Origin of the sequence: Streptomyces sp. NPDC127117 (assembly GCF_042677325.1) — a bacterium.
Lineage (GTDB): Bacteria > Actinomycetota > Actinomycetes > Streptomycetales > Streptomycetaceae > Streptomyces.
This window is the reverse complement of sequence record NZ_JBHXTM010000025.1, coordinates 1-57,671: the sequence shown is the minus strand read 5'-3', so window position 1 is coordinate 57,671 and position 57,671 is coordinate 1. Positions and strand designations below refer to the sequence as shown.

General features: G+C 71.8%; 44 protein-coding genes and 1 pseudogene (1 of these 45 running past the window's edge). 26 read left to right on the top strand and 19 right to left on the bottom strand.

Features of this window, described 5'->3' with window-relative positions:
• Positions 1-315: the final stretch of an amino acid ABC transporter permease gene (locus tag ACFVH0_RS22460; protein ID WP_385822628.1), read on the top strand. The gene continues 330 nt to the left of window position 1, outside the view; 315 of the gene's 645 nt are visible here — the last part of the coding sequence; the start codon falls outside the window, past its left edge; its stop codon occupies positions 313-315.
• On the top strand, positions 312-1,184 hold the full coding sequence (locus ACFVH0_RS22455; protein WP_385822626.1) for an amino acid ABC transporter permease: 873 nt from the start codon (positions 312-314) through the stop codon (positions 1,182-1,184). The genes ACFVH0_RS22460 and ACFVH0_RS22455 overlap by 4 nt, the downstream gene beginning before the upstream one ends.
• Positions 1,185-1,242: 58 nt before the next feature.
• Here the strand turns inward: ACFVH0_RS22455 and ACFVH0_RS22450 are convergent, their stop codons facing one another.
• Positions 1,243-2,838, bottom strand: coding sequence for a CocE/NonD family hydrolase (locus ACFVH0_RS22450; protein ID WP_385822624.1), 1,596 nt, complete (start codon positions 2,836-2,838; stop codon positions 1,243-1,245).
• A gap of 138 nt (positions 2,839-2,976) precedes the next feature.
• On the bottom strand, positions 2,977-4,188 hold the full coding sequence (locus tag ACFVH0_RS22445) for an Ig-like domain-containing protein (protein WP_385822621.1): 1,212 nt from the start codon (positions 4,186-4,188) through the stop codon (positions 2,977-2,979).
• A gap of 359 nt (positions 4,189-4,547) precedes the next feature.
• On the opposite strand from ACFVH0_RS22445, the gene murJ reads away from it, so the two are divergent.
• Positions 4,548-6,212 carry a murein biosynthesis integral membrane protein MurJ gene (murJ, locus tag ACFVH0_RS22440; protein ID WP_385822619.1) on the top strand — a complete coding sequence of 555 codons (1,665 nt, stop codon included), beginning with the start codon at positions 4,548-4,550 and terminating at the stop codon, positions 6,210-6,212.
• A gap of 25 nt (positions 6,213-6,237) precedes the next feature.
• Here murJ and rph read toward each other — a convergent pair whose 3' ends face one another.
• Entirely contained in the window at positions 6,238-8,838 is a 2,601-nt protein-coding gene (rph, locus tag ACFVH0_RS22435; protein ID WP_385822617.1) for a rifamycin-inactivating phosphotransferase, read from the bottom strand.
• 518 nt (positions 8,839-9,356) lie between these two features.
• Between rph and ACFVH0_RS22430 the strand changes: the two genes are divergently transcribed.
• The 8 genes and pseudogenes from ACFVH0_RS22430 to ACFVH0_RS22395 all read left to right on the top strand — a co-directional run bounded on the left by ACFVH0_RS22430 (position 9,357) and on the right by ACFVH0_RS22395 (position 18,683).
• The gene (locus ACFVH0_RS22430) at positions 9,357-9,926 is read left to right on the top strand and encodes a dihydrofolate reductase family protein (RefSeq protein WP_385822615.1); all 570 of its coding nucleotides are present in this window, start codon (positions 9,357-9,359) and stop codon (positions 9,924-9,926) included.
• Positions 9,927-9,934: 8 nt separating this feature from the next.
• Positions 9,935-10,876, top strand: a complete 942-nt coding sequence (locus tag ACFVH0_RS22425; protein WP_385822613.1) for a GNAT family N-acetyltransferase — start codon at positions 9,935-9,937, stop codon at positions 10,874-10,876.
• Between the two features lie 215 nt (positions 10,877-11,091).
• Positions 11,092-11,985, top strand: a complete 894-nt coding sequence (locus ACFVH0_RS22420; protein WP_385822611.1) for a virginiamycin B lyase — start codon at positions 11,092-11,094, stop codon at positions 11,983-11,985.
• Positions 11,986-12,071: 86 nt separating this feature from the next.
• Entirely contained in the window at positions 12,072-12,419 is a 348-nt protein-coding gene (locus ACFVH0_RS22415) for a YciI family protein (RefSeq protein ID WP_385822610.1), read from the top strand.
• A 36-nt stretch (positions 12,420-12,455) separates the two neighbouring features.
• Positions 12,456-12,803, top strand: a pseudogene (locus ACFVH0_RS22410) (transposase); the annotation flags it as partial.
• Between the two features lie 270 nt (positions 12,804-13,073).
• Positions 13,074-15,803, top strand: a complete 2,730-nt coding sequence (locus ACFVH0_RS22405; protein ID WP_385822608.1) for an AAA family ATPase — start codon at positions 13,074-13,076, stop codon at positions 15,801-15,803.
• A gap of 197 nt (positions 15,804-16,000) precedes the next feature.
• A complete protein-coding gene (gene ggt / locus ACFVH0_RS22400) occupies positions 16,001-17,809 on the top strand; it encodes a gamma-glutamyltransferase (RefSeq protein ID WP_385822606.1) in 1,809 nt (602 codons plus the stop codon).
• Between the two features lie 175 nt (positions 17,810-17,984).
• A complete protein-coding gene (locus ACFVH0_RS22395) occupies positions 17,985-18,683 on the top strand; it encodes a glycoside hydrolase family 75 protein (RefSeq protein WP_385822604.1) in 699 nt (232 codons plus the stop codon).
• Positions 18,684-18,736: 53 nt separating this feature from the next.
• Here the strand turns inward: ACFVH0_RS22395 and map are convergent, their stop codons facing one another.
• Positions 18,737-19,504: a type I methionyl aminopeptidase gene (gene map / locus ACFVH0_RS22390; protein ID WP_385822602.1), complete on the bottom strand. Its 768-nt coding sequence runs from the start codon at positions 19,502-19,504 to the stop codon at positions 18,737-18,739.
• Positions 19,505-19,545: 41 nt separating this feature from the next.
• Between map and ACFVH0_RS22385 the strand changes: the two genes are divergently transcribed.
• Positions 19,546-19,815, top strand: a complete 270-nt coding sequence (locus ACFVH0_RS22385) for a helix-turn-helix domain-containing protein (RefSeq protein ID WP_385822600.1) — start codon at positions 19,546-19,548, stop codon at positions 19,813-19,815.
• Positions 19,816-19,950: 135 nt separating this feature from the next.
• Positions 19,951-21,399, top strand: a complete 1,449-nt coding sequence (locus ACFVH0_RS22380; RefSeq protein WP_385822599.1) for a hypothetical protein — start codon at positions 19,951-19,953, stop codon at positions 21,397-21,399.
• A gap of 19 nt (positions 21,400-21,418) precedes the next feature.
• Here ACFVH0_RS22380 and ACFVH0_RS22375 read toward each other — a convergent pair whose 3' ends face one another.
• Together ACFVH0_RS22375 and ACFVH0_RS22370 are read right to left on the bottom strand one after the other, a co-directional pair.
• Positions 21,419-22,456, bottom strand: coding sequence for a Rieske 2Fe-2S domain-containing protein (locus tag ACFVH0_RS22375; protein WP_385822597.1), 1,038 nt, complete (start codon positions 22,454-22,456; stop codon positions 21,419-21,421).
• Between the two features lie 149 nt (positions 22,457-22,605).
• Entirely contained in the window at positions 22,606-23,874 is a 1,269-nt protein-coding gene (locus ACFVH0_RS22370) for an aminotransferase (protein WP_385822595.1), read from the bottom strand.
• A gap of 379 nt (positions 23,875-24,253) precedes the next feature.
• Between ACFVH0_RS22370 and ACFVH0_RS22365 the strand changes: the two genes are divergently transcribed.
• The 5 genes from ACFVH0_RS22365 to ACFVH0_RS22345 all read left to right on the top strand — a co-directional run bounded on the left by ACFVH0_RS22365 (position 24,254) and on the right by ACFVH0_RS22345 (position 30,773).
• Positions 24,254-25,096: a nitrilase-related carbon-nitrogen hydrolase gene (locus ACFVH0_RS22365; protein WP_385822593.1), complete on the top strand. Its 843-nt coding sequence runs from the start codon at positions 24,254-24,256 to the stop codon at positions 25,094-25,096.
• The gene (locus ACFVH0_RS22360; RefSeq protein WP_385822592.1) at positions 25,093-26,376 is read left to right on the top strand and encodes an aspartate aminotransferase family protein; all 1,284 of its coding nucleotides are present in this window, start codon (positions 25,093-25,095) and stop codon (positions 26,374-26,376) included. The genes ACFVH0_RS22365 and ACFVH0_RS22360 overlap by 4 nt, the downstream gene beginning before the upstream one ends.
• 85 nt (positions 26,377-26,461) lie before the next feature.
• Positions 26,462-26,926: a nuclear transport factor 2 family protein gene (locus tag ACFVH0_RS22355; RefSeq protein WP_385822590.1), complete on the top strand. Its 465-nt coding sequence runs from the start codon at positions 26,462-26,464 to the stop codon at positions 26,924-26,926.
• A gap of 110 nt (positions 26,927-27,036) precedes the next feature.
• Positions 27,037-29,079: a hydantoinase/oxoprolinase family protein gene (locus ACFVH0_RS22350; RefSeq protein WP_385822588.1), complete on the top strand. Its 2,043-nt coding sequence runs from the start codon at positions 27,037-27,039 to the stop codon at positions 29,077-29,079.
• Positions 29,076-30,773: a hydantoinase B/oxoprolinase family protein gene (locus tag ACFVH0_RS22345; RefSeq protein WP_385822587.1), complete on the top strand. Its 1,698-nt coding sequence runs from the start codon at positions 29,076-29,078 to the stop codon at positions 30,771-30,773. Before ACFVH0_RS22350 ends, ACFVH0_RS22345 begins: the two co-directional genes overlap by 4 nt.
• Positions 30,774-30,890: 117 nt before the next feature.
• Here the strand turns inward: ACFVH0_RS22345 and ACFVH0_RS22340 are convergent, their stop codons facing one another.
• From ACFVH0_RS22340 to ACFVH0_RS22320, 5 genes are all read right to left on the bottom strand, one after another.
• Complete coding sequence (locus ACFVH0_RS22340) at positions 30,891-32,420, bottom strand: helix-turn-helix domain-containing protein (protein WP_385822586.1); 1,530 nt, start codon at positions 32,418-32,420, stop codon at positions 30,891-30,893.
• Positions 32,414-33,544, bottom strand: coding sequence for a DUF917 domain-containing protein (locus tag ACFVH0_RS22335; protein ID WP_385822584.1), 1,131 nt, complete (start codon positions 33,542-33,544; stop codon positions 32,414-32,416). The genes ACFVH0_RS22340 and ACFVH0_RS22335 overlap by 7 nt, the downstream gene beginning before the upstream one ends.
• On the bottom strand, positions 33,541-34,857 hold the full coding sequence (locus ACFVH0_RS22330) for a hypothetical protein (RefSeq protein ID WP_385822582.1): 1,317 nt from the start codon (positions 34,855-34,857) through the stop codon (positions 33,541-33,543). Before ACFVH0_RS22330 ends, ACFVH0_RS22335 begins: the two co-directional genes overlap by 4 nt.
• Positions 34,858-34,960: 103 nt before the next feature.
• Positions 34,961-36,325: an MFS transporter gene (locus tag ACFVH0_RS22325; protein WP_385822580.1), complete on the bottom strand. Its 1,365-nt coding sequence runs from the start codon at positions 36,323-36,325 to the stop codon at positions 34,961-34,963.
• Positions 36,326-36,645: 320 nt separating this feature from the next.
• Positions 36,646-38,532: an alkaline phosphatase family protein gene (locus ACFVH0_RS22320; protein WP_385822578.1), complete on the bottom strand. Its 1,887-nt coding sequence runs from the start codon at positions 38,530-38,532 to the stop codon at positions 36,646-36,648.
• A 363-nt stretch (positions 38,533-38,895) separates the two neighbouring features.
• On the opposite strand from ACFVH0_RS22320, the gene hydA reads away from it, so the two are divergent.
• Genes hydA through ACFVH0_RS22305 form a run of 3 tightly spaced genes read left to right on the top strand, consistent with a single transcriptional unit; the run spans position 38,896 to position 42,894 of the window.
• Positions 38,896-40,296: a dihydropyrimidinase gene (gene hydA / locus ACFVH0_RS22315; protein ID WP_385822576.1), complete on the top strand. Its 1,401-nt coding sequence runs from the start codon at positions 38,896-38,898 to the stop codon at positions 40,294-40,296.
• A gap of 11 nt (positions 40,297-40,307) precedes the next feature.
• A complete protein-coding gene (locus ACFVH0_RS22310) occupies positions 40,308-41,309 on the top strand; it encodes a TIGR03842 family LLM class F420-dependent oxidoreductase (protein ID WP_385822574.1) in 1,002 nt (333 codons plus the stop codon).
• A gap of 34 nt (positions 41,310-41,343) precedes the next feature.
• Positions 41,344-42,894, top strand: a complete 1,551-nt coding sequence (locus tag ACFVH0_RS22305) for an NCS1 family nucleobase:cation symporter-1 (protein WP_385822572.1) — start codon at positions 41,344-41,346, stop codon at positions 42,892-42,894.
• Here ACFVH0_RS22305 and ACFVH0_RS22300 read toward each other — a convergent pair.
• Complete coding sequence (locus tag ACFVH0_RS22300) at positions 42,857-43,633, bottom strand: hypothetical protein (protein ID WP_385822570.1); 777 nt, start codon at positions 43,631-43,633, stop codon at positions 42,857-42,859. The two genes, ACFVH0_RS22305 and ACFVH0_RS22300, sit on opposite strands and share 38 nt — an antisense overlap.
• A 205-nt stretch (positions 43,634-43,838) precedes the next feature.
• On the opposite strand from ACFVH0_RS22300, the gene ACFVH0_RS22295 reads away from it, so the two are divergent.
• Entirely contained in the window at positions 43,839-44,192 is a 354-nt protein-coding gene (locus ACFVH0_RS22295) for a hypothetical protein (protein WP_385822568.1), read from the top strand.
• Between the two features lie 204 nt (positions 44,193-44,396).
• Here the strand turns inward: ACFVH0_RS22295 and ACFVH0_RS22290 are convergent, their stop codons facing one another.
• Together ACFVH0_RS22290 and ACFVH0_RS22285 are read right to left on the bottom strand one after the other, a co-directional pair.
• A complete protein-coding gene (locus ACFVH0_RS22290) occupies positions 44,397-45,422 on the bottom strand; it encodes a nucleotidyl transferase AbiEii/AbiGii toxin family protein (protein WP_385822566.1) in 1,026 nt (341 codons plus the stop codon).
• Positions 45,419-46,093: a hypothetical protein gene (locus ACFVH0_RS22285; protein ID WP_385822564.1), complete on the bottom strand. Its 675-nt coding sequence runs from the start codon at positions 46,091-46,093 to the stop codon at positions 45,419-45,421. The genes ACFVH0_RS22290 and ACFVH0_RS22285 overlap by 4 nt, the downstream gene beginning before the upstream one ends.
• A gap of 246 nt (positions 46,094-46,339) precedes the next feature.
• Between ACFVH0_RS22285 and ACFVH0_RS22280 the strand changes: the two genes are divergently transcribed.
• Both ACFVH0_RS22280 and ACFVH0_RS22275 read left to right on the top strand, forming a co-directional pair.
• A complete protein-coding gene (locus tag ACFVH0_RS22280) occupies positions 46,340-47,815 on the top strand; it encodes an amidase (RefSeq protein ID WP_385822562.1) in 1,476 nt (491 codons plus the stop codon).
• A 108-nt stretch (positions 47,816-47,923) separates the two neighbouring features.
• Positions 47,924-50,452, top strand: a complete 2,529-nt coding sequence (locus ACFVH0_RS22275; RefSeq protein WP_385822561.1) for a SpoIIE family protein phosphatase — start codon at positions 47,924-47,926, stop codon at positions 50,450-50,452.
• Between the two features lie 19 nt (positions 50,453-50,471).
• On the opposite strand, the gene ACFVH0_RS22270 is transcribed toward ACFVH0_RS22275, so the two are convergent.
• From ACFVH0_RS22270 to ACFVH0_RS22260, 3 genes are all read right to left on the bottom strand, one after another.
• Positions 50,472-51,527 (bottom strand): biotin/lipoate A/B protein ligase family protein, encoded by a 1,056-nt coding sequence (locus ACFVH0_RS22270; protein WP_385822560.1) that lies wholly within the window; start codon positions 51,525-51,527, stop codon positions 50,472-50,474.
• Positions 51,528-51,669: 142 nt separating this feature from the next.
• Positions 51,670-52,770: a sensor histidine kinase gene (locus ACFVH0_RS22265; protein ID WP_385822558.1), complete on the bottom strand. Its 1,101-nt coding sequence runs from the start codon at positions 52,768-52,770 to the stop codon at positions 51,670-51,672.
• 137 nt (positions 52,771-52,907) lie between these two features.
• Complete coding sequence (locus ACFVH0_RS22260) at positions 52,908-53,585, bottom strand: response regulator transcription factor (RefSeq protein WP_385822557.1); 678 nt, start codon at positions 53,583-53,585, stop codon at positions 52,908-52,910.
• Between the two features lie 214 nt (positions 53,586-53,799).
• On the opposite strand from ACFVH0_RS22260, the gene ACFVH0_RS22255 reads away from it, so the two are divergent.
• Entirely contained in the window at positions 53,800-54,468 is a 669-nt protein-coding gene (locus ACFVH0_RS22255) for a M15 family metallopeptidase (protein ID WP_385822555.1), read from the top strand.
• 53 nt (positions 54,469-54,521) lie between these two features.
• The gene (locus ACFVH0_RS22250; protein ID WP_385822554.1) at positions 54,522-55,712 is read left to right on the top strand and encodes an endonuclease/exonuclease/phosphatase family protein; all 1,191 of its coding nucleotides are present in this window, start codon (positions 54,522-54,524) and stop codon (positions 55,710-55,712) included.
• 348 nt (positions 55,713-56,060) lie between these two features.
• On the opposite strand, the gene tatA is transcribed toward ACFVH0_RS22250, so the two are convergent.
• Complete coding sequence (gene tatA, locus ACFVH0_RS22245) at positions 56,061-56,318, bottom strand: Sec-independent protein translocase subunit TatA (protein ID WP_385822552.1); 258 nt, start codon at positions 56,316-56,318, stop codon at positions 56,061-56,063.
• Entirely contained in the window at positions 56,318-57,361 is a 1,044-nt protein-coding gene (locus ACFVH0_RS22240; protein WP_385822550.1) for a sporulation protein, read from the bottom strand. The genes tatA and ACFVH0_RS22240 overlap by 1 nt, the downstream gene beginning before the upstream one ends.
• Between the last annotated feature and the right edge of the window lie 310 nt (positions 57,362-57,671).

Below are 57,671 nucleotides of genomic sequence, written 5' to 3'. Positions count from 1 at the left end.
CCGACCGGCCAGGGCGAGGCGGCCCGCAGCCTGGGCATGACGTTCGGCCAGACACTGAACACCGTGGTGCTGCCCCAGGCATTCCGGTCGGTGATCCCGCCGGTCGGCTCCACGCTCATCGCCCTCGCCAAGAACTCGGCGATCGCCGGGGCGTTCAGCGTCACCGAACTGCTCGGAACCTACAAGACCCTCAACGAGCTGGGCTACAGCATCATCTGGACCTTCATCTGGATCGCCGTCGGCTACCTGATCATCACCCTGTCCATCAGTGCGCTCTTCAACGTGATGGAGAAGCGCTGGGGAGTCGCCCGATGACCACCCGCACCGCACCGCCCGCCACAGCGCTCTACGACATCCCGGGCCCGGCGACCCGCAAACGCCATCTGCTCTACGGGATCGTCTCGACGGCCCTGATCCTCGCCCTGTTCGGCTGGATCGTCTATCTGCTCTTCGACACCGAACAGTTCACCAGCGCCAAGTGGACACCCTTCACGTACAAGGGAATTCAGGAGCTGCTGCTGCGCGGGCTGGGCAACACCCTCAAGGCGTTCGCGTACGCCGCGGTGCTCTCGCTCCTGCTCGGCGCGGTCCTCGCCGTCGGCCGGCTCTCCGACCACCGGGCCGTGCGCTGGATCGCGACGCTGCTGGTGGAGTTCTTCCGGGCCATGCCCGTACTGGTGATGATCTTCTTCATCTTCGTGGCGCTGAAGGTGCAGCCGCTGCCCGCCCTGGTCACCGGCCTGACCCTGTACAACGGCTCGGTGCTGGCCGAGGTGTTCCGCACCGGGATCATCTCGGTGGAGCGCGGCCAGTCGGAGGCCGCGTACGCCCTGGGGCTGCGCAAGACGCAGGTCACCACGTTCGTACTGGCCCCGCAGGCGGTGCGCGCCATGCTGCCCACGATCATCAGCCAGTTGGTCGTGGCGCTGAAGGACACCTCGCTCGGCTATCTGATCACCTACGAGGAATTCCTCCACGCGGGCAAGCTCATCGCATCCAACCTCGACTACGATCTTCCCTTCATCCCCGTGGTGATGGTGATCTCGCCGATCTACATCGGGATGTGCATGCTGCTCTCGTGGTTCGCGACCTGGGTGGCCAAGCGGGAACGGCGCAATCCGAAGATGAAGGCCGTGAAGATCGCACCGGCCGAACCAGGAACGCTGCTGCCGGGAGTGCAGTAGCCGGGTCCGCCACCAGGCGGTCCCAGCGGAGCGGTGCCCGCCCGGCAGCAGCCGGTGATCACTTCTCGCGCAACGGCACGGACACGTACGACGGGTCCGCCGAGGACGAGGAGAAGGTCAGCTGTGATCCGGTCGGGTTGTGCTCGATGTAGAGCGGATCGACGGTGTCGATCACCAGGGTGAGACGGTGACCGGCCGGAACGTCGTAGGCGGTGGAGAACAGCTCCAGGTCTACGGGGAACGGCCGGCCCGGCGTCCGCCCGTGGAAGGTATAGGGGGCGTTGCTGACCAGCTTTCCGAGGCCGAGCGGCCCTTCGTCGTAGAGATACGCGACGAAGGTGCCGCTCTCCTTGTTCGGGGTCACCGTGGTGTGGACCTTCACCGTGCCGCGCACCTGCTGCTCCACCGGGTACTTCCCGGACTGCCAGACCCCCGCGAAGGCACGGGGCAGCAGCGGTACGGAGGCGATCGGCGGCAGCTTCACGAACTGGTCGAGCGCGTTGGACAGCATGACGATGCCGCCGTTGGCGCCGGAGTCGATGCCGGCGAGGATCCGCCTGGTGCCGTCGAGCCCGATCCGCTCCTCGGCGGCCCCCACCGACTTCCAGTCCGGGTAGCCCTCGTAGCCGCCGTCCGTACGGGATTTGAGCTGGACCGGCGGCTCCTGGTCGATGCCGTTGCGCTCGCCCTTGAGATAGCGGTCGAACCAGCGGTGGGCGTCGGTCCAGGTGTCGTTGGGCAGGCCGAGCAGTCCGGTGGCCTCCGCCGTGGCGTGGTCGCCCGGACGGAACTCCAGACGCTTGGGGCCGCTGAGTTTCTCGTAGAACGAGGCGTACTGGTTGGGCGGGAAGATCGTGTCGCCCCAGGCGTTGCCCATCATGATGGCCGCGCCGTTGGCGTTGATCTCGTTCAGGTACGCGGCGGGGGAGCGCTTCTTCCCCCAGGCGATCATGTCCCCTTCCTTGGCGAGGTTGGAGCCGAGGAAGTCGGTGAGCGTCCGGGTCAGCTCTTCGCCCGGGCGGCCGGTGAGCAGTCCGGAGCCGCCGAGGAGGGCGGCGGCCTGGAGATGCTGGGTGCGGCCGCTGTAGATCGAGTCGATGAGATCGGCCCAGCCGCTGAGCGCGACCACGGCCTTGATCCGCTTGTCGTGCCCGGCCGCGAGGAGGCTGATGCCCGCGCCGTAGGAGACGCCGCCCATGCCGATGCGGTCCGGGTCGGCCGGGGTGCTGGCGAGGGCCCAGTCGATGACCGAGGAGACGTCCGCGAGGTCCGGTTCCCCCGCGACCTCGATCTTCCCGCCGGAGAGCCAGAAGCCCCGCGAGGTGTAACTCACCACCACATAGCCGGAGTCGGCGAGCTGCTGCGCCTGGGCGAAGTATTCGACCTGCGGCAGGCCCCAGCTGGTGGGCAGCACGATCAGCGGGTGCTTGGCGCCCGGCTCCGCTCCGGCAGGCGTGAACACATTGCCCTTGAGAGTGATCCCGCCGGAGCCGGGGATGTCGTGGAACTCCAGGCCCGGCGCGGACGCCGCGAGCGGCGCGGCGGGAGTGCGGGCGGCGGCCGCCGGAGCCGCGGCGAGGGCGGCTCCGGCGAAGAGGACGGCGGCGGTTCCGATGGAAGCGGTGGCGCGCAGAGCCGGGTACGGACGTCCCACGGGTCACTCCTCACGGGTGCGGGGCAAAGTGACCCGACGGTAACCCCGGCTCCTTACCCGTGGTAACTCATCGGTAAGTTACGTGAGGGTAACAATTGCCGGGCCTGTAGCGGGAGGCCCGGCGCCCCGCCCCTCCCGCTACAGCGCGCTCTTCGCCTGCCAGTCGGCCCACGCCACGTTCCACGCCCCGTATCCGTTGCCCTCCGCGACCGTGCCCTTGGCGTCCGCGCCGGTGATCTCGAACGGGTCGCCGACCCGCACCTGCCCGTACAGCGCGCCGGCGTCGGCGTCGCTCATCCCGACGCAGCCCGAACTGTGGTTGGCCACCCCGAAGTAGGCCGCGTTCCAGGGTGCCGCGTGGGCGTACATTCCCGACCAGGTCAGCCGCATCGACGAGTCGACCATCTTGTCGTAGGCGTCGCCGAGGCCGACCGTCTCGGAGCGCATGTTGATCGTGCCCTCCTTGGACATCAGCACGGCGGTCCCGCGCCAGGACGCCTTCTCGCCGCCCGGGGTTCCGGCCGACATGGGCACGTCCATGACGGTCTTCCCGTCCCGCTTCAGCGCCAGCCGGTGGCGGTCGAGGTCGACCTTGACCACCTGCTCGGCGCCGATCGTGAAGGTGGTCCGGTAGTCGCGTACGAACCAGCCGCCGGACTTGCCCGAGTCGATGCCGTTGAGATCGGCGTCGAGCGTGACCTTCGTACCGGACTTCCAGTAATCCTTGGGCCGCCAGTCGACGCGGTCCTTGCCGGAGTAGTCCTGCAGCCAGCCCCAGGAACCCTCGGTGTTGTTCGAGGTGGAGACCTTCAGGGCCTTCTCGACCGCCGCCCTGTCCTTCACCGGGTTGTCGAAGACGACCGACAGCGGCTGGGCGATGCCGACCGTGGTGTTCTTGCCGGGGGCCAGCGTCAGCTTGTTGACCTTGCCCGCGGCGGCGGTGGTGAAGCCCGCCTTGCCGCCGGCGCCCTCGGTGTTCTTCGCCTCGATGCCGTACGTGGTGCCGGGCGCGGCCACCCGGTCCGACGTCCAGGTCCTGCCGTCGGCGGATATCCGGCCGGTCAGGGCCTCGCCCCCGTCCGCGCTCACCGTGACCGTCTTCAGCTTCCCGGTGTCGAGCGTCACCTTCACCGGCGTCCCCGGGGCGGCCTGGCTGCCCCGCAGGTTCACCGAGATCCTGGCCTCGGAGGACGCGGCCGCGCCGCCCTTGTCCGACTCCGAGTCCGAGGCGGAGGCGCCGGAACACGCGGTGAGCATGACACCGAGCGCCGCACTGCCGGCGACCAGGGTGAGCCGGGCCGGGCGGCCGAGCGGAGCGGTGCGGCGTACGGGCCGGCGTGCAGCGATCAACGGAAAAACCTCCAAGGCATTGCTTCTCGCCGAGAGAGAGGGGCACAGCCGGCGAGCGGTTCCGCAAAACGGCCGAAAAACGGGAAATGCCGTGTGTGACATGTAACGCAGCAGACCGGTCGTCGTCCGGCCACCTGCGCCGCTCGGCCCCGGCTCGGACCGTTCGACGAGCACCCGGTGCCGGACGCGGCGCGGGGTACCCTCCACCCCTGACCCCGACGGCCCGCCTTCGAGCCTTCCGCCGGAAGCCCGGCACCGGCGGCCGGGTCGTCGAGACGCGCGGAGAGTGGGAGTGAACCGGTGGGCGGAGCCGCGAACAACACGCTGTATCAGGGGTACCGGGCGCACCTGGCCCGCCGGTGACCGCCACCGAAGCGGCCACCACCGAGGTCGCGGACCACGAACCCCGTTCGGTGCTGCGCAACGGCGCCGTCATGGCGGCCGGCTCCATCGTCTCCCGGGCGACCGGCTTCATACGCTCGGCGGTCATCGTCGCCGCGCTCGGCACCGGACTTCAGGCCGACGGGTACAACGTCGCCAACACCGTGCCCAACATCCTCTACACACTGCTCATCGGCGGCGCCCTCAACGCCGTCTTCGTCCCCGAACTGGTGCGGGCCGCGAAGAACCACGCCGATGGCGGAGCCGCGTACACCGACCGGCTGCTCACCCTCTGCGCCGTCGGCCTCCTCGCCCTCACCGGCATCACCGTCCTCGCCGCCCCGTGGATCGTCTCGGTCTACGCCCCCGGCTACCACGGCCAACAGGCGGAACTGACCGTCGCGCTGGCCCGCTACTGCCTGCCGCAGATCCTCTTCTACGGACTGTTCACCCTTCTCGGCCAAGTGCTGAACGCCCGGGGCCGGTTCGGCGCGATGATGTGGACCCCGGTCCTCAACAACATCGTGATCATCGCCGTGTTCGGGCTCCACCTGAGCATCGCGGCGGGCTCCGACGGCACGCTGACCCCGGGACAGGCCCGGCTGCTCGGCTGGGGCACGACCGCCGGGATCGTCGTCCAGACGCTCGCCCTGGTGCCCGCGCTGCGCGCCGCGAAGTTCCGCTGGCGGCCCCGGTTCGACTGGCGGGGCAGCGGCCTCACCCGGCCACTGCGCGCGGCCGGCTGGCTGGTCGCGCTCGTGCTGACCAACCAGATCGCCTACTGGGTGGTGACCCGGCTCTCCACCACCGTCGGCCAGCGCGCCGCGGACCTGGACCTGGCGGGAGGCCCCGGCTACACCGCGTACAGCTACGCCTATCAGCTGTGGATGGTCCCGCACGGCATCGTGACCGTCTCGCTGGTCACCGCGCTGATGCCCCGGATGAGCCGGGCGGCGGCCGACAACGACCTGCCGGGGCTGCGGAGCGACGTCTCGTACGCCCTGCGCACCTCGGCCGCGGTCGTGGTGCCCGCGACGGCCCTGCTGTTCGCACTGGCACCGTGGGTGATGGGAGCCGTCTACGGATACGGGGTCACGGGCGACGCGGGCATCGCCGTGATGGCGGGCATGCTGATGGCGTTCGCGCCCGGACTCGTCGCCTACTCGGGGCAGTACGTGCTCTCCCGGGCGTTCTACTCGATGAGCGACACCCGCACACCGTTCTTCCTCAACCTGGTGATCGCGGCACTCAACGCCGGGCTCTCGGCCGCCGCGTATCTGCTGCTGCCGGTCCGCTGGGCCGTGACGGGAATGGCCGGCGCCTACTCCGTCGCCCTGTTCGCGGGCTTCGCCACCACTGCGTACGTGCTGCACCGCAGGGTCCGGGGCAGCGGCGCGACCGCGACCTCACCACTGCGCTCGCCCACGCTGTGGGCGCAGCTGCGACTGGTGGCCGCGACCGTGCCCGCCGGGGCGCTGGCCCACCTCACCGCCCGGGCCTGCGCGGGCGCCGGGGACTTCGCGGCGGTGGGCGCGGGCACCGCGGTGCTGCTGCTCACGGTGGCGCTGCTGGCACGGCCGCTCCGGCTGCGGGAGGTCAGCGCCGTGCTCACGGCGGGCCGGAGACGGCTGCGACGGGCCTGAACCCGGCGCCGCGAGGTGTCGTCGGTCAAGGCAGGATCTCGATGTACCCGTCGGTTCCGTGCACGCGGATCCGTTGTCCGTCGGGGATCAGCCGGGTGGCCCCTTCCACGCCCACGACGGCCGGCAGGCCGTACTCCCGGGCGATCACCGCGCCATGGGTCATCAGGCCGCCCACCTCCGTCACCAGGCCCGCGGCCGCGACGAACAGCGGCGACCAGCTGGGGTCCGTGAAGGGTGTGACCAGGATGTCGCCCGCTTCGAGGTCGGCCTCCGCCATGTCGAGAATGACGCGGGCCCGTCCCTCGACGGTCCCGGCGGAGACGGGCAGGCCGATCAGGGCACCGGCCGGCACGTCGTCGCGCCGGTACGTCCCGGTGACGGCCTCACCGTCCGAGGTGAGTACCCGGGGCGGCGTGAGCGCGTGGTACGAGCGGAATTCGTCCTTGCGCCGCTGGATGAGCCGGTCGTCGACCTGGTTCGAGCGCACGGCGTCGTGGAGTTCCTGGAAGGTGAGGTAGAAGATGTCCTCCTTCTCGGGAAGCACGTCGGCCCGCACGAGGCGCTCGGCCTCCTCCAGCAGGGCCTTCTTGTAGACGAAGTAGCGGCTGACGATGCCGTACTTCGGGTACTCCCGGTACCCGATGAAGGTTCTGACCCGGTCGATCATCCGCTTGGTCTCGTCGGCCTTCCGGTCCCCGTCCGGCAGGGCCCGCAAGCGTGACAGCACGTCCTGTTCCTTCTTCCGCGCCCTGCGCCGTCCTTGTTCGAAGCGCCGCCCGGCGGCGCCCGGTTCGAAGTTCCTGACGTTGTCGAGGATCGCGGGCACGAGCGTGGCGGGGCGCTCGCGCCAGCGGGGCCTGGTGATGTCGATCTCGCCGACGCAGCGCATGCCGTACCGGTCGAGGTAGGCCTCGATGGCGTCGCGCGCTCGGGTTCCGCCCGGTAGTTCCGCCAGCTCGTCCAGGAAGCCCTCGTCGTCCCCGACGTTCCGCAGGAACGCCACCACCTCCGGCCGCGGGCGGATCACGTCCGCGACGTCCAGCAGCGCCAGTCCCATCTCCGACGTGACGTTGTCGGGGGCGGACAGCGTCAGCGTGTCAGCCGCGTTCGTCTCGCCCAGCCACTCCCGCAGCCTGTCGTTGAGCCACCACGTGGCCTCCATCCCCGCCATGATCGCCTGGAAGCTCAGCGGATCGCCGAGGGCCCGCTTGTGCTCCTCGAAGGCCTCCAGCAGGAAGTCGAACAGCGCCGGTCCGCTCTTCGTCCGGATGTCGCGCTCCAGCACGGCGATGGATGCCCGGCTGCGCTCGATCAGCCCGGTGACGACGGCAGGATCGGTTCCGATCGGGGCGGACGCACTCCCGGCCGGTGGCCGGCCGGGGCCCGGGTCCGGGAGGGACGGGACGAAATCCTCGCGGGCGAGGACGGTCTCCAGCGCGTCCCTGATCAGTGGATCGCCTCTCCCCACGACGTCCAGGAGGGCGGCGCGGCTCGCGGGCGAGGCCAGGCGCCGGGTGGCGTCGACGAACAGCCTCCCGCCGGCCTCGTGCATCGGCGCCATGGCCGTCAGCTGCCACACCGAGATCCCCAGGGGTTTCATGGGGTCGGTCATCATCTGCTGATGACCCACGGAGAGGTAGACATGATTCTCCCGGTCACCGCTCTCGGGGACGGGGAACAGCGTCGTGATCGGCCGGCTCTGAACGATCTGGAAACCACCGTCGGCCAGGCACCATTCGATGTCCTGCGGGCGGCCGAAGTGCGCCTCGATCCGCCGCCCGAGCTGCACGAGCCGTACCGCCTGCACATCCGTCATCACCGGTCGCCCCAGCCGCCGCGGGCCGACCGCCGCTTCCCGAGCACCGTCACCCGGCAGATGGTGAACGGCGCGCCGCCCGGCGGCGACCGCCCTGGCGACGACTTCGCCGTCCCGCACTCTGAAGACGTCCGGGTTCACCAGGCCGGAGACCAGCGCCTCACCGAGCCCGAAGCCGGCGTCCACGGTGGCGACCCTGCGGTTGCCCGTGACCGGGTCCGCCGTGAACAGAACGCCGGACGCGTACGGGAAGGCCATCCGCTGCACGACCACGGCCATGTGGACCGAACGGTGGTCGATGCCGTTGTGCCGACGGTAGGTCACGGCCCGCTCGGTGAACAGCGAGGCCCAGCACCGGCTGACGTGCCGGAGAACCGCCGTCGGCCCCACGACGTCGAGGTACGTGTCGTGCTGGCCGGCGAACGAGGCCGTCGGCAGATCCTCCGCCGTCGCACTGGACCGGACGGCACAGGCGACCTCCTCCCCGAGCCGGGCGAGCGCGCGGGTGATCGCCGCCACGAGATCACCCGGAATGGTGATCTCCTCGACGGCCCGGCGGATTTCCGCACTGAGCGCGCGGACCGCCACCCGGTCCTCCGGGTCGAGCCGCGACAGCCGGTCGAGCCGCTCCCCGACCGCCGGCACTCCCGCCATGACCCGCCGGAAGGCGTCCGTCGTCACGCAGAAACCCCCCGGCACGCGGACGCCCTCGATCCGCGACAGCCCGCCCAGGTGCGCGCCCTTGCCGCCGACGACCGCGACCTGTGTCTCGTCGACCTCCTGGAGATCCAACACGTACTGCTCGATCATCGCCCTGCCTCCGAGGCAATCGTGTCCCGATGTACTGCGGCGGCCGACCGGATCGCCGGAACCCCCCAGCCCTGTCGAGCTTCTTGCCGAGCACGTCCTCACCCTCGCTCGCCTTCCCTCGCTCGCCTTCCCGTCGGCGAGCCGGCCGGCGCACACCCACGCACCCGGCATCGGCCGACGATTCTGCGCCGTGACCCGGGCCTTGCGGCAAGCCCCCCAGCGCGCTGTACGTTGAGAGTGGCAGGGAGAGAGTTCTCCTTGCCTTTCTCTTCGGCCGTCCACCGGGATCGACGCTCCAGCGATGCGGCATGGCACGTCCGAAGCGGTGGTGAGCCGACCAGGGGTGTCTTCCCGAGCACGTGCTGCCCGGCAGCCGCCGTCGATACGTCTACCGATGCCGCCCCGGGCAACTCCCGGTCGTGACCGGTCACATTACGTCGGGTCTACCGATGCCCACCTGATGCCGGCTGCCTAGTGTCGTGTTGTCCCCGGCAGCCACGGATCGAAAGCGGCCCCGCATGCGTCGGCTCACCTACTTCATCGGCTGCAGTGTCGACGGTTTCATCGCCGGTCCGGACGGACAGCACGACTCCTCGGGATTCGACGGTGACCTCAAGGCCGCGATTCTTGCCGAGCACCCCGAGACCATCCCGGACCGCCTCCGCGGGCTCCTGGGCGTCGTCACCACGGCCAACAGGAAGTTCGACACGGTTGTCATGGGGCGCGGCGCCTACGAGGCGGCACGAGCGAGCAGCACGACGAGTCCCTATCCCCATCTGCGGCAGTACGTGTTCTCGTCGACGCTGTTGCCTCCCGACCCCAAGACAGCTGTCGTGGCCGGCGACCCGGTGGAGTTCGTCCGCGCGCTGAAGCGAGAGCCGGGCATGGGCATCTGGCTCTGCGGCGGCGCCGTGCTGGCCGGGCAGTTGCTGGGGGAGATCGACGAGTTGGTCGTGCACCGCTACCCGGTGGTGTTCGGCGACGGCATCCCCCTGTTCCACACCTCGTTCGCCCTTTCCCACTTCACCCTGACCGGATCCCGGGTCTTCACCACCGGGACGACGGTCACCACGTACGCCAAGCAGTAGGAGAACACGTGTTGTTTCGACCCACGACCGAGGCCGATCTGGAACGCGTCGTAGCGGTGATCGTGGATGAGCCGGTGGGCTGGATAGACGCCGACCGCTATCAGGACGAGCTGCGGCAGGGGATGTACCGGCCCGAGTGGACCTGGATCGCCGAGGACGACGGGCGGGTGGTGGCGCGCGCCCTGTGGTGGGGGCAGGCGGACAGTGCTCACCCCGTCGCCCTGGACTGCCTGTACGTCGACCCCGCGCTCGCCGACCGGGCGGAAGCCGCGGCGGGGCTGCTGGCCGCCGGTCTGCGGGCGTTCGCCGCGCAGGGGGCGCCCAGGGCTCCGCTGTACAACCTGACGCTGCCCGTCGGCTGGCGTGACGACCCTGCCGCCGCGGCGGCCGTCGAATGGCGGGGCCGGGCTGCGGTACGGGCCGGGCTCACACGGGAAGTGGAACGGCTGCGCCTGGAGTGGACACCGGATTGCGGTCTCCCTCCGGCCGGGGGGAAGCTGACCTTCGCCCCGGGATCGGACGAGGAGTTCCTCCGGCTGTTCCGGCGGATAGCGGTCGGCAGCCTGGACGACGAGACCCGCCGAAGCCTGGAGGCCAAGGGCGCCGAAGCCACCGCACGGGCCGAAATGGACTTCTACCTCGGCTGCCCCGGCCGGCGTGACTGGTGGCGGCTGGCCCACGCCCCCGACGGGGCGGTCGTCGGGCTGGCTCTCCCGTCCGCGACACCGTACGCCCGTAACGTCGGCTACCTGGGTGTCGTACCCGAATTCCGTGGCCATGGGTACGTGGACGAACTGCTCGCCGAGATCACCCGCATCCACGCGGACGCGGGCACCGAGCTGATCACCGCCACCACGGACACCGGCAACGCGCCGATGGCCGCTGCCTTCGACCGTGCCGGTTACCGGATCTCGCAGATCCGCATGATCTATTCGGTTCCGGTGGCCTGAGGACCACCGGTTCGATCGACGAAGGACGTGACGTTGTCTCCCGATCCGGACACCGTGCACCCGCTGCCCGCGCATGACCGGGTGGTGTTCGGCAACGGGCGTGACGGTACGGGCAGTTGATCAACAGTCGCCCCGGCGAGGAACTACCGGGCGCGAGCCGTGCGTGCGGCGTCGAGCCGACCACCGTGCGCCGCAGGAAGAGAGGGAGAGCCTGAATGGCTGTGTTCATCGAGGAGTTCGCCGTGGCCGAGGCCGGCAGCGGACCGTACTCGCTCACCAGCGGCCCGGACGGGGCGTTGTGGTTCACCATGGTCCAAGGCGGAAGCATCGGGCGGCTGGTACCGGGAGGTGAGCTTTCGGCCCACCGGCTCGACCCGGAGTGCGGGCCGACGGTCATCGCCGTCGGGCCGGACGACGCCTTGTGGTTCACCGAGTACCGGGCACACCGCATCGGCCGGATCACTCTCGGCGGCGAGGTCACGGAGTACGGGCTGCCCACGGCGGAGTGCGGGCCGTTCGGGATCGCCGCCGGGCCGGACGGGGCACTGTGGTTCACCGAGACCGCCGCCGACCGGATCGGCCGGATCACCACCGACGGCCGTGTGACGGAGTTTCCGCTGCCGGTCACCGGGGCCTTCCCCTCCGCGATCACCGCGGGCCCGGACGGCGGGATGTGGTTCACCATGAACCAGGCCAACGCGATCGGGCGGATCGCCATGGACGGAGCCGTCACCCTGTACACCCTGCCGACCGACTCCGCCGCCCCGGTGGGCATCGCGGCGGGCCATGACGGGGCGCTCTGGTTCGTGGAGATCGGTGCCGGGCAGATCGGGCGCATCACCCCCGACGGCCGGACCACCGAGTTCCCACTGCCCGACCGCGCATCCCGGCCGCACGCCATCACCCCCGACAGCACCGGGACGCTGTGGTTCACCGAGTGGGCCGCCAACCGCGTCGGCTCCATCACCACCGACGGGGCGATCACCGTGCACGATCTGCCGACCGCCGGCTCGGAACCCCACGGCATCTCCGCCGGCCCGGACGGCTCCGTATGGGCGGCACTGGAGATCGGTGCGCTCACCCGCATCACCACGAGGCCGGGCGTTTGACCCGGTCCGGGCGGCCGGGCACACGCTGCTCGGAAAGCCTGAGCGACAGCACTTCCGTACGACACACAGAACGAAAAGAGAACCCCATGAAATACGCACTCGTGATCTTCGAGACGGACGAGTCGCGCAACAGGATCCGGACCGACCGGGACACCCACCGAGCGGCCTACGAAAGCTGGATCGGGCAGATCGCGGCGTCGGGAAAACTGGTCGGTGGCGATGCCCTCGACACCGAGGAGGCCGCTCCGGTGACCGTACGCAGGACTGCCGACGGGGCGCCCACCGTGACCGACGGGCCGGCGCACCCCGGCGAGGAGACCCTGGGCGGCTGGTTCGTGGTCGACGTCGCCGACCGTGAGGAGGCCGTGGAACTGGCGAAGGGCCTCGGCACCCCCGAGACGGTCGAAATCTGGCCGCTGCTCGAATCGGCCTGAGACGTCATCGCATTCGGCCCGGTGGGGCGGTCGGCCGTGGGGGGAATCGTTGAGCGGCTGGTGCCGGATGAGCTGTGGGAGCTGTTCCAGCGGATCGTGCCGGAAGCGCCGACGCTGCCTCAGGGCGGTGGCCGGCGCCGGCACGGTGACCGCGAGGTGCTGGCGGCCATCGTTTTCGTCGCGACATCGGGATGCACCTGGCAGCAGCTGCCCGTCGCCGCCTTCGGCCCGTCGGGAGCCACAGCTCACCGCCGGTTCACCGAGTGGACGAGGGCCGGGGTGTGGGCCGAACTCCACCGCCTGGTCCTCGACGAACCCGGCGCGCGGGGCGATCCGGAGTGGTCGCGCCGCGCAGTCGACTCGGTGAACACGCGGGCCCGGAAATGAGGGAGCCGGCGGGGCCGGGAAAGGTGGCAGCTCCGCGAGCAAGAACTCGACCGTCCCCTCGTACGGCCACCGCTCCGGGAGCCGGAAGACAGCCCCGCGAGAGATCTCCTCCGGATGTTCACTCAGCGGGGTCCACTTCATGGCCGGGATGCTGTCGAGCCCGTCCCGACCTGGCTATTTCCGTACCTTGTACGGGCTCTCCAGCGCTTCGGAGCCGGCACCCGGGGCTCACCGGGGTCACAAACCCACGGACGTATAGTGACGATCATGATGCCCGGTCGCGGCCGGGTACGGGGGCTGGGGGAGCGTGTGGTGCAGGGACGTGCCGAAGAGCTGAGCCATATCCGTCGGATACTCGCCGACGCCCATCGCGGGGAGAGCAACTGCCTGCTTCTGCACGGAGAGGCCGGCATCGGAAAGACCACCCTTCTCGAATACGCGGTCACCCATGCCGAAGGCGTGAGTGTGCTGCGGGTCGAGGGCATCGAGTCGGAGATGGAGCTGGCGTTCGGCGGACTCCACCAGCTCTTCCTGCCGGTGCTGGACCGGCTCGACCTGCTGCCGTCACCGCAGGCCGGGGCCCTGCGGGCGGTCTTCGGCCTGAGCGACGAGACCGTGCGGGACCGTCTCACCATCGGGCTCGCGGCACTGTCGCTGCTCTCCGAGGCGGCCGCCGGAAAACCCTTGTTGTGTGTGGTCGACGACTTGCAGTGGCTCGACCGGCCGTCCGTGGACGCACTGGTCTTCGCCGCCAGGCGGCTGCGGGCCGAAGGCGTCGTCATGCTCTTCGCCACTCGCGAGACCTCCTCGGCGAACGGTACGAAGAGCCTGCCCCGCATGTCCCTCACCGGCGTCGACCGGAAGTCGGCCGTGTCGATGCTGCCCCGCCTCGCACCCCCGGTCTCCGAGTGGATCATCGATCAGGCCCAGGGCAACCCACTGGCGCTGCAGGAACTGGCAGCGGCCCTGACCCCGGCTCAACGAGCCGGGCAACTGGGGCCGTTGACGCTGCCCGATGCGCAGCCGGCGCCGACGAGTCGACTGCGGGACGCCTTCGCCGAGCAGATCCGCCGCCTCCCCGATGCCACTCGGCGCATGCTCGCGGTGGCCGCCGCGGACGACACCGGGGACCTGCCCACGGTGCTGGCCGCCGCGGCCGGGCTCGGCGCGGAGGCCGGGGACCTGGAGCCGGCCGAGCGCGCGGAGCTGGTCCTCGTCTCCGCGCAGAGGCTGCGCTTTCGGCATCCGCTCATTCGGTTCGCCGCCTATCAATGCGCCCCGCTGGCGTGGCGGCTGGCGGTTCATCAGGCGCTGGTCGGGGTCCTGGACGGTCCCGCGCACGCGCACCGGCGAGCGTGGCACCTGGCCGCCGCGGCGACCGGCCCGGACGAGCAGGTCGCCGGTGAGCTGGAGCGGGTCGCCGAGTGGGCGGGCAGCCGGCAGGCCATGGCATCCGCGTCCGCCGCGTACGAGCGAGCCGCGCACCTCACCGCGGACACGGCCGGGCGCGCCCGCCGCCTGATCAACGCCGCGCAGAAGGCGAGCGAGGCCGGTCAGGACGAACGATGCCGTGCCCTCACCGACCAGGTGCCGCTGCCTCTCCCGGACCCGGGCATGGCGGCGGACTTCGCCCGTGCACGCTCCGTGGTCGAGCTGGGCTACGGCAGCCCCGGGCAGGCCGCCCGTCTGCTGGCCGAATGCACCGAAACGGTTTCCGCCAGCCGCCCCGACAAGCTCGCCCCCCTGCTGACCGACGCCATCCACGCGGCCTTCTCGGCGGGCGACGCGGCCCTCATGATGGAAATCGCCGTGCGCACCCCCGGCCTGCCCGTGGTGGCCACGCCCGCGAAGCTGCTGGCCGGTGACATTCCCGGCGCACTCCGGACGCTGGACGAACACGTGGCGGCTGCCCGTCGCGACGGGAGCGGCCTCATGGACCGGCTGATGGCCGGGATCCACTGCCATCTGGTCGCCGCCCACGAGAACGCGTACGAGCTGGCCACCGCGGCGGTCACCCACTGCCGGGAGCAGGGCATCGGCGGATGGCTGCCCACCACACTGCACCTGCTCGCCCAGGCGGAGCTGGCACTGGGCCGGCACGACGAGGCGGATACGCACGCCGCCGAAGCACTCCGGCTCGCGGAGGCCTACGACCTGGACCACCGGGCCGCCCACCTGCGTGCCCTGCTCGCGGTGCTCGCGGCCACCCGGGGGGAGGAGGAACACACCCGCGAACTGGCCGGCCTGGCAATGGAATACACCCGCCCCCGCGACGTCGGACGGGGCACGGCGGATGCGCTGTGGGCGCTGGGGCTGCTCGACCTCGGCCTCGGACGTGCTCAGGATGCGCTGGAACACCTGGAGGCGGCCCGGCACGCAGTGGGTCACCCCATTCTGACCCGGCACCTGATCCCCGATCTGATCGAGGCCGCCGTTCGCGCGGGCCATCCGGAGCGGGCGAAGGAACCCGCGAAACAGCTCATGAGCTGGGCGGACGACCTCCAACAGCCCCACTTCACGGCACAGGCCCACCGCTGCGCCGCCCTGACCGGCCCGGACACATCGGCCGAGGAACACTACACATCAGCCCTCGAACTGCACAACGGGGGCTGTGACTTCGAGCGGGCCCGCACCGAACTGCTCTACGGCGAGTGGCTGCGCCGGGGCCGCCGCAAGCTCGACGCCCGCGACCATCTGCGTACCGCGAGGGAGCTCTTCGAGAAGCCGGGCGCACTGCCGTGGGCCCGCCGGGCGGCCACAGAACTACAGGCGGCCGGAGAGGCCACTCACCCCGCCGATACCGTCGACTCGCCCATCAGCCGCCTGAGTTCACAGGAACGCGAGGTCGTCCGACTCGCGGCCGCCGGTGCCACCAACCGTGAAATCGCCACCCAACTGTTCCTGAGCCCACGCACCGTGGGACACCACCTCTACCGGGCGTTTCCCAAGCTGGGCATCAGCTCACGGACAGAGCTCGCCGGCCTGCTCGCCTTCTGACGGCAAGGCTCTGAGCACGGGCGATCCGGCCCGGCGAAGGGCTGATGCCGACGGCTGTCACGTCCGGCACGGCGGCGCGTACGTCGTCGGTCGTCGGCAGGATGCCGGCGGGCATTCGGCCTCGGCTTCACGGCGGACCTGACGGGGTGGGCGGCACGGCGTTACCCTGCGCTGACTATCCAGCACTGGAGGTGCGCATGCGACGTTCCGTTGCGCGGAATGTGTCGTTGTCGGCTGTTCTCGCCGCTGTCGTCACCATCGGGGCGGCGGCCCCGTCCTCGTCCGCACCACCGTCGGCACAACCACCCAAGTCGCCTGTCGCGGTGGGCTACGGAGGGGCGGTCGCCAGTGTCGACGCGGACGCGTCGGCCGCCGGTATAGAGGTGCTCCGCAAGGGCGGCAACGCGGTGGACGCCGCGGTGGCGACCGCCGCGGCGCTCGGTGTGACCGAGCCCTACTCGGCGGGCCTGGGCGGGGGCGGCTACTTCGTCTACTACGACGCCAAGAGACACACCGTGGAGACGATCGACGGCCGGGAGACCGCGCCGCGCAGTGCGGACTCCGCGCTGTTCCTGGAGAACGGCAAGCCGCTCGCCTTCGACGAGGCCGTCACCAGCGGGCTGGCGGTGGGCACCCCGGGCACCCCGGCCACCTGGGACACCGCGCTCGACACCTGGGGCAGCAAGTCGCTGCGGCAGGTGCTGAAGCCGGCCGAGCGGCTCGCCAGGGACGGCTTCGTCGTCGACAGCACGTTCCGCTCGCAGACCGAGGGCAACCAGGCCAGGTTCGCCGACTTCCCGGCAACCCGGAAGCTGTTCCTGCCCGGCGGGCAACTGCCGGTGGTCGGCTCGGTGTTCAAGAACCCCGACCTGGCGCGCACCTACGAACAGGTGGGCCGCAAGGGTGTCGACGAGCTGTACCGGGGCGAGCTGGCCGCCGACGTCGTACGGACCGTCCGCAACCCGCCCGTCGACCCGAAGTCCACCCGGGTGGTGCGGCCCGGCGACCTCACCGCGAAGGACCTGCGGTCCTACCGGGCACTGCGGCAGGCACCGACGCGGACCGGCTACCGCGGCCTCGACGTGTACGGCATGGCCCCGTCCTCGTCCGGTGGCACCAGCGTCGGCGAGGCGCTCAACATCCTTGAGTCCACGGACCTCTCGAAGGCGAGCGAGGCGCGGTATCTGCACCGCTACATCGAGGCCAGCCGGATCGCCTTCGCGGACCGAGGGCGCTGGGTGGGCGACCCGGCATTCGAGGACGTGCCGACACGGGAGCTGCTGAGCCAGCGGTTCGCCGATGCGCGGGAGTGCCTGATCAAGGACGACGCGGTGCTGACCAGCCCGCTCGCGCCGGGCGACCCGAGGCACCCGGCCGACTGCCGGGACGGTGGAACGGCCGCCCCGACGACGTACGAGGGGGAGAACACCACCCATCTGACGGCGGCCGACAAGTGGGGCAACGTCGTCGCGTACACCCTGACGATCGAGCAGACCGGCGGCAGTGGGATCACCGTGCCGGGGCGTGGCTTCCTGCTCAACAACGAGCTGACGGACTTCTCGTTCGCGCCCGCCAACCCCGCCGTCCACGACCCGAATCTGCCCGGTCCGGGCAAGCGCCCGCGCTCGTCCATCTCGCCGACGATCGTGCTGAAGCACGGCGAACCGGTGCTGGCGCTGGGGTCGCCCGGTGGTGCCACCATCATCACGACGGTGCTCCAGTCGCTCATCGGCACGGTGGACCGGGGGCTCCCGCTGGTCGACGCCATCGCGGCACCGCGCGCGAGCCAGCGCAACTCCGCCACGACGGAGATCGAGCCGGGGCTGTGGAACAGCCCGGTCCGGGCGGAACTGGAGTCGCTGGGGCACGCCTTCAAGCTCAACCCGGAGATCGGGGCGGCGACGGGTGTGCAGCGGCTGCCGGACGGACGGTGGCTGGCGGCCGCGGAGAAGGTGCGCCGGGGCGGCGGCTCGGCGATGGTCGTGCGGCCGAGCGGACGCCCGTGACGGTGGCGGCCGCCACTCGAAGGTATTGATGACGCGTCAATAATGCTTCATACGGGGCTGGTTACCGGTGAGAGTTCACCGGTAACCAGCCCCGTGGTCTTGACGGAGGCATCGGGCCGGGGCCATGTTGAGCACGTCGGTAAGGAAAGTTTCCTATTGGAAGGGCACCCCCACTGTGCGTACCCGAACGCTCGCCCTCGCCGCCGCCTCCGGTGCCGCCCTGCTTGCGACCGTCACCCTGAGCCCGGCCGCCCACGCCGGTCCGGCCCGGGGCGCGGACCTCAAGGAGGGCTCCGTCAGCGCGGCCGATCTGCTGGCCAAGGTCACTTCGTGTTCGCAGATCTCCAACGGCAAGTACCGTACGGACGAGGAGACTTCGGCGACCATACCGGTCTGCGGCAAGAACGGTGCCGTGTTCTGGAAGGCCGACATGGACATCGACTGCGACGGTGAGATCACCGCCGCCTGCAACGAGGACACCGATCCGTGGTTCCAGAACGGGACGGCCTTCGAGACCTCCGCCGGAGAACCCCTGAACGCCGAGACGCTGCCGTACGTCGTCGTGCCGAGCACCAGCAGCATCTGGAACTACAGCGATGCCGGGATCAAGGGCGGTGGCGTCGTCGCCGTCATCTACAACAACAAGGTCGAGTACGCGGTCGTCGGTGACACCGGCCCCAACAAGATCATCGGTGAGGCCTCGTACGCCACCGCCAAGGCCCTCGGCATCGACCCGGACCCGGAGACCGGCGGCGCGGAATCCGGCGTCACCTACATCCTGTTCAAGAACTCCAAGGTGTCGCCCATCGAGAGCCACAGCGCCGCCGTCACCGCGGGCGACGCCCTCGCCAAGCAGTTCATCCAGAACAACTAGCGGTCATCCGCGGGCGGTTGGCGGCCCAGCCGCCCTGCCGTTCTCGCGGGCGGTCACAGCGCGGTCAGGATGCGCGGGCCGTCGTCGGTGATCGCCACGGTGTGCTCGGCGTGCGCGGCCCGGCTGCCGTCGGACGTACGCAGTGTCCAGCCGTCCTGGTCCGGGTAGAAGTCGTCCTTGCCGCTGCCGATCAGCATCGGCTCGATCGCCAGCACCATCCCGTGCCGCAACGGCATGCCGCGACCCGGTCGTCCTTCGTTGGGGACGGCCGGGTCCTCGTGCATCGACCGTCCGATGCCGTGGCCCCCGAACCCCTCCGGGATGCCGTATCCGGCGCCGCGGCAGACCGTGCCGATCGCATGCGCGATGTCACCGATCCGATTGCCGACGACCGCCGCCGCGATGCCCGCCTCCAGCGCCGCGAAGGCCGTCTCGACGAGTCGGGTGTCGGCGGGCCGGGCGCGCCCGACGATGAAACTGATCGCCGAGTCACCGGCCCAGCCGCCCAGGACGGCGCCCGCGTCGATGCTCACCAGATCGCCGTCGCACAGCCGCTGGTCGGTCGGGATGCCGTGCACGATCGCGTCGTTGACCGACGCGCAGATCACGGCGGGGAAGGGTGTGGGCGCGAAATGCGGCCGGTAGTTCAGGAACGGCGACCCGGCGCCCGCGTCACGCAGTACGCCGCGGGCCACCTCGTCCAGTTCACGCAGGGAGACGCCGACCGCGGCCGCTTCCCGTGCGGCGGTCAGCAACTGCGCCACGACCCGGCCGGTCTCGCGCATGGCTTCGATGGATGTGTCTGTCTTGAGCTGCACCATGCCAATTACTATACCGGTCTCAGCGGTATTAGAATGACGGCATGGTACGAACGCCCCTGACCCCGGAAGAGCGCCGTCGCGGCGAACGCCTCGGTGTGCTGCTGCGTGAGGCACGCGGCGGACGCAGCATGGTCGAGATCGCGGCGAGCGCCGGAATCTCCGCCGAGACGCTGCGCAAGATCGAGACCGGCCGCGCCCCCACCCCCGCCTTCTTCACGGTCGCCGCGCTGGCCGGGGCGCTCGGACTCTCGATGGACGAGATTCTCGCCCGCTCCGCTCCGGAGCCGGACGCGGTGCCGCTGGCGGGGTAGCGGCGGCCCTTGCGGTGCGCGCCGGTCACGCCTCGGCCGCAGCGCGGTCGAAAAGCGCGCGTAGCCGTGCCGTAACACGGCTGATGTCGAATGCCTGCGGACTGGAGGCTCCGGTCGACGTCGGCGAGGGCAGAGATGACAGAGCGTCAAGATGCTTGGGAAGTGCGGGAGTTCGCGCAGTACCTGCGGGATCTCGTGACACTGCTGGACCCCGGGAGCGGCTGGTACGGGCTCTTCCTCCGCCGTGATCCTGCCGGGATGCGCGCCTGTCTCGACGGCGCCGAGATTCCGCCCTGGGACGTGATGGAGTCGCTGCTCGGCGATCTGGCGGCCCTGCGCGGCACGGCATTCGCACAGCGCGAGTCGGTGCGGGCCGCCGGGCTGTACTCCTCCTCGGTGGCCGCCCACGACCGCCGGCCGGGCGGGCGGCAGGTGCTCGTCGAGCGACTGGAGCTGATGCGAGAGGAGCAGGCAAACGCGGCCCGACGCCTCCGGGCCGCCGGTGCGGGCGGCGCGACGCCCCCGGACATGGAGGCGGCCGCCTGGGCCAGGGACGACCATGAACGGGCCACGGCCCGCTGCTCGGAGCTGCGCGAACGGCTGGCCGCGGCGGCGGTGCCGGACGGCTGGTTCCGTGCGGAGGTACCGGGGGAGCGGGAGGTGCCGGGAGTACCGGGGGAGCGGGAGGCGCCGGGGGCGCCGGAGCTGTCAGGGGTGCCGGAAGTGCCGGAGGCCCCGGAAGCGCCGGACCGGGGCGGGAAGGCCGGACCTGAAGCCGGGGCGGAGCGCTTACCGGAAGCCGGCCCGGAGCGTGTCCCGGAGGCCCTGCCATCCGCCCCTCGGCCGCCCGCCCCCGGGCGCCGGAGGCCGCGCGGTGCCAGGTTCGCCGGCCTCGACCTGGACGACGCCGACGACTCGCCCGCCCTGCCCGCGCCCGTGCTGCCCCTTCCGCCCGCCACTGCCGCCGTGCCGCGCGGCGCCCGCTTCGCCTCCGCGCCCGGCGAGGACAACTCCGCCGGGTCCACCACCCGTGCCGCCGCCCCGGACCCGGAGGCCCACCGGGCGGCCGTACGGGTCGTCGAGAGGCTGGTCCGGCTGCGGGCCGGAGGCAGAAGCGGTGAGGCGCACGTCGTGCTCTGCGAGGCGGCCGGCTGGCCCGCGGAGCGGCTGCCGGTACTCGCCGTCGAACTGCACCGGGCCGGCCTCGACGCGGACTGGGCGACCCTGCTGTGGGAGGTGTCCTCGCTGCCGCCCGCCCGGCTGGCCGCCGCTGCCGGAGCGTTGCACTCCGCAGGGCGCCCCGACGACTGCGGGCAACTGCTGCGCCAGGGCGTGGCCAGGCCCGCCGGGGAGATCGCCGCCGCGGTGGTGGCCCTGGAACGCGCCGGCCAAGGGGGACAGGCGCGGGCACTGCTGAGCGCCTACGTCCGCGTACGGACTCCGCAGGACGCGGCGCGGGTCGCGGCGGGCGATCCGCACCGTCTCGTACCACCACTGCTGGCCGCGGCCCGCGCCGTCTCACCGGCCAGGGAACGGGACGTCGCCCACGCCCTTCGGGTGGCCGGTATCGCGGGGGCACCCTGAGCAGGTGCCCCCGGACCGGCTACTCGGGCTGCGGCGGGTAGAACCGCCGGGCCCAGCGGCGGAACGGGCCGATCGGGCCGTCGCCGGGAGCGAGCCGCGGTGGTTGCTGGTACTGCTTGTGATTCCAGATCGGGAAGTCCGCGGCGGTGAACTCGCAACTGGACCGGAAGACGGCGCGGTCCAGCACCCTGGCCGCGGTCCGGCTCACCGCGCGGGCGAGCGGGGCCGGCAGCCGGGACGGCTCGGCGAAGGCGATGCGGTTGCGCTGCCGGAACTGCATCCGGTTGGGCGCGATCGCCGTCGGCATCACCATCGTGCACATCCGCAGACCCAGCCGGGCCGTGTGCACATCGGCGTGCAGACAGCCGAGCCCGTACCCGTCCACCTCCACATCGACGACGAAGTCACCCAGGAGCGGCGCCGACTCGTGGGCCCGCATGGACACATGGAACGAGGCGTCGTCGTAGACCACCGGCCCGCCGATCTCGGCCCTGGCCCAGCCGTGCAGGGTCGCGAAATGCCCCAGGTCCACCGAGTTCTCGATGACTTCCTGTACATTGCCGGCCAGCTCCCAGGCGGCGCTGCGGGCGGGCCGGTGACCGATCTCGTGCCAGGCCGGGATCGTCCAGTCCGGAGCCCGGCCGTCGTGGTGCCGCCACACGAAAACCGCGCCGTTGACCTCCAGGACCGGCAGCTGTGACAACGGCGACCTCGGCGGCTTCGTGTCGTATCCGGTACGCACACACGCGCCGTCCGGGCCGAACGCGAAGAAGTGGAAGGGGCAGACGAGATCGTCCCCCTCCACCTTGGCCAGCCCGAGATGGGCGCCCAGATGCGGGCAGTACGGACGGATGGCTCGGACCGCCCCCGTACCGAGCCGGTACAGCACCACGTCCTCGCCCGCCAAAGGGCGGGTGAGCACGGTGCCCGGCCGCAGCTCCTCGGAGAACGCCAGCGCGGACCAGCCGCTCGGACAAGGCAGAGCGGGCGCGCCCGCGACGTCGGCCGGTGTCGGCCCCTCGCTGATGGCGCGCCCGAACTCGCGTGACAATCCCACCACTTCCCCTTCCGGAACAGGTCCTGCGGACACTGCCCAGGCTGTTCCGGGATCCTCCCCGAAAACCACATCTCACTCGAACGGGAAGGAATTGGAAGGAAGTTGACGGGAGGCCGGTGCGACCGCGGCCCTGATCCGGACGGAAGACCCTAGCGGGCCCGCGACTCGTACCCCACGAGCCTGACGCAGACGGCGAGCCCCGCGATCGCCTGCTCCAGCTCCGCGAGCCCCGGGTAGCTGGGCGCGATCCGGATGACCGCGTCGCGCGGGTCGTTGCCGTACGGGTGGGTGGCGCCGGCAGGGGTCAGCACGATGCCCGCCTCGGCGGCCCGGCGTACGACCTCCCCGGCACAGCCGTCCGGCACCTCCAGGGTGACGAAGTACCCGCCCTTGGGCGAGGTCCAGGTCGCGAGACCGGTCCCGCCGAGCTCGGCGTCCAGGATCCGGGCCACCACCTCGAACTTGGGCCGGAGCAGGGCGCGCTGGCGCTCCATGTGAGCCCGCACCCCGTCGGCGTCCCGCAGGAACATGACGTGCCGCAGCTGGTTCACCTTGTCCGGGCCGATCGAACGCTTGGCGTTGTTGCCGAGCAGCCACTGGAGGTTCGCGGGCGAGGAGCCGAAGAACGCGACGCCCGCACCCGCCGCGGTGATCTTCGACGTGGAGCCGAACACGAACGCCCGGTCCGGGTTCCCGGCCTCGGCGCAGGCGCCGAGCAGATCGGCGATCTCGACGGGCTCGTCGGTGAGGTGGTGGGCGGCGTAGGCGTTGTCCCAGAAGATCCGGAAGTCGGGGGCGGCGGTGCTCATGGCGGCGAGCCGGGCCACGGTCGTGTCGCTGTAGCAGACGCCGTCCGGGTTGCTGTACTTCGGGACGCACCAGATGCCCTTGATCGCCGGGTCCTCGGCGACGAGCCGCTCCACGGTCTCCATGTCCGGGCCGTCGGCGGTCATGGGCACCGGGATCATGTCGATCCCGAACCGCTCGCAGAGCGCGAAGTGCCGGTCGTAGCCGGGCACCGGACACAGGAAGGCGATCCGCTCCTGGTCCACCCAGCGCGACTCGGCGCCCGGCACCACGCTCAGCAGGGCGTGCACCAGGCAGTCGTGCATCAGCTCAAGGCTGGAGTTCCCGGCCGCGAGCAGCTGGTCGGCCGGCACCTGGAGCACCCCGGCGAAGATCTCCCGGAGTTCGGGCAGCCCCTGGAGCCCGCCGTAGTTGCGTACGTCCACACCGCCGGCGGAGGTGTGCCGCCCGCCCGGCAGGCTCAGCAGGTCCTCGGAGAGGTCCAGCTGCTCGGGGGCGGGCTTTCCCCGGGTGAGGTCGAGCGAGAGTCCGAGTCCCGCCAGGTCCTGGTAGTCCTGACGGGCCCGGTCGAGGAGCCCGGACAGGGCGTCGGGGCTCAGCTCGGTGGTCATGGTGTTTCCTCTCGCAGGGTGCCGCTCTGATCGGGGGCTTCTGCCGAGAATACAAACCGGCGCGGAAGGTCGACGGGGCGGGAGGCGGCAGCCGGGGGGTCCGTCCGGATGCCGGTGCCCCGTGTTCCGGTCCCCGGCATGGCGGACCACACCTCCCTGCCCGGCGTTCCCGCCCTCTCCGGCTCCCCGGTGCCGGCCGCCGGGCCGCCCGACCGGCTGGGCGTGTGGACCGCACGGGTGTGAAACATGATCGACTCAGCCGGTTCACGGCGATGGTCTTGCCCCGCTGTGTGACGGGGCTTACGTTCTCCTCTACGCACGTGTCTACGGGCGTAGAAACGCGTTGAGGCTCTCTGACGCCGCGTCGAAGGAGCAGCTCATGTCCCAAGTCGTACGCGCCGCACTCGTCCAGGCGACCTGGACCGGCGACACCGAATCCATGATCGCCAAGCATGAGGAGCATGCCCGCGAGGCCGCCCGTCAGGGCGCGAAGATCATCGGCTTCCAGGAGGTGTTCAACGCCCCCTACTTCTGTCAGGTGCAGGAACCCGAGCACTACCGCTGGGCCGAGCCCGTCCCGGACGGGCCGACCGTCCGCCGGATGCAGGAACTCGCCCGCGAGACCGGCATGGTGATCGTCGTGCCGGTCTTCGAGGTCGAGCAGGCCGGCTTCTACTACAACACCGCCGCCGTGATCGACGCCGACGGCTCCTATCTCGGCAAGTACCGCAAGCACCACATCCCGCAGGTCAAGGGGTTCTGGGAGAAGTACTACTTCAAGCCCGGGAACGTCGGCTGGCCCGTCTTCGACACCGCCGTCGGCAAGGTCGGCGTCTATATCTGCTACGACCGGCACTTCCCCGAGGGCTGGCGCCAACTCGGCCTCAACGGCGCCCAGTTGGTCTACAATCCGTCCGCCACCTCGCGCGGCCTCTCCGGCTACCTCTGGCAGCTGGAACAGCCCGCCTCCGCCGTCGCGAACGAGTACTTCGTCGCCGCGATCAACCGCGTCGGCCAGGAGGAGTACGGCGACAACGACTTCTACGGAACCAGCTACTTCGTCGACCCGCGCGGCCAGTTCGTCGGTGAGGTCGCCAGCGACAAGGAGGAGGAACTCGTCGTCCGCGACCTCGACTTCGGTCTCATCGACGAGGTCAGGCAGCAGTGGGCGTTCTACCGGGACCGCCGCCCCGACGCGTACGAAGGACTGGTGGAGCCGTGAGCAGCCTGCACCACCGGCATCTCGCCGTCAGCCCCGACTGGCTGGCGCTCTATTACAAGCGTCCCCTGGAGATCACCCACGGCGAGGGCCGGCACGTCTGGGACGCCGACGGCAGGCGCTACCTCGACTTCTTCGGCGGCATCCTCACCACCATGACCGCCCATGCCCTGCCCGAGGTGACCAAGGCGGTCGGTGAGCAGGCCGGCCGGATCATCCACTCGTCCACGCTCTACCTCAACCGGCCGATGGTGGAGCTGGCCGAACGCGTCGCCACGCTCTCCGGCATCCCGGACGCCAGGGTCTTCTTCACCACCTCCGGCACCGAGGCCAACGACACGGCACTGCTGCTCGCCACCACCTACCGAGGGTCCAACCAGGTCCTCGCCATGCGCAACAGCTATCACGGCAGGTCGTTCTCCGCCGTCGGCATCACCGGCAACAACGCCTGGTCGCCGACCAGCCTGTCGCCGTTGCAGACGCTGTACGTGCACGGCGGCGTCCGCACCCGGGGGCCGTACGAGCACCTCGGTGACACGGAGTTCATCAGGGCCTGCGTCGCCGATCTGGAGGACCTGCTCGGGCACACCCGGGCACCGGCCGCACTGATCGCCGAACCCATCCAGGGCGTCGGGGGATTCACCTCGCCGCCCGACGGGCTGTACGCGGCGTTCCGCCGGGTCCTGGACCGGCACGGCGTCCTGTGGATCTCCGACGAGGTGCAGACCGGCTGGGGCCGCACCGGCGAACACTTCTGGGGCTGGCAGGCGCACGCCGAGAACGGCCCGCCGGACATCCTCACCTTCGCCAAGGGCATCGGCAACGGCATGTCGATCGGCGGTGTCGTAGCCCGCGCCGAGGTCATGAACTGCCTGGACGCCAACTCCATTTCGACGTTCGGGGGTTCCCCGGTCACCATGGCGGCCGGTCTCGCCAACCTCTCCTACCTCCTCGAACATGATCTGCAGGGCAACGCCCGGCGCGTCGGCGGTCTGCTGATCGAGCGGCTGCGGGCGATCGGCGCGGCTTCGAGTTGCGTACGGGAGGTGCGCGGCCGGGGCCTGATGATCGGCATCGAACTGGTGAAACCCGGCACCGACGAGGCGAACCCGGAGGCCGCCGCGGCCGTGCTCGAAGCGGCCCGCGAGGGCGGTCTGCTCATCGGCAAGGGCGGCGGCCACAACACCAGCGTGCTGCGGATCGCGCCACCGCTCTCGCTGACCATCCCGGAGGCGGAGGAGGGCGCGGAGATCCTGGCCGAGGCCCTTCGCTCGGTGGACTGAGCGACGGGGGTGCGGGCGGCGGCCCGGCCGGTGGCTGTGTAGCTTGGCCGCCGTCGTACCCCCGGATCCGCTCAGGAGCACCACCATGTCCGAGAACCCCCACCCCGCCCCGTCCACCGCCCGGCCTGGTGCGTCGGCTGCCGACGCCGACGCGGTATGGGCCGTCCTCACCGCGATGTACGAGGCGTACGACGCGGGCGACCGCGCCGGGATCGACCGGGCACTCGATCCCGGGGCGACCGTCTGGGACTCCGCCGCCGACCCGCTCCTGTTCGGCAAGGCCGACCTCGACCGGATCCGCGACTCCCGCCCGGCGGCCGGCGAGGGGCCGCAGGAGACCGGCCTCACCGCGTACGACCGCACCGTCGACGTCTTCGGCGACATCGCCGTCCTGCGCTTCTGGCTCCGGGTCGACTTCGCCCCCGCCCCGGACGGCGCCCCGAACCGTCCCGAGCTCATCCGTAACACCGTGATCCTGCACCGGGCCGGGGCGTCCTGGCGGATCGTCCACCTCCACGAGGACGTGCGGCAGCCGGGGCCCGCCGGCTGACCCCGGGCGCTGCGCACGGCCGGATCCCCTGCACCGTGCGCAGCGCACAGCCGCCCGCCGCGCCCCGCCGATAGCGTCACGCCATTCCCCTGAGAAAGCCGGGAGGCGACATGACTTACCGGGTGGCCATGGACATCGGCGGCACATTCACCGATGTCGTCGCGTACGACGAGACGCGCGGCACCTTCGAAGCGGCGAAGACCCCCACCACGCCGGGAGACCTCGCCGAGGGCGTCTTCTCCTCGCTGGGCCGGGCGGTCGACGACCCCGCCGACATCTCCTTCTTCGTCCACGGCACCACCCAGGGCCTCAACGCCCTGCTGGAACGCAAGGGCGCCCGCGTCCTGCTGCTCGCCTCGGCGGGGCTGCGCGACGTCTACCAGATCGCCCGCGGCAACCGGGACCGCATGTTCGACCTGCACTACCGAAAGCCCGTACCGCTCGTGGACCGGTACGCCACCGCCGAGGCGGGGGGCCGCCTCGACTCGCGCGGCACCGAACTGGCCCCGCTCGACGAGGACGCCGTACGGGCCGCGGCCCGCCGCGCCCGCGACGAGGGCTTCGACGCCGTCGCCGTCGCGCTGCTCTTCTCCTACGTGAACCCCGCCCATGAGCTGCGGGCCGGCGAGATCCTCGCCGAGGAACTCGGCGACGACGTGATGATCGTGCTCTCCCACCAGGTGGCCCGCGAATGGCGTGAGTACGAACGCACCTCGTCCGCCGTCCTGGAGGCGTACACCGGCCCGGTCGTACGCCGCTACCTCGGCCGGATCGAGGACCGTTTCGCCACGCACGGGCTGACCGTTCCCGTACAGGTCATGCAGTCCTCCGGCGGCGTCGTCAACGCCTCCTTCGCCCGCCGCCACCCCCTCCAGACCCTGCTGTCCGGGCCGGTCGGCGGCACCATGGGCGGAGTCTCGGCCGCCGCGCTGCTGGGCCGGCCCAACGCGATCTGCGTCGACATGGGCGGCACCTCCTTCGACGTGTCCCTCGTGCTCGACGGCCGCCCCAACATCTCCAACGAGGGCGCCGCCGACGGCTTCCCCGTCCTCATGCCGCTCGTGGACCTGCACACCATCGGCGCGGGCGGCGGCTCCCTCGCCTATGCCGAAGGAGGCGGACTGCGCGTCGGCCCCGAATCCGCCGGCGCGGTACCCGGGCCCGCCTGCTACGGACGCGGTGGCACGCAGGCCACCGTCACCGACGCCAACGCCGTCCTCGGCCGTGTCGACCCCGACTGGTTCGCCGGCGGGCACATGACCCTCGACGCCGCTGCGGCCCACCGGGCCGTCGCGGAACTCGCCTCCGTCCTCGGCCTCGACCCCGTCGAGCTGGCCGGCGGCATCTGCGATGTCGCCAACGCCAAGATGGCCCAGGCGATCCGTACGCTCACCGTCGAACACGGCCTGGAACCACGCGAGTTCGTACTCCTCGCCTTCGGCGGGGCAGGGCCCATGCACGCCGTGGAGATCGCCCGCGAGCTCGGCATCGAGGAGGTCGTCGTACCGCGTTTCCCCGGCGCCTTCTCCGCCTGGGGCATGCTCGGCACCGAGGTCCGCCGCGACCTCACGCTCCAGTTCTTCACCCCCGGCGCCGGCCTCGACGGCACGGCGATGGCCGAGGCCCTCGCCGAACTGGCGGCCGAGGGCACCGAAGCCCTGACCGAGCAGGGCGTACCGGCGGATCGGCACCGTATCGAGCACGCCGTCGACATGCGGTACGAGGGCCAGGACTACACCCTGACCGTGCCGCTCACGGGCCCCGCCGAGCCCGCCGCCGAGGACTTCCTCGCATCGGTCGCCGCACGCTTCGCCGGGCTCCACGAACGCCGCTACGGCCACGCGACCCCCGAGGCCCCCGTCGAGTTCGTCACCCTGCGCACCACCGCGCTCGGCGGGATCCCCGAACTCGCTGCCGTCCCGTACGCCGCCGCGCCCGGCGAAGCCGCCGAAGCCGCCGTCAAACCGGTCGTCTTCGGCGGCACCGCGCACGACACCGCCGTACTGCGCCGCGAACACCTCGCCCCCGGGCAGTACATCCCCGGCCCCGCCGTCATCGTCGAGGCCACCTCCACCACCGTCGTCCCCCCGGACGCCACCGTCACCGTGGACGACAACGGATTCCTCGTCATCAAGCTCGGAGGCGTCGCATGACCACCGGCACCAACACCGCGGACGGACCGGCCACGGCCGCCGTGGACCCGATCACCACGGAGATCATCCGCTGCGCGCTGCTCCAGGCCGCCGAGGACATGAACACCACCCTGATCCGGTCCTCCTACACCCCGACCATCTACGAGGCCAAGGACTGTGCCGTCGCACTCCTGGACCGCGATCACAATGTCCTCGGCCAGTCCTCCGGCCTGCCGATCTTCCTCGGCAACCTGGAGGAGTGCACCCGCGCCACGGAGCGGATGTACGGCGCCGGGATCTGGCAACCGGGCGACGTGTGGGTGCTGAACGACTCGTACATCGGAGGCACGCACCTCAACGACGTCACCGTCTACGGCCCGATCTTCGTGAACGACGAACTGGTCGGCTTCGCGGCCTCCCGGGCCCACTGGATCGACATGGGCTCCAAGGACCCCGGCGGCTCCATGGACTCCACGTCGATCCATCAGGAGGGCCTGCGCATGGGCCCGTTGAAGATCTACGAGGACGGCGAACCCTGCGTACTCATCCATGACCTGATCTCACGTCAGGTCAGGTTCCCGCACCCCACCCTCGGCGACATGCGCGCCCAGGTCGCCTGCGCCCGGACCGGAGCCCGCAGACTCGCGGAGATCGTCGGACGATGGGGCGTGGACACCGTGCTCGCAGCCCGCGACGCCATCTTCGCCCAGACGGAACGGCTGGAACGCCGGGAGATCGCCGCGATCCCCGACGGCGTGTACGAGGCCACGGGACATCTCGACAACGACGGTATCGACCTCGGCACGCCCCTGCGCGTCACCGTCAAGGTCACCATCGACGGCGACCGCATGACGATGGACGTCACCGACTGCGCCGACCAGGCGACCGGGCCCGTCAACTGCGGTGCGGCGCAGACCGTCGCGGCCTGCCGGGTCGGTTACAAACTGCTCGTCAGCGGCGAAGTCCCCCTCAACGGAGGGTCGTTCAAGCCGCTCGACGTACTGACCCGGCCCGGCAGCATGCTCGCCGCCGTCGAACCGGCCGCCTGCCAGTACTACTACTCCCATCTCGGCCTCGTCATCGACCTGGTCGTCAAGGCGCTCGCCCCGGCCGTACCGGACCGCGCCGCCGCCGCCGGCTACGGCGACTCGATGATCGTCCAGTTCACCGGAACCGACCCGCGCAGCGGAAAGCTCTTCGTCTCCCAGGAGGCGACGGTCGGCGGCTGGGGTGCCTGGGAGGCGTCCGACGGCGAGTCCTGCCTGATCAACAACGTCAACGGCTCGCTGCGCGACATGCCCGTGGAGGTACTGGAGACCCTGTTCCCGGTACGCGTCGAGGAGTACGCGATCCGCCCCGACTCCGCGGGCGCCGGCCGTACCCGCGGCGGCAACGGAGTGGTGCGCCAGTACCGGTTCGCCGCCGACCAGCAGCTCTCCCTGTGGTGGGAGCGGTCGGTCACCCCCGCCTGGGGCATCTTCGGGGGCACCGCGGGGGCGGCGCCCCGGGTGACCCTCAACCCGGGCCGTGACGACCGGCGTTCACTGCTGAAGGCCAATGCGCTGAATGTGCGCGAGGGTGATGTACTGCGGTGCGAGAGCGGGGGTGGCGGCGGCTACGGCCCGGCGGGGGAGCGGGCGGCCGAGGAAGTGGCCGAGGACGTCCGGCAGGGCCTGCTGACGGCCGGACACGCAAAGACCGTGTACGGCGCCTGACGGACCGGCCGGGACGGTGGCGGAAGAGCCCGCGGCGGGCTCTTCCGCCACTGCCGTGTCCCCACACCGTTCCCCGTTCCCCGGCAGTCGGGCAATGGAGCCGCGGAGCAACGGCTCTCAGGACGCCGCGCCCTCGTCGCGCAGCAGTACCCGGCACGCCAGATGCAGTGCCAGCCGCTGCGACGCGTCGTCGGGGTCGAAACCCAGCGCGCGGATGCGCTCCAGCCGGGCGGCCACCGTGTTGCGGTGCACACCGAGCACCTCGGCCGCCGCCGTCGGGGCAGCGCCCGCGTCGAGGACGACCGCCAGCGTACGCAGCAGGGTGCCGTCCCGGTCCGCCGCGAGCAGCGGGGCGAGCACCACCTCCGCCGGACCGCGCAGCATCTCGGCCGGCACGGCGGACAGGAGCTGCGCCGCGCCCATCCGGTCCCCCCGCACCACTCTCCCCGGCTCCCCGGCGGCCGCCACCCCGGCCGCCGCACAGGCGTCGTTCAGGACCGGGCCGAGTGCCGCCGACGAGGCCGCCGTGCCCGCCACCCCGCCGGCGACCGGCACATAGGGGGCCACCGCGGTGAGCGCGTCGGCCAGCCGCCGGGTCGCCGCCTCCAGCGGATCCACCCCGTCCGCGGGGGCGACCGACTGCCAGGCCACCCAGCAACGTCCGTACGCGATCAGCGGTCCGCCCGGCCCCGCCGAGGCCCAGACCGCGCGCAGCGCGGGCCCGGGATCGGGGCCGTCCCAGCCGGCGACGGGACGCAGCGCGTAGCCGACGAGCGGGCCCCGGGCGGGCCAGCCCAGCGCGGCCGCCTCGGCACGCTCGTTCCCCGCGGATTCGTCATCACCCGCGGCCCCGGCGCCCGCCTCCAGCAGCCGATGCAGGAGCAACGCCGCGCGGTGGCCGGTCCGTTCGTCGTCCAGGCGACGCACCGCACACCAGGCGGTCAGCGGAGCGACCGCGAGGCGCAGCACGTCTCGCACCGTCTCGCCCCATCCCGCCACCCGCGAGCCCGACCGGGCGACCAGGGTGCCCAGCGAGCCACCGGCACCGTCCGGGACCTCCACCCGGACGGTGAGCGCACCGCCCTGCTCCGAGAGCGCGGCCCGCCGGCCGGCCAGCAGCTCACCCGTCGGCCCGGTCAGCGCGACCGCCGTGGACGGCAGCACCGCGTGCAGGGCGGACAGCACCCGCCCGGCGTGCGGCCCCGTGTCCGCGAGCGCGCGGGCCGCCTGGGCCACCAGCGCCGTGCGCCCGGCGTCGGGGCGGGCGACCGCGGAGGCGATCCGGACCGCGGCGTCCAGCGCGTCCTCGTCGATGACCAGCAGCGGCACCCCGAGCCGGTCGGCGAGCGCGCCCACGGAACCGGGCCGGCCCGCCGCCCCGGTGACCACGACGCAGGCCGCGGCGTGCTCCCAGGCCTTGCGCAGTGCCATCTCCACGGTCCAGCCCGCCGCCGCGACCCGCCCGGTCAGCACGACCGCGGTATGGGGTTCGACCGTGTCGAGCACCGATGTCCGGTCCACGATGCGCACCGAGCGGACCTCCGCGTCCCGCCCGCTCGCCCCGGCCATCCGGACCCCGGCGAGCCGTCCCTGCTGGACGAGCTCCGCGACGGTGAGCGGGCCCTCGCGGACCGGCCGGTTCACCATGGCTCCTCCTCCGTGCCCGGGGTGTCCACCGCGCCGGTACGGGCCAGCCGACGGCCCTCGGGCGTGTGCCAGGCGGGCGCGGCGGGGATGACCACCACCTCGACCTCCACCCCCGGCACCGCCCGCTCCACGTCCAGCACCCGCCGGTCGGCGGAGGCCGAAAGGATGAGGATCTGATCCGGGGCGGCGGCGATCGGTGCCCCGTCCGCCAGCGCCAGCAGAACCTCGTTGTGCGCCTCCAGCCGGAAGTGGCGGCCGATCCCCTCCGTCTCGGCGATCAGCACACTCGTCGGCCTCGACGGAAGCGCCGGCCACGGCGGGGCGGAACCGGGCCCGGTGGGGCCGTCCGGCTCCGGCGGCCCGTAGCCGTACGGATCGTCCTGGGCGCCGTCCGGGTGCTCCACCGACGTGATCCTGCCCCGGCACAGCCGCCGCGGCGACCACGGTGCGAACAGGTTGCCGGGCCGGGCCGAGCCCGCGCGGATCGCCCGGCCGACCGTGCCCGGCACCACGGATGCGGCCAGCACCTCGCCCGGCATCGCGTAGCAGACGGCCACCGCCCAGCCGCCGGCCGCGGGCACGAGCGGCCGCACCAGGTCCTCCACCCGCCCGCCCGCCGACTCCACCACGACCACATCGCCCGACGGGGTCGCCAGCGCGAGAGGCGCCGCGGCCACCCCGGCCAGCGTGAACGTCGACTGCTCCAGCAGCGGCAGTACCCGCCCGCAGCCGTCACCGTCGACCAGCGGCAGCCCGCAGTCGGCTGCCGCGGCCACCGACAGCAGGGCGTTCTCACCGGCCGTGTTCAGCGCGACGACCGCATCGGCGCGGGCACCCAGCAGCCGTTCCAGGGCGCGCACCGCCCGTACTGTCTCCGCGCCCGTCGGCAGCTGCTCGGCGAGCGCCGCCGACGAGCCGACCAGTGTCACGGTCACGCAGAGCCGCAACCCGCTCAGCTCGTCCGGGGCCAGCAGCCGCACCGGCCCGTGTGCGGCGACCGACGCCCGTGCCCAGTCCAGCGCCACCCGGAACGCCGATTCGGCCGCGCCCGCCGCCAGCACCAGCGACCCGGCCGCCAGCCGCTCCAGCACGGCGGCGTCCACCTGGGCCGGTGCGCCGGTCATGATGTCGCTCCCGCCGGTGCGCCCACGGCCCGGACCCTGATCCGGTGCACCCCGCCGGGGAGATACGAGACGGGTGTGTGGACGGTCCGGGCGACCCGGGCCCCGCCCGGCGCCGCGCCCGCCGACACGACCCGCGCCAGTGCCTGGTCACGGGCCAGAGCGATGACCCGGTCCAGTTCCGCGCGGCCCGGCGCGACCACCACCTGTTCCAGTTCCACCCGGGTGTCCGCACGCGCCGCGCCGTACGCGGCTGCCCGGATCCCGTCCGGCGTGCCCCCGAAGAGCGGGGCCGCGCCGCCCGCGTACAGCACCGTGCTGCCCGGCGAGCGCTCCAGCACACCGGCCACCAGCGCGTCCACCCGCTGCCGGGCGTCCGCGGGTGGTTCCTCGCCGCCGAACGGCAGGGTGTCCGGGCGGGGCCTGCCCACGTCCATCCAGAGTCCGCCGGGCCCCGGGCCCGCGTCCCCGGCTTCCAGTTCGCCGTGCGCGACGGCCGAGCAGCGGATCGCGGAGCCGGCCGCGTCCACCACGACGGCCCGCTCGGCGTCCGCCAGCAGCGCGGCTCCGCGCAGCGCGCAGGCCGTGGCGGAGGCGGTGGCGATCACGGGGTAGCGGCGGACGTACTCGGCGGAGACCAGACCGGCGTCGTCCCGGGCGAGGAAGAGCGGGGCCGTGATGCCACGCGCCCGCAGCGTCCGCTCGGCGGTGCCGGTGAGGTGCTCGGCCCAGGAACCGAGCGCGGCGTTGGCGGCCGCGGCGTTCTCGCGCTCGCGCAGGCCGGGGGAACCGATCTCGTACGAGAGGGTGATGTGTGCACCGGGCAGCAGGCCGGCGATCACGGAGGCCGCGGTCAGTTCGGGCTCCGGGCGGGCGGGTGACCCGGCCGCGCAGACGGCGAACGCGGTGATCGACGCCGCCCCGGCCTCCCGGGCGAACGCCTCGACACCGGCCCGGTCCAGCGGTGCCAGCGGCCGGCCGGTGAGCGACGAGCCGCCCGCGACCACCCGGGTCAGCCCGCCCGGACGCGGCGACGGGCCGAGCGCGGGGTGGGCGGCGGGCGAGATGCGGAGCACGGCGACGGGCGACGCAGTGCCCGGCGTTCGGTCGAGATCGGTCGTGAGACAGACGACATCGGCACGTTCGTACGGGGCGTTCCCGAGGCCGTCCAGCGCGTCGAGGACATCGCGCAGCGAGCGGTCGAGGGAGGCCGACGAATCGACCACGGCATGGACCGCCGGAGCACCGCCGGGGCGTACGAGCACGGCGACCGTCGTCGTACGCCCCACGTCCACACCCAGTCTCACCTGCGTCATCCTGCCATCACGTCCCGGGGACCGCGCCGTGGAGAGCGTCTGCCGGGCCGGTACGGGGCGGCAGGCCGGGCAGGCGCCGGTATGGGTGCCACGGTCCGGGCCGTCACTCCAGGTCCCGGCCCTCGGTCTCCGGCAGCGGGGCGGCGAAGAGCAGCGCCACCACCAGGAAGGCCGTGATGAACAGGATCGTCGTGGAGAACCCGGTCGCCTGCGCCAGCAGAAAGCCGACCACCGACGGGGCGAGGGAGGTCGCGACGAGCTGGGCGGCGGTGGCCCAGGAGTACCCCGTACCGCGCAGCGCGGTCGGGAAGAACTCGCCGTTCCAGGTGTTCCAGACGCCCCAGGCGCCGAGGCTGAAGAAGGCGAGGGCGAAGTTGGCGATGTACAGCTCGGTCATGGAGCTGGAGTAGGCGAAGAAGATTCCGCTGATCGCGGCGAGCGCCACGTACGGCAGGAAGACCTTCTTGCGGCCGAAGCGTCCGGTCAGCAGCGACGCCGAGACATAGCCGGGGATCATGAACAGCGCGCTCAGCGCGACGAAGCCGAGACTCGCCGACATGCTGAGGCCCTTGTCCTGGAGCAGCGTCGGCAGCCAGGTCTGCAGGCCCCAGTAGCCCCAGTTGAAGGTGAAGTTCACGACGAGCATCAGGACCGTGATCCGCAGCAGCCCGCCACGCAGCAGCTCCACCGGCCGTCCGGAGCGCTCGGGCGCGACGACCGCGAAGCGGGTGCCGTCGGGGACGTCGGCGCCCAGCCTGCGCAGCACGGCCGCGGCGTCGTCGTGCCGGTTCTGCGCGGCCAGCCAGTACGGGGATTCCGGAACCCAGGCGCGGATCGCGAAGACCCAGAGCCCGGCCAGGGCGGAGGCGACGGCAACCACGTGCCAGCCCAGGCCGCCCAGCAACTGCGTCACGCCGACCGCGGCCAGTACCCCGATCGGCCAGCCGATCGACAGATAGACCGCGGCCCGGCCACGCATCCGGGACGGCAGCAGCTCCAGGAAGTACGGGAAGGTGACCGTGTAGATCCCGGCCAGCGCCAGACCCGACAGCACCCGGGTGATCAGCAGGACCGTGAAGTTCGGGGAGAACGCGGAGGCCAGCGCGACGACTCCGTAGGCGGACAGGCTCCACAGACACACCGCGCGCCGGCCGATCCGGTCCGAGACCGGGCCCCAGACCAGCGCGCCGGGGATCATGCCGAGCGCGACGGCGGAGAGCACCCAGCCGATCCGGCCGGTGTCGATGGAGAACGCGTCACCGAGATCGCCGGAGACATAGACGAGGGCGAGCTGCTCCCACGACTCGATGACGAAGGCCATGAACAGGGCCAGCGCCGCCAGTACATGGGCGCGTCCGAGCGGCATGGCCTCGAAGTAGGAACCGATGGGCCGCGGCCCGGCGGCCTGGCCCGGCCCCGTCTCCAGGGGTTCTCCGGTTGCACCGGAACGTGCGGTTGTCGCGCTCACCGGCTGTCCTCCTGGCTTTCGTACCGGCCGAATCGCCCCTCGGCGATTGGGGATGGCGGCACAGTAGACAGGCCCGGGAGCGGGAACCTGTGCGCAGCGCACAGCGGAGGGGAGGGCCGCTGTGCTGTGTGCCCCGGCGGCCCGGGAAGGGGCCGCGCCGGCGGGAACCGCCACGGTAACCCGGTGCGGGCGCGCGCGGGCGGGGCCGTGTCCGCGCGCACGTCACGGCCGGGCCGCGGCCGGGGCGGCTGAGCACCGACATCGCCGTCGGTGACATACTCGTCGCCCCCGGCCGGTGGCTCCGGGGCCCGGCCGGACGGTCAGCCCCGGTGGCCGGTGGGGCGGGTGAGGTCCAGCGAGTGGACCGGGTCGAGCTCGCCGTAGTACGCGAGGTGCTTGTAGCGCACATCGGTGACGGTCAGCGTGGCCCCGGCGACGCCCCGGCCCACCGTTGCCCTGAAGCGGACCGAGCCGTCCTTCTTCGTGGTGCCGGTCAGCTTGCGCACCTTGCCGCCGGCCGTCAGCTCGGCCGTGACCTCGGCGCCCTTCACCGGCTTGCCCTGCGCGGTCCTCACCACACCGGTCGCGGTGACCTTCCAGGCCGACTCGGAGCCGGGCCTGCCGAGGAGCACGGTGTCGGCCTTCAGCGAGGCGACCGCGAGCTCCGACGGCGGGTTGGGCCGGCCGAAGGCGACCTGGTCGACGGTCCAGAAGGCGCTGTTGGTGCCGGTGTAGCGGAAGCTCAGCCGGGCCGTCCGCGCGCCCTGCGGAACGGACAGCTCAAGACGCTCGACGGTGTTGCTGTCGGCCCGGTAGGACTTGATGAGCTGCGGGGTGCCGCCGTCGTAGGAGACGTAGACATCGCCGGTCTGCGGACCGTCGACCCGGTAGTTCGTCGCGTACGACACGGTCGCCTTCGCCGCGCCGTTCAGCCTGTACACGGGGCTGACCAGGGTGGAGTCGAACTGTCCGGCGTCGTGCGCCTTGTCGTCCCACTCGTCGGAGTCGGCGACCGCGAACACATTGCGGGCTCGGACGTTCGTCTCGCGGCCCTGGCCGCGTTCGGCGTTGGTCCAGAACTCGTCCGTGGCGAAGGACCAGCCGCGCCACTCGGTGACGCCGCCGGCCGGCATCTTCGAGTTGTCGATCGACCAGCCCTCGGGCGCGGTGCTGGTCCACCCCTTGGCGTCGGCCGGGAGCCGGGTCTCGTCGACGGGAGTGCGCAGCGAGGGGCGCAGCGCGTCGAAGGCGTCCGGCTTCAGCTCGGCGAGCGAGGTGCCGTCGAGGTTCCAGGCGGGGTCGGTGGCGACGCCCTCGTGGCGCAGCACGGTGGGCGCGATGTCGGTGATCCTGACGTCGTCGCGCACCGAGCCGGGCCGGATGCCCTTGCCCTGGGCGATCACGAACGTGCCGCGCTCCAGCGGGGTGTTGCCGCCGTGTCCGCCGGTGGGGGTGTGGCCGTGGTCGGCGGTGACGACGACGAGCCAGTCCTCGTCCGCGTACGTCGGCCGTGAGGTCACCGCGTCGAGCAGGCGGCCGATCTGGCCGTCGGCGGTGTTGAGGGCCTTGAGGTAGGCGTCGCTCGCGGAGCCGCTGCTGTGGCCGGCGCCGTCGACCTCGTCGAGGTGGACGAAGGTGGAGTCGGGGTTGCCGTGCGCGAGAAGGTCGGCTGCCTTGGCCGTGGTGCCCTCGTCGTTGCCGCCGGCGATCCGCAGATCGGTCTTCGCACCGAAGACGATCTGGGGGATCGGGCTCCAGGTGCCGACGACCAGGGTGGACGTGGCCGGGTCGGCGGTCTCCAGCCGGGTCGCGTAGTCCGGGTACCGGCCGTAGTCCGGGGCCGTGAAGTTGTTGTCCTTCACGTTGTGCTTGTCGGGCCAGACGCCGGTGGCGATGGACGACCAGCCGGCGCCGGAGACGGTCGGGGCCATCGGGTCGGCGTACAGGTTGCTCCGGGCGGTCAGGCCCTTGGCCATCAGCTGCTTGAGGTTCGGTACGTCGGCGCGCGAGAAGGCGTCGAAGGTGGCACCGTCCACGCCGATGACCAGGGTCTTCGTCTGCTTGGTGCCGGACGGCAGGCCGGCGTACGAGGCGGCGGCCGGGGCCTTGGACCCCTGGGCGTGGGCGGCGGTGGTGACGAGCGGCAGTGCGACGGCGGCGACGGTGGCGGCGGCCAGCACCGTACGCGCGGAGCGCGACAGGGACACGTGATCCTCCGGGATCGGTCGTTGGACACCGGACAACGGGGGTGTCCGGTGATGTGTCCGAGGCTCGCCGTCGGTGGTGATCGGATCACGCCGCGTACGGGACGGGCGCATGAACCGTACTCAACATTTGGACCAGACCCGTAATCATTCCGTTATTCAGCGATGGTCATGGTCATCTGTTCAGCGATGGTCATGGTCATCGCCGCGCCTGTGGGCCGGTGGAGTGCCGGGCGGATGAAACAGAAACGTCTTCAGCGGTTAGCGGCAGCGGTATTGCCACAGTGGGTAACCCACTTCTACGTTCTTCATCACGCACCTTGTCTACGTGCGTAGACCCATTCCGCCACGAGTGAGGAGGGGTACATGAGCCGCACCGTCATCCACGGTGGTCTCGTCATCACCGCGTCCGACGAACTGCATGCCGACGTACTCATCGAGGGCGGCCGCATCGTGGCCCTCGCGGCGCACGACAGCGACGCGGCCGAGAGCTGGAGCGCCGACCGGAGGATCGACGCCACCGGCAAGTACGTCATCCCGGGCGGTGTCGACGCGCACACTCACATGGAGATGCCGTTCGGCGGCACCTACGCCGCCGACACCTTCGAGACCGGCACCCGGGCGGCCGCCTGGGGCGGCACCACCACGATCGTCGACTTCGCCATCCAGTCCGTGGGCCGCGCCGTCCGCGAGGGGCTCGACACCTGGTACGCGAAGGCCGACGGCAACTGCGCCATCGACTACGCCTTCCACATGATCCTCTCCGATGTGAACGAGTCCTCGCTCAAGGAGATGGACCTGCTGGTGTCGGAGGGGGTCACCTCCTTCAAGCTGTTCATGGCCTATCCAGGCGTCTTCTACAGCGACGACGGCCAGATCCTGCGCGCCATGCAGCGGGCCTCCCACAACGGCGGCCTGATCATGATGCACGCGGAGAACGGCATCGCCATCGACGTACTCGTCGAACAGGCCCTCGCCGAGGGCCGCACCGACCCGCGCCACCACGGCGACGTACGCAAGGTGGCACTGGAGGCCGAGGCCACCCACCGCGCCGTGCAGCTCGCCCGCGTCGCCGGATCCCCGCTGTACATCGTGCACGTCTCCGCGGACGAGGCGGTCGCCGAGGTCGCCGCCGCCCGCCACAAGGGACTTCCGGTCTTCGGCGAGACCTGCCCGCAGTACCTCTTCCTCTCCACCGACAACCTCGCCGAGCCTGACTTCGAGGGCGCCAAGTACGTCTGCTCCACCCCGCTGCGGCCCAGGGAGCACCAGGAAGCGCTCTGGCGGGGGCTCAGGAACAACGAACTCCAGGTCGTCTCCACCGACCACTGCCCCTTCTGCTTCTCCGGCCAGAAGGAGATGGGCCGCGGCGACTTCTCGAAGATCCCCAACGGAATGCCCGGCGTGGAGAACCGGATGGACCTCCTGCACCAGGCGGTCGTGGACGGTCACATCTCGCGCCGCCGCTGGATCGAGATCGCCTGCGCCTCCCCGGCCCGGATGTTCGGCCTCTACCCGAAGAAGGGCACCATCGCCCCGGGCGCCGACGCCGACGTCGTCATCTACGACCCGGCGGCCGAACAGACCATCTCCGCCGAGACCCACCACATGAACGTCGACTACTCGGCGTACGAGGGGAAGCGGATCACCGGGCAGGTCGAGACGGTTCTTTCGCGCGGTGAAGTCGTCATCGACTCAAGGAAGTTCACCGGCCGGGCCGGACACGGCATGTACACCCCGCGAGCCACCTGTCAGTACCTGGACTAGGAGCACCCGTCATGGACTTCGGACTCGTCCTCCAGACCGATCCGCCCGCCTCGGCCGTCGTCGGCCTGATGCGCCGCGCCGAACGCAACGGCTTCCGCTACGGCTGGACCTTCGACTCGACGGTGCTCTGGCAGGAACCGTTCGTCATCTACAGCCAGATCCTCGAACACACCGAACGCCTCGTCGTCGGCCCCATGGTGACCAACCCCGGCACCCGCACCTGGGAGGTGACCGCTTCCACCTTCGCCACCCTCAACGACATGTTCGGCAACCGCACCGTCTGCGGCATCGGACGGGGCGACTCGGCGATGCGCGTCGCCGGCCGCAGCCCCAACACCCTGGCCCGGCTCGGCGAGGCCATCGATGTCATCCGCGACCTCGCCGAGGGCCGGGAGGCCACCGTCGACGGGCAGCCGGTCCAGATCCCCTGGGTGAAGGACGGCAGACTGCCCGTCTGGATGGGCGCGTACGGCCCGAAGGCGCTCGCCCTGGCCGGACAGAAGGCCGACGGCTTCATCCTCCAGCTCGCGGACCCGTTCCTCACCGAGTGGATGATCAAAGCGGTACGGGACGCGGCGGCCGAGGCCGGCCGCGACCCCGGCTCCGTGACCATCTGCGTCGCCGCCCCCGCCTACGTCGGCGACGACCTCGACCACGCCCGCGAGCAGTGCCGCTGGTTCGGCGGCATGGTCGGCAACCACGTCGCGGACCTCGTCTCCCGGTACGGCGCGCACTCCGGGCTCGTCCCCGAGGCCCTGACCGAGTACATCGCCGGGCGGTCCGGATACGACTACAGCCACCACGGCCGGGCCGGCAACCCCGACACCACCTTCGTACCGGACGAGATCGTCGACCGGTTCTGCCTGCTGGGCCCCGCCGAGGCGCACATCGAGAAGCTGCGGGCCCTGCGCGACCTGGGCGTCGACCAGTTCGCGCTCTACAACATGCACGACGCGCGCGAGGCGACGATCGACGCCTACGGTGCGCGGATCATCCCCGCTCTGTCCGACTGACCCGCCCCCGTCCCGAGCGAAGGGTCCAGCCGCCATGACATCGACCGTCCCACCCCTTCCACCGCAGGACCCGATACCCGACGCCTCGGGCCGCATCGAACTCGCCCCCGGCGCCGTTCCCACCGACAACCGGTTCGTCAACGAGGACCTGTTGCCCGTTCCGCTGGAACGGCGCCGCTGGACGACGTACAACTTCACCGCGCTCTGGGTGGGCATGGCCCACAACATCCCGTCCTGGCTGCTCGCCTCCGGCCTGGTGGCCCTCGGCATGGACTGGAAACAGGCCGTGTTCACCATCGCGCTGGCCAACCTGATCGTGCTCGGGCCAATGCTGCTCACCGGGCACGCCGGACCCAAGTACGGCATCCCCTTCCCGGTGCTGGCCCGCGCCTCCTTCGGGCTGCGCGGCGCCAATCTGCCCGCCCTGATCCGGGCCGCGGTGGCCTGCGCCTGGTTCGGCATCCAGACCTGGATCGGCGGCGTCGGCATCTTCACCCTGCTGGGGAAGATCTTCGGCGGCTGGGCGAAGGCGTCCGAGATCGGCGGCCAGCCGTGGACGCTCTGGCTCTGCTTCGTCCTCTTCTGGGCGCTCGAACTCGCCATCATCTACCGGGGGATGGACGCTCTGCGCCGGTTCGAGAACTGGGCGGCACCGTTCGTCATCGTCGGCGCCGTCGTGCTGCTGGTCTGGGTCGCCGTCAAGGCGGGCGGCTTCGGCCCGCTGCTCGACCAGCCCTCGAAGCTCGGCTGGGGCAAGGAGTTCTGGCCGGTCTTCTTCCCCTCGCTGATGGGCATGATCGCCTTCTGGGCCACCCTCTCGCTGAACATCCCCGACTTCACCCGCTTCGGAGCCGGCCAACGCGCCCAGATCCGGGGCCAGTCGCTCGGCCTGCCGACCACGATGACGCTCTTCGCCCTGCTCTCGGTCCTGGTCACCTCCGGATCGCAGGCGGTGTACGGGGAAGCCATCTGGGATCCGGTCCAGCTCGTGGCCCGGACCGACAATGTCTTCGGGCTGCTCTACGCCCTGGTGACGGTGCTGGTCGCGACGGTCTCCGTGAACATCGCGGCCAACGTCGTGTCGCCCGCGTACGACCTGGCGAATCTCGCGCCCCGGTTCATCAACTTCCGTACCGGCGCGCTGATCACGGGCGTCGTCGGCGTCCTCATCATGCCGTGGAAGCTCACCGAGACACCCGAGCTGTACATCTTCACCTGGCTCGGGCTGGTCGGCGGTCTGCTCGGTACGGTCGCGGGCATCCTGATCGCCGACTACTGGATCGTCCGCCGCACCGTGCTCGACCTCGCGGACCTCTACCGCCCCGGCGGCCGCTACTGGTACACCAACGGCTGGAACTGGCGGGCTGTCGCGGCGTTCACCGTCGGCGGCGTCCTCGCCATCGGGGGCTCCCACTCCGCACCCGGGACGGGCCCGTTCCCGGCCGGCGGGCTGATTCCGTTCCTGAAACCGCTCGCGGACTACGGCTGGGCGGTCGGGCTCGCCTCGTCGCTGGTGCTGTACGTGCTGCTCAGCGGCCGGCCCGGCGTCACACCGGCGCGGACGTACGGCCCAGCAGGGCGCTGATGTCGTACGTCTGGTCCGGCGGCGGCGTGGTCGTGGGCACCGGCTTGTCGAAGGCCGAGAAGCCCACGACCGCGTCCGCCCCATCGCCCCGGACCGTGATCCTCAAGGGGTACGGCTTGCCGGTGGCCGCGACGTCCATCGTCAGCGTCCGACCGTCCCGCATCCTGGTCAGCGGCACCACCGGAGTTCCGTCGAGCGTGGTCCTGCGGCCCTTGTTCAGCGTCCCCCGGTCGTTGTCCGCGTTGTCGCTGACCAGCTTCCGGAACGTGTCCAGATCGCAGCCGTTCGACAGATTGCGCAGCCTCGGGTCGTCGGCCGAACCCTTCATGTAGCGCCCGTTCAGGATCGCGGCGAAGGCCGAACCACCGCCCGGGACCTGGTTCTTCCAGAAGTTCGCATCCGGCTTGATCCAGACGTCGTCGCCGCGCTTCACGATCCGGACCGACCCCTGCCTGTTGCCGAGATCCACCGATCCGTTGCAGTTGCCGTCCCGGTCCAGGGACAGCTCCAGGGTCATCGGCGGGCCGTGGTCGCCGAACTCGCCGCGGGCGCTCAGGTGCAGGGAACGGGCGCTCAGCAGGGCGTCGCGGGAGCGGTCCGCGATCTGCTGCGCGGAGAGTTTGTCGATGCCATCGTCCGCCCGTGCCGCACCACCGCCCAGGACGCTGCCGCCGGTGATTCCCAGCACGACGGCCGCCGCCCAGGCGGCCCGGAGTGTGCCGCTGTGTCGACCGGTCACGTCGCCTCCCTGGTAGTACCCGTAGGGCCTGTTCAGGTGCCATCCGATTCTTCCGAGCGTACGCCGGGGCGGATGTGGTCGCGCGGCGGAGCACACCACCACGGCGTATACACAGTGTGATGTTTTGCCTCGTTTTGGGCCGCAGGGGGTTGGGGACGGTTGTCGGCGCACCGGGTTCGTCATCAGCGAGGAGGAACAGGGAGACATGAAGCTGTCGATGGGGAGTGTGTCCAGGGCCGTACTCAGGGGCGTCGTCGTGGCAGGGGCGGCCACCGCGCTCGCGGTTCCCGCGACCGTCGCGACCGCCGGGCCGGCCGTGGCGACGCCGCCCGGTCTGTCCTGCGAGACCGGAAAGCACGAGATCGACAACTACACGGGCTTCGCGCTGTGCCGCAACGACGGCAGCACGACGCAGACCTTCTGGGTGCACCTGGTCTGTGGCTGGTCCCCGGACGTGGACGGCGAGCACGTCACCCTCAACCCCGGGCAGTCCGGCCAGTCCACCGCGCACTGTGCCGGCATCGGCACCGGGATCGGCGAGATCACCGTCCAGCCGTAGGCCGCTCGTGCCGCGCGGCACGGACGGGCCGAATCCGCGCCTCGGTATCCGCGCCTCGGTATGCGCGCGGCGCTATCCGCGCGTCGGCCGGATCGGCCGCTCACTACGGGCGGCCGGACCGGCCGGTCAGTACGGGCGGCCGGAGCGGCCGGTCAGTACGGGCGGCCGGAGCGGCCGGTCAGTACGGGCGGCCGGTCCCGCCGGTCACGGAGCGCTCCGTTCCAGCAGCGGGGGCAGCGCGGCGGCCAGCCGCTCCCGCAGCCGGTCCGGGCCGCCGTCCACCCACGGGTGCGCGGCGTGGAACGCGGACCAGTCCACCAACCAGTCCAGCACCGCCTCGGGGGTGAAGTCCGGCGCGTGCGGTCCCAGCACGGTGCGCAGCAGGCGTGGCGACAGGCGGGTCGCGTGGTGCTCCGCGAGCAGCACCGCGTCGTACAGGTCCTTGGCCCCCGACCGGCCCTCCGCCTCCTGGTCCTCGGCGAGCCACAGCAGCTTCCAGGCGAGCGAGAGCCCCGGGCCCGCGGTGCGGACCGGCGTCGGGGGCCCGCCGTCACCGCGCGGGCAGGCCGTCCACCCCGGGGCCTGGGGGAGCCGCTCGTCCTGGGCGAAGTCCATCCGCACCTCGCCCGGCGGCAGCCCGTCGGCCTCCCAGGGGACGACGACACGCACCCCGGGTGTCTCGTACTCCCGGTACGTCCACGTCCCGTCCGACTTCACCCGGAGCGGATCGATGCGAATCCCCTCGGGCAGCGGCGGACCGGCCGCCAGGGCGGCCACGACCTCCTCGGCGGGGGAGGACGGCGGATCCATCTCCTCCGCCTCCATCCAGCGCAGCCCCTCCGGCGCGAGCACCGGCCGGGTGCCGCCGGTGTCATGGCACTCGCCGTCCGTCAGCAGCTCGGGAGCGGCAGCGCCGTGCGCTGCCTCCGGCCACTGCTGGACGGCCTCCATCCCGTTGACGTACGGGTGGGGATCGAGGCCGTCGACGCAGCCGTCCGCCGGCGGCTCCACCACGATCCAGTCCAGATCGCCAGGCTCCCGCGCGGCGGCACCCACCCACGCCTGGAGCGGAACACTGCCGCGCAGGACCAGACCGTCGCCCCAGGGCGACTCCGCGATCGCCCGCAGCAGATGGTCCTGGACGGCGCGCCGGGCGGCCCGCCAGCGCGGCGCGAGCGACGGGTCGTCGTACGCCGGTTCGCCGGGAACGGGCCGGTCGTCCGCGCTCACCGGGAGACCCCGGCCGGCTCGTCCAGCCAGCCGGCGTCCACCGCCGGATGGTCGTCGTGCACCACGAACTCCTCCTCGAACTCCAGCACTTCGAGCCCGGCGGCGGCCAGCCCGCCCAGCAGCGCGTCGAGCTCGGCCCGCGCCTGCGGACGGCCCATCGCGTAGCAGCGCTGCGTGACGAACCGCTCATGGCTCCCGGGACCGGTGGTGCGGCGGGCATTGCGCGACAGACGCGCGCCGTGCCGCTCGGCCACCGCCCGCGCGAGGGCGAGCTGCGGCTCACCCGTCAGCAGCAGCTTGACGTGATGCTCGAAGTGGCAGTCGGGAGACAGCGCGGCGGCCTCGTCGGCCGTCCCCGGTATGTCCTCGTTCCACGGAGCGGCCTCGATCTTCACGCGTACGACGGGGAAGCCCGCCGCGCGCAGCTCGGCCGACCGGAGCCCGGCTGCGGCCCGCTGCCGGGAGAGCGAACCCCGGCCCCGTTCGGTCAGCATGGGCTGGTCGGGCGTGGCACCGCGGTCCAGAAGGATGTGGGTGAGCTTCAGGCCCTCGCGCTCCGCCCAGCGGCCCAGCCGGTCGGCCTCCCGGGCGCCCTCCGTACCTCCCCCGGCGGAAGGACCGAGGCGCACCGTCAGATGCGTCTCGAACTCGCCCTCGAACTCCGCTTCCACGCGCCCTCCACCAGTGCTTCTCACGGTCCGCTTCCGTCGCAGAACGTAGCAAGCGGCACTGACACTCCCCGGATGCGACCGGATACCTTCCCGGGCGCGCCGTGGAGGCACCGCGGCCACATTCCACCGAACGGTTGAGCGGACCGCTCATTCGTCGTTACCCTCCGGTAAGTTCGTCGGGGCACAGCAGGCGCGCCGCACAGGCGCTGCACAGGTGTCGTCCGACACGAGGAAGGCGGTCAGCCCATGTCCTCAACGGAAGCGGTGGAAACCACCGGACCGGCCGGCCCCACGGGACTCGCCGACAGCGCACGGGAGCTGGCCGAGGGCCGCACCACCTCCGTCGAGCAGGTGACCGCCGCGCTGCGCCGCATCGAAGCGAGCCGGAGCACCCTCAACGCCTTCCGGCACCTGCGTGCCGAGGCCGCGCTCGCCGAGGCCGCCGAGGCGGACCGCCGGCTCGCGGCGGGGGAGCGGCTGCCTCTGCTCGGCGTACCGGTCGCCGTCAAGGACGACACGGACGTCGCCGGGATGCCGACCTACTTCGGCTGCGACGGCGATCTGCCCGCCGCGACCGCGGACAGCGAGGCGGTACGCCGGCTGCGGGCGGCCGGGGCCGTGATCGTCGGGAAGACCAATTCCTGCGAGCTGGGCCAGTGGCCGTTCACCGAGGGCCCCGCCTTCGGCGCCACCCGCAACCCGTGGCACACCGGCCACACCCCGGGCGGCTCCTCCGGCGGCTCCGCGGCGGCCGTCGCGGCCGGTCTGGTGCCCGCCGCGCTCGGCTCGGACGGCGCGGGGTCCGTACGCATCCCGGCGGCCTGGACCCACCTCGTCGGCATCAAGCCCCAGCGCGGCCGGATCTCCGGCCACCCGCACATCGACGCCTTCCAGGGCCTGACCGTCAACGGACCGCTCGCCAGGACCGTCGCCGACGCCGCACTGCTGCTCGACGCGGTCGCCGGCTCCCACCCCGAGGACCAGCACCGGCCGCCGCCCGTCGCGGCGGCGGCCGCCGCCCGCCGCGACCCGGGCCGGCTGCGCATCGCCCTCGCCTGGCGCCCCCCGCTCACCCTCACCGGATCCGCGCCCCACCCCGATGTGCGACGGGCCGTCCTCGCAGTGGCCGAGGCCCTCGCCCGACTGGGCCACGACGTCCAGGAAGCCAGGCCCCACTACGGGCTGATCGGCCTCGGCTTCGTCCCACGCGCCACCGCCGGGATCGCCGAACTCGCCGCCCGCCACCCCGACCCCTCGCTGCTCGACCCGCGCACCCGCAGCGCACTGCGCACCGGCACCCGGCTCGGCGGCCGGGTGGTACGGGCGGCCAGGGAGCGCGAGGTGCGCCAGCACCGCAGGATCGGCGGGTTCTTCCGCCCGTCGCGGGGCGGCGCCGGGTACGACGTGCTGCTCACCCCGACGACCGCCCTGCCGCCGCCCCCGATCGGCCGCTTCGACGGGCTGAGCGCCTGGCGCACCGATCTGGCGATGACCGAGGCCTGCCCGTACGCCTGGCCCTGGAACGTACTGGGCTGGCCCGGCATCAACGTACCGGCCGGGTTCACCGGTGACGGGCTGCCCGTCGGGGCGCAGCTGCTCGGTCCGTCCCGCAGCGAGGAACGCCTGATCTCCCTAGCCGCCCAGCTGGAGGCCGACCGGCGCTGGTACGAGCACCGGCCCCCGGCCCCGCCCGCCCGGTCCGGGCCCGGGGCGGGGCGCTGACCCCCTCGTCCGGTCCCCGCGCCCGGGGCCGTGTCCGGCGCCGCTGTCGCTCGCACCCGAGCCCGGGAGGCGGGATCATGGGCAGGGAGCAGATGGGTGGTGTCCGGTATGGCGTGTGCAGGTCCGCAGTCGGCGCCCGGAGCCGAACCTTCCAGGCCCAGCACCCCCCGGCACCCCTACGACACGGCGAACGACGCGACCGTGGTGGTCGCCGGCAGCGGAACGGTCGTCGGCTGGACGCACAGCGCACAGGACCTGCTGGGCTACCGGGCCGCGGAGGTGGTCGGGCGGCCCGCGGGCTTCCTGCTCGCCATGCCCGAGGACCCGGTACGGGTGGCGGGGATCGCCGAGCGCTGCCGGGCGGGCGTGGGGTGGCGGGGAGTCGCGGACGTGCGGCGGCGCGACGGCAGCCGGATCGAGGTCGACCTCCGGGTATCGGCCTCCTTTCACCTGGACGGCCGGGAGTGCTTCCTGGTCTCCGGGCGTGAACGGCGGCCGGAGTGGACGGTCGGGCAGTCCGTGCTGGACGCCTTCCTGACCGGGTCGCCGATCGGCATGGCGGTGATGAGCCCGGACCTGCGCTACGTCTGGATGAACGACACCCTGGAACGCTTCGGCGGCGTCCCGCGCGAGCATCGGGTGGGCCACCGGCTGAGCGAGGTGCTGCCGGGGCTGGAGACCGAGGCCATCGAGACGCTGATGCGCGGTGTGCTGGACACCGGGATTCCCGTCATCGACTACGAGTACCTGGGCTGGACCTGGGCCGATCCGCGCCGCAAGCGCGCCTACTCCACGTCGTACCTGCCGCTGACCGACAGCGACGGTGGTGTCACAGGCCTGTGCTACATGGTCCTGGACGTCACCGACCGGTGGAACGCCCAGCAGCGCCTGGCCCTGGTCAACGACGCCGGGGCCAGCATCGGCTCCACCCTGGACGTGATGCGTACGGCCCAGGAACTGGCCGACTTCGCGGTGCCGCGGTTCGCCGACTTCGTGATCGTCGACCTGCTGGAACCGGTCGCCAGCGTCGGCGCGCCCGGTCCGTGGCCGCTGGGCACGGGGCTGTCCGGTGCGGAGCTGACCAGGTCCGGCGCCGTCCTCGCCGCCACCCGGCCGCAGATGCGCCGGGCCGGGATGAGTTCGGTGCGCGAGGGCTGCCCGGAGGCGGTCCGCCGGATCGGGGAACCGGTGGACTTCGTACCCCCGCCCCACGACATGCGGTTCCTCATCGACGGCGAGCCCCTCCTCATCCCGGTCCTCGACCCCGACGACAACGTATGGGCGGTCGAACAGCCCGCCAGGGCGGCGAGCATCGGGGAGTACGGACTCCACTCCCTGATCGCCGTACCCATGCGGGCGCGCGACACGGTGCTCGGTCTGACCACCTTCATCCGGTCGCAGAACCCCGCCCCGTTCGAACCGGACGATGTGCTTCCGGCCCGCGAGATGGTGGCGAGGGCCGCCGTGTGCGTGGACAACGCCCGCCGCTACACCCACGAGCACACCGCCGCGCTGACCCTCCAGCGCAGCCTGCTCCCGCACACGCTGCCCGGCGGAATGGCGCTGGACGTGGCCTCCTCCTACCTCCCGGCGGACGCCAAGGACGGTGTCGGCGGCGACTGGTTCGACGTGATCCCGCTGTCCGGGGCCCGGGTCGCCCTCGTCGTCGGCGACGTGGTCGGCCACGGCATCGGCGCCGCCGCCACCATGGGCCGGCTCCGCACCGCGGTGCACACCCTCGCCGACATGGACCTGCCGCCCGACGAACTCCTCGCCCACCTCGACGACCTGGTGCTCCGGCTCAGTGACGAGGAACCCGAGGGAGGGGAGCACGGCACCCCCGTACTCGGCGCCACCTGCCTGTACGCCGTCTACGACCCGGTCACCCAGCGCTGCACCATGGCACGCGCCGGCCACCCGCCGCCCGTCGTCGTCGCCCCGGACGGCCGGGTCACCTTCCTCGAACTGCCCGCGGGACCGCCGCTGGGCCTGGGCGGGCTGCCGTTCGAGACGGCGGAGACCGAACTGCCCGAGGGGAGCCTGATCGGCCTCTACACCAATGGCCTGATCGAGGGCCGCGACCAGGACCCCGAACTCGGCATGTCCCGCCTCGGCGGTGCCCTGGCACAGCGCGGACTGCCGCTCGACGCCCTGTGCGCAACGGTCGTGGATCAGCTGGTCCCCGTGCCCCAGCCCGACGACGTGGCCCTGCTGCTCGCCCGTACCCACGAGCTGAGCCCCGACCACGTCGTGTCCTGGGAGGTGGCCGACGACCCGGCCGCCGTCGCCGGGGTCCGGGCCCGGACCGCCCGCCAGCTGAGCGCCTGGGGCCTGGAGGAGCTGGAGATGACTACCGAGCTGATCGTCAGCGAGCTGGTCACCAACGCGGTGCGCTACGCCAGCGGGCCGATCAGGATCCGGCTGCTGCGCCAGTCCGCCCTGATCTGCGAGGTCTCCGACACCAGCAGCACCTCGCCGCGGCTCAGGCACGCCCGCACCACCGACGAGGGCGGCCGCGGCCTGTTCCTCGTCGCCCAGCTCACCCGCCGCTGGGGCACCCGCTACACCCCCGAAGGCAAGATCATCTGGACCGAACAGGAACTGCCCCGGCAGGAGCCACCCGCGGCAGGAGGCTGAAACCTGCCCGCGACCGGCCTCACGGCACCCGAGCGGTCCATTCCGTCGTGCCGAACTTCGTCCGCACCAGCTCCTCGGCCCGCGCCATCTCCTCGTCCGTCACCCTGCCCGGGGTGAGGCCGTGCCGGGTACGGAAGGAGTCGATCATCCGCTCGATGACGGCCTCGCGCGCCAGCCCCGTCTGACGGCGCAGCGGATCCACGCGCTTCTTCGCGCTGCTGGTGCCCTTGTCGGAGAGCTTCTCCTTGCCGATCCGCAGCACCTCCAGCATCTTGTCCGCGTCGATGTCGTACGACATGGTCACGTGGTGCAGCACGGCGCCTTCTCCGCCGACCACCCGCTTCTGGGCCGCGCCCGCGATCTTCCCGGCGTCCGTCGCGATGTCGTTGAGCGGCTGGTACCAGGCCCTGATGCCCATCTCGCCGAGCGCGCCGAGCACCCAGTCGTCGAGATAGGCGTAGCTGTCGGCGAACGAGAGACCGGAGACCAGGGCGTCCGGGACGGAGAGCGAGTACGTGATGGTGTTGCCGGGCTCCACGAACATCGCCCCGCCGCCGGACACCCGGCGCACCACCGTGATGCCGTGGCGGGCGGCGCCCGCCGGGTCGACCTCGTTGCGCAGGGACTGGAAGCTGCCGATGATCACGGCGGGGGAGTCCCACTCCCAGACCCTGAGCGTGGGCGGGCGGCGCCCCGCGGCGACCTCGGCGGTGATGACCTCGTCGAGGGCCATGTGGAGTGCGGGGGACTGCGGCGCCTCGTGGATGAGCTGCCAGTCGTAGTCGCTCCACTCGGTGGCGTGCGCGAGCGCCCGGCGTACGGCGACGGCGACGCCCTCGGAGGTCAGGCCGAGCATCACGGTCGAGGCGGGGAGCGCCGCGTCGATCCGGGCGGCGAGACCGGCGGTGTCGGTGTTGGCCGGGGCGCCCTCCAGTGCCGAGTCGATCGCGAGGATCGCCTCGTCGGGTTCGAGGAAGAAGTCCCCTGCGACCCGTACGTCGCGCAGCGCGCCGCCCCGGACATCGAGATCCACCACGACGAGCTTGCCGCCGGGGACCTTGTACTCACCGTGCACAGCCCTGCCTCCACATCTGCCCGACCGCCTCAGGAAACCCGGCCGACCGCATCACGGACCGGCCGGCTCATGAAGCGACCGCCTCACGAATCCGCGCCGAACAATTACGGCGCCATACGCATAACGTCACCCACCGTACGGTTTAGTTCCGCTCGGCTGCCGTGTTGTCCCCGGGAGCGCCGGGCAGTGATACGCGGACGGTGAGTCCGCCACCCGGGTTGGCGGTGAGGGCCAGGTCCGCGTGGTGGGCGCGGACGATGCCGGCGACGATCGCCAGGCCGAGGCCGTGGCCGCGGCGGGTGGGGTCCTGTTCGGCCAGGCGCCCGCTGCCGCGCAGGAACGGCTCGGTGAGGCGGTCGACCGTGTCGTCCAGCCGCGGTCCGGTGTTGGTGACGGTCAGGAGGGCGCGGCCGGGCCGGGCCGGGTCGGGGCCGGTGGTCAGGGAGAGCGTGCCGCCGGTGGGCAGGTTGTGCCGTACGGCGTTGTGGAGCAGGTTCAGGGTCAGCTGGCGCAGCAGTACGGCGTTGCCGGTGGAGGGGGCCGGACGGATGTCGGCGGAGAGGGTGATGTTGCGTGCCGCGGCTTCCTCACGGGCGGCGTCGACGGCTGCCCGGGCGGTGTCGGCGAGGTCCAGGTGTTCCATGGCGGGCGGGGTGTGTTCGAGGGCGGAGAGCCGCAGCAGGGCGTCGGTGATGTCGATGCCGCGCTGGTTGGTCTCGCGGAGCCGGGAGACGAGTTGGCGGTAGTCCTGGCCGTCGGGGTCGGCGACGGCCACGTCGAGCATGGTGCGGCTGACCGCGAGCGGGGTGCGCAGTTCGTGCGAGGCGTTGGCGGCGAAGCGCTGCTGGGCGTCGAAGGACCGCTGGAGGCGGGCGAGCATGTCGTCGAAGGTGTCGGAGAGCTCGGTGAACTCGTCGCGCGGGCCGGCGAGTCCGATGCGGTGGTCCAGGGAGCCGTGGGCAGCCCGGCGGGCAGCCCGGGTGATGTCCTGAAGGGGGCGCAGGACGCGGCCCGCGATGAGCCAGCCGGCGCCGAGCCCGACCAGCGCCAGGAGCAGCAGGGCGATGCCGGAGGCCTTGGCCAGGGCCCGGAGGATGTCCGGACGGGTGGCGATGGCCGCGGCCTGCGGGTTGACGTCGGCCAGCGGGTAGTAGGGCACGAAGCGCATGGCCAGGTAGACCATGGCCAGGCTGAGCGCCCCGGCGACGACGACGAACAGGGCGTAGGTGAGGGTGAGCTTCATCCGCGCGGTCAGCCGCCGCGGCCGCCGGGAGGGCGCCGGGCCCCCGGACCGGCCTTCGGGGCGGCCCCCGGACCGGCGTTTCGAGGAGACTTCGGCCGGGGCCGTGATGTCGTGTTCCCGGGGCGCCGGCCGGCGGTTCACCGGTCGCCCCCGGCCGGCTCGTCGAGACGGTAGCCGACGCCGGGCACGGTGTGGATGGCCGACGGTTCACCGAGCCGTTTGCGGAGCGTGGACATGGTGATGCGGACCGCGTTGGTGAACGGGTCGGCGTTCTCGTCCCAGGCCCGCTCCAGCAGTGTCTCCGCGCTGACGACACCTCCGCGCGCGGTCATCAGGACCTCCAGCACGGCGAACTGCTTCCTGGTGAGCGCCACGTATCGCCCGTCGCGGAAGACCTCCCGCCGGAACGGATCCAGCCGGATCCCGGCGCACTCGATGACCGGCGGCGTGCTGTCCTTGGGCCGGCGGGCCAGCGAGCGCAGCCGTACGACCAGTTCCTTCAGGTCGAAGGGCTTCGTCAGATAGTCGTCGGCGCCGATCTCGAACCCCGCGACCTTCTCGTCCAGGAGGCCCGCCGCGGTCAGCATGAGCACGCGGCAGCCGAGGCGCCGCTCGACGATCGCCCGGCACACGTCGTCGCCGTGCGTGCCGGGGATGTCGCGGTCGAGCACGACGACGTCGTACTCGTTCACATCGAGGCGTTCCAGGGCGGTGTCGCCGTCCCCGGCGATGTCGGAGGCGATGGCTTCGAGCCGCAGACCCGCCTGCACCGCCTCGGCGAGATACAGCTCGTCCTCGACAATCAGCACCCGCATACGGCCTCTCCTGCTCTGTGCCTCACCCGGCCGGTCGCCGGTCCGTCCGGCTGTCCCTGTTCCGGCGGTCCGGGATGACCGTCCCTATTCGAGCGGTCCGGGGATATCGAAAACGTATCGGGAAATCGAAACGGTCCGACAACACGGCCCACCGTTCACTGAAGCCATCGGTCCGCGGCACCCGCCGCGCTGTACGAGACGCCCGGAGGCCACCATGCATGACAACCCCGCCACGAACCGCCCCGCCACGGCAGCGCGCCGCTTCCCCGGCCGAATGGTGGCAGGAGCGGGAGCGGTCCTGGTGGTGGCGTTGACGGCGGCATGTGGCCTGACGAACCGGAACGAACCGGCCGCGCACGCCGACGCCACGGCGGACCGGACGCCGGGCGGCGGCGCGGCGACCGCGGAGGTCACCCAGGAGGGCGCCGACGAGGGCGCAGGTGAGGGCGCCGACGAGGGCGACACCCCGGACGGCCGTCGGCTCACCCCCTTCGACACCCGGTACCCGGCCATCGGCCGGCTCGACGAGCGACTGCTGAAGGCCGTACAGCAAGCGGCCCGGGACGCCCGCGACGACGGCATCGAATTCCGGGTCACCTCGGGGTGGCGCAGCAAGGAACACCAGCAGCGCCTGCTGGACGAGGGCATCGAGAAGTACGGGAGCGCCGAGAAGGCGAGGCAGTTCGTGAACACCCCGCAGAAGTCGACGCATGTGTCCGGGAAGGCGGTCGACATCGGCCCCACCGATGCCGATGACTGGCTCATCCGCAACGGCTCCGACTACGGCCTGTGCCAGGTCTACAACAACGAGATGTGGCACTTCGAGCTTCTGACCCGCCCCGGCGGCACCTGCCCGGCGCCCCTGAGCAACGCGGCCGGCTGAGCGGCACCGTGCTCAGCCCCCGTGAGTCCGAGCCCACTTCCGAAGGACATGTCATGGCCGATCTGCGCGAGGACCCGTACCCGGATGTGTACATCGGAGGCGGATTCTCCGACCCAGTTTCCTCGTCCTCCGACCCCGCCCGCTCCGGTTCCGGTCCCTCCGATCCCGCCCGCTCCGGTTCCGGTCCCTCCGATCCCGCCCGTTCCGGTTCCGGTCCCTCCGATCCCGCCCGTTCCGGTTCCGGTCCTGCGTCAGCACCGGACACGGACGGACGACCGCCCGGCCGGCTGCGCCGTTTGCGCGGCCGGGGCGACCGGCTCGGCCCGGGGCTCGGCCGGGACCGGATCCTGAGCGTCTTCGCCGTGGTGGTGGGGCTGGTGACGGTCTGTCACTCGCTCGTGCCCAACTCGCCGGGCAGTCTCGGCAGCCTGTTCGAAACCGTGCTGCCCTGGACCGGCCTGGCCGTACCCGTGCTGCTCCTGGCCGCACTGTTGCGCAGGTCCGTGTCGGCCGTGGTCGCGACCCTGCTGCTCGGTGCCGTGTGGTCCGCCATGTTCGCGGCCCCGTACTTCGGCGGACGGAGCGATGCCGAGCCGAATCTGACCGTCGTCACCCACAACGTCGGCGCCGCCAACTCCGACCCCGCCGCGACCGCCCGTACGCTGCTGGCCGCCGACCCCGACCTGGTGGCCCTGGAAGAAGTGACCGACGAAGCCCTGCCCGTCTACCGGAAGGTGCTGGACCGCCGGCTCGGCCACCGCGTGCACATCGGGACCGTCGCCCTGTGGAGCCGCTTCCCCATCACCGAATCCCGGCGCGTCACCATCGATCCCGGCTGGAGCCGCTCGCTGCGTGCCCAGGTACGGGGGCCGAACGGTCCCCTCGCCGTGTACGTGGTCCATCTGCCCTCGGTCCGGGTCGGCGCGTCCGGCTTCGCCATCGCGCGCCGGGACGAGACGCTCGCCGCTCTCGACCGGGCCGTCGACCAGGAGCGGCAGAAGAAGGTTCTCCTGCTGGGCGACCTCAACGGAGCGACCACCGACCGTTCCCTCGCGCCGCTGACGTCCCGGCTGAAGCCGGTCAAGGACGAGGCCGGGACCGGCTTCGGCTTCAGCTGGCCCGCGGCCTTCCCGATCGCCCGGATCGACCACATCCTCACCCGGGGCGTCACCCCCACCGACGCCTGGACCCTCCCCGCCACCGCCAGCGACCACCGGCCGGTCGCCGCCGACCTCAAGGCATAGGCAGTCCACCGCCCCTGGGGCGTACACCCCGCCGGGCCCCGTACGGAAGCCGCTTCGGGCACACCGGGCCGCGACCGTCCGGCCGGACGTTACGGGGTGGGGACCGTGGACGAACAGCAGTCGGCGTCACGGGCGGCACGCGGAGCATCGCGCTGACCCCGGACGACCGGGTTCCTCCTGTCGGGCGGCTCGGACGGCACGCTGCGTCTGTGGCAGCTCACTTGGGGCCCTGAACGCTGAGCAGCGGTCACCGGAACGGGCCGGCGGCGTACGGCCCCGATGGAGCCCGGCCGGTCCCGGTCCGTACCCGGGAGGGACGGCACGGACCGGGACCGGCCGGGCGGCGCCCTACGCGCGGCCTTGAGGCTGCTGCCCCGTGTCCGGCCTCGGGTCCACGGTGTCCTGCCGGCCCACGGTTTCGCCGCGGATGACCCTGGGCGCCCCTGCCTCACCCTCGGCCTTCCCCGTCTCCTTCATGGCCTTCGCCTCGGCCTTGAGGATGCGCGCCGACTTCCCGGCGGAACGGGCCAGATCGGGCAGGCGCTTGGCACCCAGGAGAACTATCACCACGATCAGAATGATCGCGATCTCGCTGATCCCGAACATCAGTCGTCACCACCCTCGTCATCGCCGTCGTCATCGTTGTCGCCCTCGAAGAAGTCCCCTGCCTCGTCCACGACTTCGGCGGCGACCATGCCCCCGACGACGCCGACCGCGAGCCCGGCCGCGCCCACCGCGACCGCTGTCCCCAGGCCCGGCCCCGAGCGGTGACCGCCGCCGTGATGCTGGTCCTCGTGGTGGCCGTGGCCGGGCTCGTGGCCGTGGTGTCCGGCGTACGGATCGCCGTGCCCGTACGAGGATCCCGCCGCATAGGCCGACCGGTGCTCGATCAGCTGCTGGAGCCAGCCCTCGACGAGAGCCCGCCAGTTCTGATGGTGGATTCCGTCGTGCGCGACCATGAACCGGTTGAGTGCGTCGTGCCCGTCGGAGAACAGCCCGCCGCGCCTGTCGGCCTCCAGGACCACTTCCATGCCGCCCGCGGTGGCGAGGAAGGTCACCTCGATCTCGTTGACCGCGTGTGCGTACTGCGGCGGCGGGGTCAGCTCGATCTCCTGGTAGAAGGGGAGTTGCTGGCCGGTGCCGCCGATGCGGCCGTACTCCAGATCCGCGGACCGGAAGCCGAAGCCGAGCTGTCCGAACGCTTCGAGGATCGCCTCCTGGACCGGCAACGGGCTCACCATGAGCCGGTCGAGATCACCCTTGTCCTTGGCCCCGGCGACCGACAGCTCCGTGTGCACGCCGAGCACGATGCCCAGGCTCTGCCCGTACAACTCGGTGATCGGTGTCTCCCACGGCAGCGTGACCGTGAACGGCACGCTGAGCTGCTCGCTCTCGGCCAGCCGGAAGCCGCCGCCGACGATGAGGCGCTCGAAGACCACGACGCGCTCCTCCTCACCGTCCTCGTGTTCGGCCTCCACCTGCGCGACGAGTTCCAGCGCGATGTGGTCGATGTCGAAGTCGGCGCCGCCGCCCTTGAGATGGACCAGGCCCGACAGCGGGCCGCCGGGAGCGGTCGCCCCGGTGGTGAGGACTGTGTCGACGGTTGGGCCGCCCACACCGAGCGAGCCGAGCAGTCGTTTGAACACCATGGCGGCGTCCACTCCCTTACGTGCGTACGAGGGGTACGGGGGAGCGCGGGAACGCCGAGGGAGGCTCCCGAGCTCTACAGACGTGTAGAGCATAGAGCCGTTCATGGAGCTTCCGGAGCCGCGGAGGGCCGGCGGGCGGGAAAGTCCGAAAAGGATCGCCCAGACGGTCCGGGCAGCCGCTTGACGAGCGCGTTTTACCGTGCCTTTACTCTGCCCGCGCTACTGCCCGCGACGGTGATCGGAAACGGTCCGGGGCCGTGCGGTGCGTGTGCACCGCGCGGCCCCGGACCGTCGGGAAGGAGAGGGGGGG

What these genes read in the sequence shown, in the direction of transcription:
- ACFVH0_RS22455 (WP_385822626.1), top strand. Translation starts at nt 312, where the DNA reads ATGACCACCCGCACCGCACCGCCCGCCACAGCGCTCTACGACATCCCG.
- rph (WP_385822617.1), bottom strand. Translation starts at nt 8,838, where the DNA reads ATGATCGAGCAGTACGTGTTGGATCTCCAGGAGGTCGACGAGACACAG.
- ACFVH0_RS22430 (WP_385822615.1), top strand. Translation starts at nt 9,357, where the DNA reads ATGCGTCGGCTCACCTACTTCATCGGCTGCAGTGTCGACGGTTTCATC.
- ACFVH0_RS22420 (WP_385822611.1), top strand. Translation starts at nt 11,092, where the DNA reads ATGGCTGTGTTCATCGAGGAGTTCGCCGTGGCCGAGGCCGGCAGCGGA.
- ACFVH0_RS22415 (WP_385822610.1), top strand. Translation starts at nt 12,072, where the DNA reads ATGAAATACGCACTCGTGATCTTCGAGACGGACGAGTCGCGCAACAGG.
- ACFVH0_RS22405 (WP_385822608.1), top strand. Translation starts at nt 13,074, where the DNA reads ATGATGCCCGGTCGCGGCCGGGTACGGGGGCTGGGGGAGCGTGTGGTG.
- ggt (WP_385822606.1), top strand. Translation starts at nt 16,001, where the DNA reads ATGCGACGTTCCGTTGCGCGGAATGTGTCGTTGTCGGCTGTTCTCGCC.
- map (WP_385822602.1), bottom strand. Translation starts at nt 19,504, where the DNA reads ATGGTGCAGCTCAAGACAGACACATCCATCGAAGCCATGCGCGAGACC.
- ACFVH0_RS22385 (WP_385822600.1), top strand. Translation starts at nt 19,546, where the DNA reads ATGGTACGAACGCCCCTGACCCCGGAAGAGCGCCGTCGCGGCGAACGC.
- ACFVH0_RS22380 (WP_385822599.1), top strand. Translation starts at nt 19,951, where the DNA reads ATGACAGAGCGTCAAGATGCTTGGGAAGTGCGGGAGTTCGCGCAGTAC.
- ACFVH0_RS22370 (WP_385822595.1), bottom strand. Translation starts at nt 23,874, where the DNA reads ATGACCACCGAGCTGAGCCCCGACGCCCTGTCCGGGCTCCTCGACCGG.
- ACFVH0_RS22365 (WP_385822593.1), top strand. Translation starts at nt 24,254, where the DNA reads ATGTCCCAAGTCGTACGCGCCGCACTCGTCCAGGCGACCTGGACCGGC.
- ACFVH0_RS22355 (WP_385822590.1), top strand. Translation starts at nt 26,462, where the DNA reads ATGTCCGAGAACCCCCACCCCGCCCCGTCCACCGCCCGGCCTGGTGCG.
- ACFVH0_RS22350 (WP_385822588.1), top strand. Translation starts at nt 27,037, where the DNA reads ATGACTTACCGGGTGGCCATGGACATCGGCGGCACATTCACCGATGTC.
- ACFVH0_RS22345 (WP_385822587.1), top strand. Translation starts at nt 29,076, where the DNA reads ATGACCACCGGCACCAACACCGCGGACGGACCGGCCACGGCCGCCGTG.
- ACFVH0_RS22340 (WP_385822586.1), bottom strand. Translation starts at nt 32,420, where the DNA reads ATGGTGAACCGGCCGGTCCGCGAGGGCCCGCTCACCGTCGCGGAGCTC.
- ACFVH0_RS22335 (WP_385822584.1), bottom strand. Translation starts at nt 33,544, where the DNA reads ATGACCGGCGCACCGGCCCAGGTGGACGCCGCCGTGCTGGAGCGGCTG.
- ACFVH0_RS22330 (WP_385822582.1), bottom strand. Translation starts at nt 34,857, where the DNA reads ATGACGCAGGTGAGACTGGGTGTGGACGTGGGGCGTACGACGACGGTC.
- hydA (WP_385822576.1), top strand. Translation starts at nt 38,896, where the DNA reads ATGAGCCGCACCGTCATCCACGGTGGTCTCGTCATCACCGCGTCCGAC.
- ACFVH0_RS22310 (WP_385822574.1), top strand. Translation starts at nt 40,308, where the DNA reads ATGGACTTCGGACTCGTCCTCCAGACCGATCCGCCCGCCTCGGCCGTC.
- ACFVH0_RS22305 (WP_385822572.1), top strand. Translation starts at nt 41,344, where the DNA reads ATGACATCGACCGTCCCACCCCTTCCACCGCAGGACCCGATACCCGAC.
- ACFVH0_RS22295 (WP_385822568.1), top strand. Translation starts at nt 43,839, where the DNA reads ATGAAGCTGTCGATGGGGAGTGTGTCCAGGGCCGTACTCAGGGGCGTC.
- ACFVH0_RS22280 (WP_385822562.1), top strand. Translation starts at nt 46,340, where the DNA reads ATGTCCTCAACGGAAGCGGTGGAAACCACCGGACCGGCCGGCCCCACG.
- ACFVH0_RS22275 (WP_385822561.1), top strand. Translation starts at nt 47,924, where the DNA reads ATGGCGTGTGCAGGTCCGCAGTCGGCGCCCGGAGCCGAACCTTCCAGG.
- ACFVH0_RS22265 (WP_385822558.1), bottom strand. Translation starts at nt 52,770, where the DNA reads ATGAAGCTCACCCTCACCTACGCCCTGTTCGTCGTCGTCGCCGGGGCG.
- ACFVH0_RS22260 (WP_385822557.1), bottom strand. Translation starts at nt 53,585, where the DNA reads ATGCGGGTGCTGATTGTCGAGGACGAGCTGTATCTCGCCGAGGCGGTG.
- ACFVH0_RS22255 (WP_385822555.1), top strand. Translation starts at nt 53,800, where the DNA reads ATGCATGACAACCCCGCCACGAACCGCCCCGCCACGGCAGCGCGCCGC.
- ACFVH0_RS22250 (WP_385822554.1), top strand. Translation starts at nt 54,522, where the DNA reads ATGGCCGATCTGCGCGAGGACCCGTACCCGGATGTGTACATCGGAGGC.
- tatA (WP_385822552.1), bottom strand. Translation starts at nt 56,318, where the DNA reads ATGTTCGGGATCAGCGAGATCGCGATCATTCTGATCGTGGTGATAGTT.
- ACFVH0_RS22240 (WP_385822550.1), bottom strand. Translation starts at nt 57,361, where the DNA reads ATGGTGTTCAAACGACTGCTCGGCTCGCTCGGTGTGGGCGGCCCAACC.